General features: G+C 44.4%; 55 protein-coding genes and 1 tRNA gene (2 of these 56 running past the window's edge). 32 read left to right on the top strand and 24 right to left on the bottom strand.

The window, feature by feature from the left end:
- The 4 genes from IEV61_RS02785 to IEV61_RS20730 form a co-directional block, all read left to right on the top strand.
- Positions 1 to 183, top strand: the 3' end of a protein-coding gene (locus IEV61_RS02785) for a response regulator transcription factor (RefSeq protein WP_188413565.1). It extends 525 nt beyond the left edge of the window; 183 of the gene's 708 nt are visible here — the last part of the coding sequence; the start codon falls outside the window, past its left edge; its stop codon occupies positions 181 to 183.
- A gap of 3 nt (positions 184 to 186) precedes the next feature.
- Entirely contained in the window at positions 187 to 714 is a 528-nt protein-coding gene (locus IEV61_RS02780; RefSeq protein WP_188413563.1) for a tetratricopeptide repeat protein, read from the top strand.
- Positions 715 to 747: 33 nt separating this feature from the next.
- Positions 748 to 1,773 carry a uroporphyrinogen decarboxylase gene (hemE, locus tag IEV61_RS02775; RefSeq protein WP_188413561.1) on the top strand — a complete coding sequence of 342 codons (1,026 nt, stop codon included), beginning with the start codon at positions 748 to 750 and terminating at the stop codon, positions 1,771 to 1,773.
- A 107-nt stretch (positions 1,774 to 1,880) separates the two neighbouring features.
- Positions 1,881 to 2,738, top strand: a complete 858-nt coding sequence (locus IEV61_RS20730) for a CopD family protein (RefSeq protein WP_188413559.1) — start codon at positions 1,881 to 1,883, stop codon at positions 2,736 to 2,738.
- A 7-nt stretch (positions 2,739 to 2,745) separates the two neighbouring features.
- On the opposite strand, the gene IEV61_RS02765 is transcribed toward IEV61_RS20730, so the two are convergent.
- Positions 2,746 to 4,014, bottom strand: a complete 1,269-nt coding sequence (locus IEV61_RS02765) for a metal-dependent hydrolase family protein (protein WP_188413557.1) — start codon at positions 4,012 to 4,014, stop codon at positions 2,746 to 2,748.
- Positions 4,015 to 4,051: 37 nt separating this feature from the next.
- Between IEV61_RS02765 and IEV61_RS02760 the strand changes: the two genes are divergently transcribed.
- The 5 genes from IEV61_RS02760 to IEV61_RS02740 all read left to right on the top strand — a co-directional run bounded on the left by IEV61_RS02760 (position 4,052) and on the right by IEV61_RS02740 (position 7,950).
- Positions 4,052 to 4,462, top strand: coding sequence for a hypothetical protein (locus IEV61_RS02760; protein WP_188413555.1), 411 nt, complete (start codon positions 4,052 to 4,054; stop codon positions 4,460 to 4,462).
- A 167-nt stretch (positions 4,463 to 4,629) separates the two neighbouring features.
- Positions 4,630 to 5,202 carry an RNA polymerase sigma factor gene (locus IEV61_RS02755; protein ID WP_308472313.1) on the top strand — a complete coding sequence of 191 codons (573 nt, stop codon included), beginning with the start codon at positions 4,630 to 4,632 and terminating at the stop codon, positions 5,200 to 5,202.
- Positions 5,186 to 5,959 (top strand): hypothetical protein, encoded by a 774-nt coding sequence (locus IEV61_RS02750; RefSeq protein ID WP_188413553.1) that lies wholly within the window; start codon positions 5,186 to 5,188, stop codon positions 5,957 to 5,959. Before IEV61_RS02755 ends, IEV61_RS02750 begins: the two co-directional genes overlap by 17 nt.
- Before the next feature lie 28 nt (positions 5,960 to 5,987).
- The gene (locus IEV61_RS02745; RefSeq protein ID WP_188413551.1) at positions 5,988 to 6,857 is read left to right on the top strand and encodes an outer membrane beta-barrel protein; all 870 of its coding nucleotides are present in this window, start codon (positions 5,988 to 5,990) and stop codon (positions 6,855 to 6,857) included.
- Between the two features lie 91 nt (positions 6,858 to 6,948).
- The gene (locus IEV61_RS02740; protein WP_188413549.1) at positions 6,949 to 7,950 is read left to right on the top strand and encodes an ABC transporter ATP-binding protein; all 1,002 of its coding nucleotides are present in this window, start codon (positions 6,949 to 6,951) and stop codon (positions 7,948 to 7,950) included.
- Positions 7,951 to 8,006: 56 nt separating this feature from the next.
- Here the strand turns inward: IEV61_RS02740 and IEV61_RS02735 are convergent, their stop codons facing one another.
- The 14 genes from IEV61_RS02735 to atpD all read right to left on the bottom strand — a co-directional run bounded on the left by IEV61_RS02735 (position 8,007) and on the right by atpD (position 24,581).
- Complete coding sequence (locus IEV61_RS02735; protein WP_188413547.1) at positions 8,007 to 8,978, bottom strand: hypothetical protein; 972 nt, start codon at positions 8,976 to 8,978, stop codon at positions 8,007 to 8,009.
- A 91-nt stretch (positions 8,979 to 9,069) separates the two neighbouring features.
- Complete coding sequence (gene ilvA / locus IEV61_RS02730; RefSeq protein ID WP_188413545.1) at positions 9,070 to 10,320, bottom strand: threonine ammonia-lyase IlvA; 1,251 nt, start codon at positions 10,318 to 10,320, stop codon at positions 9,070 to 9,072.
- Between the two features lie 3 nt (positions 10,321 to 10,323).
- Positions 10,324 to 11,490, bottom strand: a complete 1,167-nt coding sequence (locus tag IEV61_RS02725; protein WP_188413542.1) for a 2-isopropylmalate synthase — start codon at positions 11,488 to 11,490, stop codon at positions 10,324 to 10,326.
- A gap of 108 nt (positions 11,491 to 11,598) precedes the next feature.
- Positions 11,599 to 12,354: a class I SAM-dependent methyltransferase gene (locus tag IEV61_RS02720; RefSeq protein WP_188413540.1), complete on the bottom strand. Its 756-nt coding sequence runs from the start codon at positions 12,352 to 12,354 to the stop codon at positions 11,599 to 11,601.
- A 174-nt stretch (positions 12,355 to 12,528) separates the two neighbouring features.
- Positions 12,529 to 13,605 carry a 3-isopropylmalate dehydrogenase gene (leuB, locus tag IEV61_RS02715; protein WP_188414418.1) on the bottom strand — a complete coding sequence of 359 codons (1,077 nt, stop codon included), beginning with the start codon at positions 13,603 to 13,605 and terminating at the stop codon, positions 12,529 to 12,531.
- Between the two features lie 123 nt (positions 13,606 to 13,728).
- On the bottom strand, positions 13,729 to 14,316 hold the full coding sequence (gene leuD, locus IEV61_RS02710) for a 3-isopropylmalate dehydratase small subunit (RefSeq protein ID WP_188413539.1): 588 nt from the start codon (positions 14,314 to 14,316) through the stop codon (positions 13,729 to 13,731).
- A 17-nt stretch (positions 14,317 to 14,333) separates the two neighbouring features.
- The gene (locus tag IEV61_RS02705; RefSeq protein ID WP_229747009.1) at positions 14,334 to 14,762 is read right to left on the bottom strand and encodes a GxxExxY protein; all 429 of its coding nucleotides are present in this window, start codon (positions 14,760 to 14,762) and stop codon (positions 14,334 to 14,336) included.
- Between the two features lie 30 nt (positions 14,763 to 14,792).
- Complete coding sequence (gene leuC / locus IEV61_RS02700) at positions 14,793 to 16,274, bottom strand: 3-isopropylmalate dehydratase large subunit (RefSeq protein WP_188413537.1); 1,482 nt, start codon at positions 16,272 to 16,274, stop codon at positions 14,793 to 14,795.
- 83 nt (positions 16,275 to 16,357) lie between these two features.
- Positions 16,358 to 17,416 carry a ketol-acid reductoisomerase gene (gene ilvC / locus IEV61_RS02695; protein ID WP_188413536.1) on the bottom strand — a complete coding sequence of 353 codons (1,059 nt, stop codon included), beginning with the start codon at positions 17,414 to 17,416 and terminating at the stop codon, positions 16,358 to 16,360.
- 104 nt (positions 17,417 to 17,520) lie between these two features.
- Complete coding sequence (ilvN, locus tag IEV61_RS02690; RefSeq protein WP_188413534.1) at positions 17,521 to 18,177, bottom strand: acetolactate synthase small subunit; 657 nt, start codon at positions 18,175 to 18,177, stop codon at positions 17,521 to 17,523.
- Positions 18,178 to 18,230: 53 nt separating this feature from the next.
- Entirely contained in the window at positions 18,231 to 19,970 is a 1,740-nt protein-coding gene (ilvB, locus tag IEV61_RS02685; RefSeq protein WP_188413532.1) for a biosynthetic-type acetolactate synthase large subunit, read from the bottom strand.
- A gap of 97 nt (positions 19,971 to 20,067) precedes the next feature.
- Complete coding sequence (gene ilvD / locus IEV61_RS02680; RefSeq protein ID WP_188413531.1) at positions 20,068 to 21,780, bottom strand: dihydroxy-acid dehydratase; 1,713 nt, start codon at positions 21,778 to 21,780, stop codon at positions 20,068 to 20,070.
- A gap of 944 nt (positions 21,781 to 22,724) precedes the next feature.
- On the bottom strand, positions 22,725 to 22,982 hold the full coding sequence (gene atpC, locus IEV61_RS02675) for an ATP synthase F1 subunit epsilon (protein WP_188413529.1): 258 nt from the start codon (positions 22,980 to 22,982) through the stop codon (positions 22,725 to 22,727).
- Positions 22,983 to 23,075: 93 nt separating this feature from the next.
- Positions 23,076 to 24,581, bottom strand: a complete 1,506-nt coding sequence (gene atpD, locus IEV61_RS02670; protein WP_188413527.1) for a F0F1 ATP synthase subunit beta — start codon at positions 24,579 to 24,581, stop codon at positions 23,076 to 23,078.
- 218 nt (positions 24,582 to 24,799) lie between these two features.
- Here atpD and IEV61_RS02665 point away from each other — a divergent pair, with 218 nt between their 5' ends.
- Both IEV61_RS02665 and IEV61_RS02660 read left to right on the top strand, forming a co-directional pair.
- Positions 24,800 to 26,023, top strand: coding sequence for an OmpP1/FadL family transporter (locus IEV61_RS02665; protein ID WP_188413525.1), 1,224 nt, complete (start codon positions 24,800 to 24,802; stop codon positions 26,021 to 26,023).
- Between the two features lie 59 nt (positions 26,024 to 26,082).
- The gene (locus IEV61_RS02660; protein WP_188413523.1) at positions 26,083 to 27,429 is read left to right on the top strand and encodes an SGNH/GDSL hydrolase family protein; all 1,347 of its coding nucleotides are present in this window, start codon (positions 26,083 to 26,085) and stop codon (positions 27,427 to 27,429) included.
- Positions 27,430 to 27,533: 104 nt separating this feature from the next.
- Here the strand turns inward: IEV61_RS02660 and IEV61_RS02655 are convergent, their stop codons facing one another.
- Complete coding sequence (locus tag IEV61_RS02655) at positions 27,534 to 28,514, bottom strand: NAD(P)H-quinone oxidoreductase (protein ID WP_188413521.1); 981 nt, start codon at positions 28,512 to 28,514, stop codon at positions 27,534 to 27,536.
- 135 nt (positions 28,515 to 28,649) lie between these two features.
- On the opposite strand from IEV61_RS02655, the gene IEV61_RS02650 reads away from it, so the two are divergent.
- The 4 genes from IEV61_RS02650 to obgE all read left to right on the top strand — a co-directional run bounded on the left by IEV61_RS02650 (position 28,650) and on the right by obgE (position 31,188).
- Positions 28,650 to 29,111: a redoxin domain-containing protein gene (locus IEV61_RS02650; RefSeq protein WP_188413519.1), complete on the top strand. Its 462-nt coding sequence runs from the start codon at positions 28,650 to 28,652 to the stop codon at positions 29,109 to 29,111.
- Positions 29,112 to 29,219: 108 nt separating this feature from the next.
- Positions 29,220 to 29,293: transfer RNA gene (locus IEV61_RS02645), tRNA-Arg, on the top strand.
- A 68-nt stretch (positions 29,294 to 29,361) separates the two neighbouring features.
- Positions 29,362 to 29,934: an adenylate kinase gene (locus tag IEV61_RS02640; protein WP_188413517.1), complete on the top strand. Its 573-nt coding sequence runs from the start codon at positions 29,362 to 29,364 to the stop codon at positions 29,932 to 29,934.
- A 255-nt stretch (positions 29,935 to 30,189) separates the two neighbouring features.
- A complete protein-coding gene (obgE, locus tag IEV61_RS02635) occupies positions 30,190 to 31,188 on the top strand; it encodes a GTPase ObgE (RefSeq protein WP_188413515.1) in 999 nt (332 codons plus the stop codon).
- Between the two features lie 353 nt (positions 31,189 to 31,541).
- On the opposite strand, the gene IEV61_RS02630 is transcribed toward obgE, so the two are convergent.
- A complete protein-coding gene (locus tag IEV61_RS02630) occupies positions 31,542 to 33,113 on the bottom strand; it encodes a hypothetical protein (RefSeq protein WP_188413513.1) in 1,572 nt (523 codons plus the stop codon).
- Between the two features lie 139 nt (positions 33,114 to 33,252).
- Between IEV61_RS02630 and gap the strand changes: the two genes are divergently transcribed.
- Both gap and IEV61_RS02620 read left to right on the top strand, forming a co-directional pair.
- Positions 33,253 to 34,272: a type I glyceraldehyde-3-phosphate dehydrogenase gene (gene gap / locus IEV61_RS02625; RefSeq protein ID WP_188413511.1), complete on the top strand. Its 1,020-nt coding sequence runs from the start codon at positions 33,253 to 33,255 to the stop codon at positions 34,270 to 34,272.
- 262 nt (positions 34,273 to 34,534) lie between these two features.
- Positions 34,535 to 34,969: a GNAT family N-acetyltransferase gene (locus IEV61_RS02620; RefSeq protein WP_188413509.1), complete on the top strand. Its 435-nt coding sequence runs from the start codon at positions 34,535 to 34,537 to the stop codon at positions 34,967 to 34,969.
- Between the two features lie 96 nt (positions 34,970 to 35,065).
- On the opposite strand, the gene IEV61_RS02615 is transcribed toward IEV61_RS02620, so the two are convergent.
- Positions 35,066 to 35,560, bottom strand: coding sequence for a glycine zipper domain-containing protein (locus tag IEV61_RS02615; RefSeq protein WP_229747008.1), 495 nt, complete (start codon positions 35,558 to 35,560; stop codon positions 35,066 to 35,068).
- A gap of 315 nt (positions 35,561 to 35,875) precedes the next feature.
- On the opposite strand from IEV61_RS02615, the gene IEV61_RS02610 reads away from it, so the two are divergent.
- The 4 genes from IEV61_RS02610 to IEV61_RS02595 all read left to right on the top strand — a co-directional run bounded on the left by IEV61_RS02610 (position 35,876) and on the right by IEV61_RS02595 (position 40,080).
- The gene (locus IEV61_RS02610) at positions 35,876 to 37,069 is read left to right on the top strand and encodes a phosphoglycerate kinase (protein ID WP_188413507.1); all 1,194 of its coding nucleotides are present in this window, start codon (positions 35,876 to 35,878) and stop codon (positions 37,067 to 37,069) included.
- Between the two features lie 72 nt (positions 37,070 to 37,141).
- Positions 37,142 to 37,684: a YcxB family protein gene (locus IEV61_RS02605; protein ID WP_188413505.1), complete on the top strand. Its 543-nt coding sequence runs from the start codon at positions 37,142 to 37,144 to the stop codon at positions 37,682 to 37,684.
- A 78-nt stretch (positions 37,685 to 37,762) separates the two neighbouring features.
- Positions 37,763 to 39,622 carry a CocE/NonD family hydrolase gene (locus tag IEV61_RS02600; protein ID WP_188413503.1) on the top strand — a complete coding sequence of 620 codons (1,860 nt, stop codon included), beginning with the start codon at positions 37,763 to 37,765 and terminating at the stop codon, positions 39,620 to 39,622.
- Complete coding sequence (locus tag IEV61_RS02595; protein ID WP_188413501.1) at positions 39,622 to 40,080, top strand: DUF2314 domain-containing protein; 459 nt, start codon at positions 39,622 to 39,624, stop codon at positions 40,078 to 40,080. Before IEV61_RS02600 ends, IEV61_RS02595 begins: the two co-directional genes overlap by 1 nt.
- Before the next feature lie 1,098 nt (positions 40,081 to 41,178).
- Here the strand turns inward: IEV61_RS02595 and IEV61_RS02590 are convergent.
- Positions 41,179 to 42,012 (bottom strand): formylglycine-generating enzyme family protein, encoded by an 834-nt coding sequence (locus IEV61_RS02590; RefSeq protein WP_188413499.1) that lies wholly within the window; start codon positions 42,010 to 42,012, stop codon positions 41,179 to 41,181.
- A gap of 162 nt (positions 42,013 to 42,174) precedes the next feature.
- Positions 42,175 to 42,933 carry a glycoside hydrolase family 11 protein gene (locus tag IEV61_RS02585; protein ID WP_229747007.1) on the bottom strand — a complete coding sequence of 253 codons (759 nt, stop codon included), beginning with the start codon at positions 42,931 to 42,933 and terminating at the stop codon, positions 42,175 to 42,177.
- A 316-nt stretch (positions 42,934 to 43,249) separates the two neighbouring features.
- Between IEV61_RS02585 and IEV61_RS02580 the strand changes: the two genes are divergently transcribed.
- Positions 43,250 to 44,134: a DMT family transporter gene (locus tag IEV61_RS02580; protein ID WP_188413497.1), complete on the top strand. Its 885-nt coding sequence runs from the start codon at positions 43,250 to 43,252 to the stop codon at positions 44,132 to 44,134.
- A gap of 325 nt (positions 44,135 to 44,459) precedes the next feature.
- Here IEV61_RS02580 and IEV61_RS02575 read toward each other — a convergent pair whose 3' ends face one another.
- The 4 genes from IEV61_RS02575 to purU all read right to left on the bottom strand — a co-directional run bounded on the left by IEV61_RS02575 (position 44,460) and on the right by purU (position 46,977).
- Positions 44,460 to 44,852 (bottom strand): hypothetical protein, encoded by a 393-nt coding sequence (locus IEV61_RS02575; protein ID WP_188413494.1) that lies wholly within the window; start codon positions 44,850 to 44,852, stop codon positions 44,460 to 44,462.
- 96 nt (positions 44,853 to 44,948) lie between these two features.
- Positions 44,949 to 45,608, bottom strand: coding sequence for a YceH family protein (locus IEV61_RS02570; protein WP_188413493.1), 660 nt, complete (start codon positions 45,606 to 45,608; stop codon positions 44,949 to 44,951).
- Between the two features lie 23 nt (positions 45,609 to 45,631).
- Positions 45,632 to 46,072: a lipocalin-like domain-containing protein gene (locus IEV61_RS02565; RefSeq protein ID WP_188413491.1), complete on the bottom strand. Its 441-nt coding sequence runs from the start codon at positions 46,070 to 46,072 to the stop codon at positions 45,632 to 45,634.
- Between the two features lie 80 nt (positions 46,073 to 46,152).
- On the bottom strand, positions 46,153 to 46,977 hold the full coding sequence (purU, locus tag IEV61_RS02560; RefSeq protein ID WP_188413489.1) for a formyltetrahydrofolate deformylase: 825 nt from the start codon (positions 46,975 to 46,977) through the stop codon (positions 46,153 to 46,155).
- A 538-nt stretch (positions 46,978 to 47,515) separates the two neighbouring features.
- Here purU and mraZ point away from each other — a divergent pair.
- The 10 genes from mraZ to murG all read left to right on the top strand — a co-directional run.
- Positions 47,516 to 47,980, top strand: a complete 465-nt coding sequence (mraZ, locus tag IEV61_RS02555) for a division/cell wall cluster transcriptional repressor MraZ (RefSeq protein WP_188413487.1) — start codon at positions 47,516 to 47,518, stop codon at positions 47,978 to 47,980.
- Positions 47,973 to 48,875: a 16S rRNA (cytosine(1402)-N(4))-methyltransferase RsmH gene (gene rsmH, locus IEV61_RS02550; protein ID WP_188413485.1), complete on the top strand. Its 903-nt coding sequence runs from the start codon at positions 47,973 to 47,975 to the stop codon at positions 48,873 to 48,875. Before mraZ ends, rsmH begins: the two co-directional genes overlap by 8 nt.
- Positions 48,872 to 49,276 (top strand): FtsL-like putative cell division protein, encoded by a 405-nt coding sequence (locus tag IEV61_RS02545; protein ID WP_188413484.1) that lies wholly within the window; start codon positions 48,872 to 48,874, stop codon positions 49,274 to 49,276. Before rsmH ends, IEV61_RS02545 begins: the two co-directional genes overlap by 4 nt.
- The gene (locus tag IEV61_RS02540) at positions 49,273 to 51,366 is read left to right on the top strand and encodes a PASTA domain-containing penicillin-binding protein (RefSeq protein WP_188413482.1); all 2,094 of its coding nucleotides are present in this window, start codon (positions 49,273 to 49,275) and stop codon (positions 51,364 to 51,366) included. Before IEV61_RS02545 ends, IEV61_RS02540 begins: the two co-directional genes overlap by 4 nt.
- On the top strand, positions 51,367 to 52,830 hold the full coding sequence (locus IEV61_RS02535) for a UDP-N-acetylmuramoyl-L-alanyl-D-glutamate--2,6-diaminopimelate ligase (protein ID WP_188413480.1): 1,464 nt from the start codon (positions 51,367 to 51,369) through the stop codon (positions 52,828 to 52,830).
- Positions 52,831 to 52,864: 34 nt separating this feature from the next.
- Entirely contained in the window at positions 52,865 to 53,209 is a 345-nt protein-coding gene (locus IEV61_RS02530) for a four helix bundle protein (protein WP_188413478.1), read from the top strand.
- A gap of 66 nt (positions 53,210 to 53,275) precedes the next feature.
- Positions 53,276 to 54,517 (top strand): phospho-N-acetylmuramoyl-pentapeptide-transferase, encoded by a 1,242-nt coding sequence (gene mraY, locus IEV61_RS02525; RefSeq protein WP_188413476.1) that lies wholly within the window; start codon positions 53,276 to 53,278, stop codon positions 54,515 to 54,517.
- A gap of 58 nt (positions 54,518 to 54,575) precedes the next feature.
- Positions 54,576 to 55,973 (top strand): UDP-N-acetylmuramoyl-L-alanine--D-glutamate ligase, encoded by a 1,398-nt coding sequence (murD, locus tag IEV61_RS02520; protein WP_188413474.1) that lies wholly within the window; start codon positions 54,576 to 54,578, stop codon positions 55,971 to 55,973.
- Between the two features lie 115 nt (positions 55,974 to 56,088).
- Positions 56,089 to 57,255: an FtsW/RodA/SpoVE family cell cycle protein gene (locus IEV61_RS02515; protein WP_188413472.1), complete on the top strand. Its 1,167-nt coding sequence runs from the start codon at positions 56,089 to 56,091 to the stop codon at positions 57,253 to 57,255.
- A gap of 57 nt (positions 57,256 to 57,312) precedes the next feature.
- Positions 57,313 to 57,671, top strand: the 5' portion of a protein-coding gene (gene murG / locus IEV61_RS02510; RefSeq protein ID WP_188413470.1) for an undecaprenyldiphospho-muramoylpentapeptide beta-N-acetylglucosaminyltransferase. 781 nt of this gene lie beyond the right edge of the window; 359 of the gene's 1,140 nt are visible here — the first part of the coding sequence; it begins with the start codon at positions 57,313 to 57,315; the stop codon falls past the right edge of the window.

Genomic DNA, 57,671 nt, shown 5'->3' with positions numbered 1-57,671 from the left:
GAGGCCGTATCGCGCGAGCAGATCTTGGAAACGGTATGGAATTATGATGTTTACCCATCAACCCGTACTATCGATAACTTTATTTTAACGTTCCGTAAGTATTTTGAACCCGATCCTAAAAACCCGGTTTATTTTCACTCTATCCGTGGGGTAGGTTACAAGTTTACCGATACGCAGCACTAATTAATGTTTACCAATACAGCCCGTTTACTGGTTGCAGTGGCCTTTACTTTGCTGGCAGGATTTTTTATTTACCAGCATACTTACGAACTGGCTGCCGTAGCATTGCTTTTTGTAGGCATGCTCATTTGGGGCTATTTTAAAGAGGGTACTATTATACTGGCGGCCAAGCAGTTTCACGTTAAGAATTACCAAAAGGCCGAAGAATTGCTGCTGCAAATTAAACGGCCCGAGTGGTTAAGTAATAAGCGCCGTGGTTTTTATGAGTTCATGATGGGTGGGGTTAGCTTGCACAAGCAAGATTATGCCGCTGCCGATGAACACTACGAACGCGCCACGCAATACCCGCTGCGCACCGTGAACGATTATGTGGCCGCTTTGGTGCATATCGTGAACATCAGCATAAGGCAGGGTAATTACGACAGGGCGCGCACTTATTTGAGTATGGCCGAAAGTAAAGGTGACCAGATAAACGCTAAAATGCGCGCCGTAATTACCAAACTGGAACAGGAATTAGAATCACACAAAAATTAACACAGGCCGGCTGCCGAAGCCGCCCTTATTTATATGGAAAACAACTTATTTTTAAACGCCGCATTTTCACAAAAAACAGAGCGTCCACCCGTATGGATGATGCGCCAGGCCGGCCGTTTTATGCCCCAGTACTGGGAGATCAAAAACAAGTACTCGTTTTTGGAAATGTGCAAAACGCCAGAGATCGCTGCCGATGTAACCATGTTACCGGTAGATCTGCTGGATATTGATGCGGCTATCCTGTTCTCAGATATTTTGGTTACCGGCGAAGCCATGGGCGGCGATTTAAGCTTTACCCAGGGCGTTGGCCCCAAGTTTGCCAACCCGGTACGCACACAAGCCGATATTGATAATTTAAATATTGATTGTTTAGACCGGTTACAATACGTAGCCGACGCTATAAAAGTAATACAGCAACGCCTGAACGGTAAAATACCGCTGATAGGTTTTGCAGGTGCGCCATTTACAGTAATGAGTTATTTGGTAGAGGGCGGTTCTTCACGCGATTTTAAGCTAACAAAGCTTATGCTGCACAACGAGCCAGAAATGGCTCACCAGTTATTGGCTAAAATTGCAAAAGTAACGGCTGCTTATCTTAACCTGCAAATTGAAGCCGGTGTTAACGCCGTGCAAATATTTGATAGCTGGGCACAGGCTTTGGCGTGGGATGATTACAAAGATTTCTCACATCGTTACATAGCCGAGATCATTAGCAACCTGAATCGTAAAGATATTCCGGTGATCTCTTTCTGTAAAGGCAGTTCGGTATTTGCACCGTTGATGGCTGAAGCCAAACCGGATGTAATTTCGATTGACTGGAATGTTGACCTGCTGGATATGAAACAACGTTTACCGCAAAACATAGCCGTTCAAGGTAACCTGGACCCGCATATTTTATATGCCGATAAACCGGTGATTAAAGAACGCATCCACCGTTTATTTGAACGTATGAAAGATACGCCTGGCTTCATCTTCAACCTGGGTCACGGCATTATGCCTGATATTCCTTTTGATAATGTGAAGTATGCGATAGAGGTGATTAAGGAGTATAGATATTAAGCCCCCCTACCCCCTGAAGGGGGAGTTAGTAATTGCAAGGCGTATAATGAAAGTATTATTAGTGAAATGTTTAATCAAAAAGTTCCCCCTTTAGGGGGTTAGGGGGTATGTACTTTTACATAAAAGCCATACATATCATTTTTGTAGTCAGCTGGATGGCAGGGCTTTTTTATGGCGTGCGTTTATTTATCTACCATACCGAAGCACAGGACAAACCCGATCCTGATAAGCGTATACTTACCGCCGAATACGAACGCATAGAGCGCCGCCTGTGGCAAATTATAGCCACGCCGGCCATGATATTGACGCTGATAGCGGGTATTACCATGGTTGTTCTTCAGCCTTACTTAATGCACGAGAACTGGCTGGTGGTCAAACTTTGTTTTGTAGTCGGCCTGGTGGCCTATCATTTAAAATGCCAGGGCATTATGGATGATATGCGAAAAGGTATTTTCAAATGGACTTCGTTTCAGCTCCGTTTATGGAATGAGGTAGCTACTATCTTTTTGTTTGCCATTGTTTTCCTGGCAGTGTTGAAGAGTGCGGTCGATTGGATATATGGCATGATCGGCTTAATTGCCTTTGCCATGATCATTATGTCGGCTGTAAAAATCTATAAGAATTACAGAGTTAAAGCTTCTCAAGGTGCTTTGAAAAAGACGATCTTAATAGTAAAGGATAAGATAGAACATGCAGTTAAACACTATACTGCGGAGGAGTTGTGGGTTAGCTGGTTTGGGGCTTATGATATAGATCCTAAACACCTATCCTATCACATCTGCGTTATGACTGATAAAACAAGGGATGAATTGCAAGCTGATTTAGCCTTGATGCAGAAATTAAGATCTATGCTTGATGAGTTACATTATCCGCCCGAAGTACTTAACAGTATTTTTATTGGTTTTGCATCACAGGAAACGGTCGACAGAGAATATAAAGGGAATTGGTATCACTATTTCAAATAGTAAACAGCTATTCTTTCACCACCACCCCGTCTTTCATCACCATCTTCACTGCTTTCACCGCTTTTATATCTTCCATGGGGTTTCCCTGCACCGCCACTAAATCGGCTAAATAACCATCTTTTACATTCCCTAAATTATTCAAGCCAAACACCTGTGCATTTACCGAGGTGGCTGATCTTAGCACGTCTAAGGGTTTCATGCCGTATTCTACCATCAGCAGCATTTCGCGGGCATTGTCGCCGTGGGTAAATACGCCTACATCGCCTCCCATGCAAATGGTAACGCCGGCTTTTAAGGCGTTGGTAAAACTTATATGCTTTTGCTTAATACGGTCTGGCTCCAAGTCAACGCCTTTTTTCCAGCCTTTGTACGTACTGGTGGCTTCGCCTGCGGCAAGGGTAGGGCACAGTGCTACGTTATGCTCTTTCATGAGTTTAAATATTTCGGGTGTGCCGCTGTCGCCATGCTCAATAGTGGTTACACCAGCCAGCGTGGCCCTGCGCATACCTTCGGCAGTGCTCGAATGTACGGCAACCGTGCGGCCGCTGCTCCCGGCTACTTTAACGGCCAGCTTCAATTCTTCTTCGGTAAAAGTGGGTGCGGCCTGGTCGTTAGCGCCCCAGCGGTAATCGGCATAAAGCTTAATTACATCGGCGCCATGACCTATTTGCGAGCGGATAGCACGTGTTAACCCGTCTACACCATCTGCTTCTTCGGCGCCTTGCGGTAAAACCATCTCAGCTACGGGGCTTTTGGGTCCGTAACTGCCGGTGGCTACAATGGCGCGGGTGGCGGTCATAATCCGCGGACCAACAATCACTCCCTTATTAATAGCAGCTTTCAAGCCTACATCGTCATAGCCTGCGCCCTCGGTGCCTAACTCGCGGGTGCTGGTAAAACCTGCCATCAAGGTTTCGCGGGCATGTATTACTGCGCGGGAGGTACGTTCGGCACGACTCTCGGTAAGTACCTGGTCATTCCAGGTGGTTTCATTATAGGGATGTAAAAACAGGTGTGAGTGACCTTCTATCATGCCGGGCATCAAGGTCATGCCTTTAAGGTCAATTGCTTTTGTGCCTGCAGGCACCTGTATTTCGCCGGCTGGTTTAGCGGCTTCAATATGATTGCCTTTCACCAGTACCCACCAGCCCGTGTGCATATCGTGGCCGTCAAAAACGCGGTCGGGTTTAAAAAGCGTATAAGTATCCGGCGTTTGTGCAAAAAGGCGTAAATGGGTCAACAATAACAGTACAAGAGCAGACAGCATTTTTTTCATAACGTATAAAGATAAAAAATACCCTTAACCGCGCTTTATGAATATCTTTAAAACATTATTGTTACAAATGGCCGAAAAGTTAGAATTACCCATCAATCCATCACAATTAGAAAGTTTAAAGTTAAGTACCATCAGTATTGACGACTTCATCAATGAAATTTTTAAGGATCAGCAGCATCATACTCAAATGTGTTTAGCACTCAGGGAGTATCACCGTAATGATGGTGGTTCGCCCGAAATAGATGCTTTTACTATTGTTAACGCTGTGTTCAACGCGAACGAGTCTACAGGACGCTTTCGCACCGTATTTAAAATAAGATACCATTACACCTGCTCGGATGTACGGAATGCGGCTAATGACACTATTGACTGGAATTTCAAGATAGAGAAGGACATAATGCTGCTCACCGGCGAAGAACCTTGGGTGCGCGAGGGGGATGAGTTTTAGCCCCTCCCAACCCTCCCCGGGGAGGGAGGAGCCCCCTCTAAATCTCCCCCGGGAGGGGAGACTTAAGATTTTTAAAGCCCTCCCTCCCGGGTAGGGTTTGGGAGGGGCTTAATTTTTTTTTCAAAACCCGTGCAACCATTCTGCCCAAAGCTTCATCTACCTATCAAATGATGTTTTTAAAGCATAAATATTCGACCGAAGACCTGATTGAAAAATGTAAAGCCGCCGACCGCAAGGCCTGCGAAATGCTTTACAAACAATTTGCTTCGAAAATGCTGGCCGTGTGCCTGCGTTATGCCACCGATAAAATGGAGGCGGAGGATATGCTGCAAAACGGATTTATAAGAGTTTTTAACAAGATAAGCGATTACCGGGGCGATGGAAGCTTTGAAGGATGGATGCGCCGCATTATGGTACATAGCTCCATTGAATATTACCGCAAACATCACAAAATGGTAAAGGTTGATATTGAGGAAAGCGGTTACGAGCAATCGGTTAATGCAGCGGCGTCATCAAGCCTGGAGGCTAAAGACCTACTGCGCATGATACAGGAGTTACCCGCAGGATACCGCATGGTGTTTAACCTGTATGCGGTAGAAGGCTACTCACACCGCGAAATAGCCGAGATGGCGGGCATTACCGAGGGTGCTTCAAAATCGCAGTTATCAAGGGCACGCACCATGTTAAAGCAGAGAATTGAAAGTTTGGACAAAAAAAAAAATTATGAATATGCAGGATAATGAATTTGACGATCTTTTCCGCTCAAAGTTGGGTGGTTTAGAGGTACAGCCTTCTGCGCACGTGTGGGATAATATAGCGGCCGGGTTAGGCACTCCGAAAAAGAAAAGCATATTGCCCATGTTGAGCATGGCAGCAACAACTTTGATATTATTAGCGGCTGGCACCTGGTTTTTGTTAGACAAGCCTGTTAAACAGGTGCAAAACCAAGTGGTACGTACAAAAACTACGGTGAGTAACAAACCGGTAGCAGAACCGGCAACAGCGCAGGTTGAAGGGCCTGAAATGGTAGAGGCCACTTCACAGCTTATTACAGCTGGCAAGTCAGCCACCAACCATATAGCAAAAGTTAAGGTACAGCCTGCAGTGGTGCATAAAGTTAGTGAACCCTTGAATGCTGCTCCAGTGGTAACCCCAACAAGCACCGATGTTCAACCCCAACAGGTTTTAGCTGCGGTTCCAGTTCAAGCCGTTGCTCACCCGGTTTTGCCCGAAATACAATTGGCAAGCAGTACGCTTAATAACGACATACCGGTTTTAAAATCGATAAATGCAACGGCGCCGGTTACCGTGACCGCCAGCCAAATAGAAAAGAAGAAGAAACACGGCATCCATTCCCTGGGCGACCTTATTAACGTAGTGGTATCTAAAGTAGATAAACGCGAGGATAAGCTGATAGAGTTTACCGAAAGCGACGACGATGAGTCGAACGTAACGGGTATAAACCTGGGCATTATCAAAATCAAGAAAGAAAAATAATCACTCAATCTAAAACATCATATATAACATGAAGCGCTTACTTATTACCGCCATACTATGCGCGGCAGGCACCGGTTTGTTTGCACAAACTACTACTACCACCGTTACCAAAACCACGGTTACAACCGATACTAAGGGAGATACCATACAAGTAAAGTCTGATACCATTAAATCGAAAAGAAAAGGATTTAGGTTTTCTTTCGGCAAAGGTGAAGACGCCAGTTCTGTATCGGTAAACCGCCACGATACTATTACCGAACACTCGAAAGCACCAGGCTTTTCATGGGGCTTAACTTTTTCGCGTTTTGATTTGGGGTTGGCCACTTTGGTTGATAACGGCAGCTTTAACCTATCGCCGCAAAATAACTTTTTGCGCTACCGTTCATGGAAGAGCAGCAACGTAGGGTTTGATATTATCCAGGCCGGTTACCGCTTCAACAGTGCCTTCCGCATCTACGTATCAGGCGGGTTTGATTGGACGCACATCCGCTTGCGCGAAAATATTACCATACAGCAAGACGGACCTGACGATGCCCTGCGCTATACCCAGGACGGTATCATTTACAGCAAAAACCGTTTTACTTCCAGCTATTTCCGCATTCCGTTAACATTTGACTGGAGAAGTCATGTAAACGATGAAGGCAAACGTTTCCACTTAGCCGGCGGACCAATGATAGGTATCTTATACAACGGCCGTGTTAAGCAAATAAGCGATGAGAACGGTAAAGAAAAATTTAATAACGATTATCACTTTACCAAAGTACGCTACGGCTTAACCGCCCGTGCAGGTTACGGTTCATTCGGTATCTACGCCAAATACTACTTTAACGATATGTTTGACACCGCACAGCAAGCAGGGCTGAAGAACTTCTCTTTCGGCTTCATGTTTGGATTTTAAACCCCTCCCAACCCTCCCCAAAGGGGAGGGCTTTTAAATATAATCCCCCTCTCCTTTGGAGAGGGCTGGGGAGAGGTGTATCTTTGCCTTAATGTCAGATTCTACTCCATTTCTCCAAGCTACAGCGCTCAATAAAGTATATCCCGGCAAACATCAGTCGGGTGTGCACAACATCAACTTAACCATACAGCAGGGTAAAATTACCGGCATTATTGGCGAAAGCGGAAGCGGAAAAAGTACTTTGCTGCGTTTGTTGTTCGGCTTATTATCGGCAGATAGTGGTGAGGTGAGGTTTGAGGGAGAGCGTGTATGGGGGCCGGTTGAAAAACTGATACCGGGCCATGATGCCATGAAGATGGTAACCCAGCACACCGACGACCTGAACCTCTTTGCCAAAGTTTGGGATAATATCTCGGTATTGCTGCCCAACACTGATTTAAAAACTAAGACAGAACGCCCTGAACAAGTACTGCGCCAGCTCAATATGTTCCACCTGGCCGATAAGCGCGTGGCCGATCTTAGCGGTGGCGAAAAACAGCGCGTAGCCATAGCCCGGTCACTGGTATCTCACCCAAAGGTTCTGTTATTAGATGAACCCTTTAACCAGGTAGATACCACCTTCAGAGACGGACTACAGCAAGACATCCGAAAGATTGTTAGAGAAACGGGTTTAACCGTGATCATTGTATCGCATGACCCGGCCGAAGTACTCTCCATGGCCGATGAACTGGTGGTAATTAAAGGCGGTGAAATTTTGGAAACAGGTACACCCAAACAACTTTATAATCAACCACAAAACCTTTATACGGCCCGTTTATTGAGCAACTGCAATGTGCTGATGCGCGAAGAAGCGAGAGCGCTAAGGGTTAAGGCGGTTAAAGAAGAAGTAGTCATTTATCCCGAATGGATAACGCCTGTAACCACCGGAAAAAATTTAGATTGGGCTGTTAAAGAGATCCTGTTCAAAGGCTCGCACGAAGATGTGCACCTGGAATATGGCCCCATCGAAATACATCTCACCAACCACGAACCGGGCTTGTTTGATAACTACAGTCATATTGGTATTGTAGTGACGAAGTATTTGGAATTTTAGTAGAGTCTGTTAATTGGAAAATTCCAAGATGTAGGTATGCAAAGAATTGACCTGCCTCAATAAAGACTCAAAACTGTGATTTTTTCATCGGCCATAATTGCAATCTGTTTTGTTTGATTATTGAATATTATTGCAGGGACTGAGGCTTTTATATTGATTATAGAAGAATTTTGTTTGCCGCTGTCAATTTCTTTATTTTCCGCTATCGTTTCACCTGTAATAATATTGACAATCTTAGGGAAACAAAACATGTCCCATGCTTGGCTGGAGTCAATAGCATATAAATTCGCGGTGCTGTCCTTGGTTCTTACAGGTTTTGATAATTCATTGGTTTTCAAATCCCATAAAGCAATGTGTTTAGGTGGTAAACATTCTATATTATCTTCATTAAAGATTTCATCAGATGAACCAATTACAACGGTTTCATCATCTATAAAACTTGCTGTACAAATTTCGACACCTACATTAGGGCAAAGTTGAGGATCGTCTAATAACTTGGGGTTATTAAGGCATTTTATTATGTCGAAAACTACGATTTCATCTAAAGGGTGCCATACCCAGCCTTTGCTCATTAAAAACGTACTATTAGGGCTAACTTCTAATCTGGAATAGAATCTGTCACTTAAATCTCTGCCATCAATATTTGTAATGATTTCGCCGGTTTCGACATTTTCAAAGTCAAGTTGATTATACGCAATTGGGCAATGAATAAGATAAGTTGTGTTTTCTAACGTTACAAATACAGCTGGAAACTCATATGCATTTGCACAATAGTATGAACGGTTAATCTCCTTTACAATATCTCCGTTTTTTAATAAAAGGCCTTTTGTTCCAAGCTTTTGATAAAAAAACACATAAACACCATCCCTTGAATTAATTGCGCTGTCAAAATCGTAAGGATAATGATAATCAAGATGCTTTTTCGTGCCATCTAACTCATATCTTATTCCGGAGGCCCAGTCTACTATACTATTACCTTGCCAGCAAATCGTTTTTACAAAATCTGCTGTAATTGACTGGGTTTTCATTTACCGTAGATAACTATGCAATTCACCAAAGCATTTAAAATTTAAACGAAAGTCTCACTACAATTCGAAAATAGGTAAATAATACTCTCTCTTACACCAGATATTCAAACAGTGTCTGATCCCTGTTGATCTCTATTACATCAAATTTATGCGCTTCCATGCGTTGCATAATGGCGGGATAGTCTTCGGCCGATTTTAATTCGATGCCTACCAAGGCAGGGCCGCGCTCACGTTCGGTTTTCTTGATGAACTCGAAACGGGTAATATCATCGTGCGGGCCTAATACATGGTTCACAAACAGCTTTAAAGCACCTGGGCGCTGCGGAAAACGAACGATGAAGTAATGTTTCAACCCTTCGTACAGCAAAGATTGCTCCTTGATCTCACCCATGCGGTCAATATCATTATTGCCCCCACTGATAATGCAAACCACCTTTTTGCCTTTAATTTCTTCCTTGCAGAAATCGAGCACAGCTACCGATAGGGCACCGGCAGGCTCCACCACAATAGCATCCTCGTTGTATAGCTTCAATATAGTGGTACACACCTTACCCTCGGCTACCGAAAGCATACTATCCAGCACCTCGCTGCAAAGCTGATAAGTGAACTGGCCCACACGTTTAACTGCGGCACCATCAACAAAGCGGTTAATTTGCGATAGCGTATAAGGCTGGCCGCGGCGTATGGCTTCGACCATAGACGATGCTCCTTCAGGCTCTACACCTATGAGTTTAATGCCGGGGTTAACTTGTTTGAAGTAGCTACCGGCACCGGCAGCCAAGCCACCACCACCTACGGGCATAATTACCACTTCGGTGTCGGGCAGGTCTTCCAACACTTCTATACCTACTGTGCCCTGGCCTTCAATAATGCGGTAATCATCAAATGGGGGGATGAAGGTTAGTTCGTGCGCTTCGGTGTAGGCTAATGCTTCGCGAAGGCAATCGTCAAAAGTATCGCCGGTCAAAATGATCTCGATGTTACCGTTGCCGTGCATTTCGGTTTGCTTAACCTTTTGCTTGGGAGTAATTTCGGGCATAAAAATAACGCCCTTAATACCCAGCCTACGGCATGAAAAAGCTACGCCCTGCGCATGGTTACCTGCACTGGCGCAAACCACACCACGCTGGCGCTGTTCTTCACTTAGCTGACTAATCATGTTATAAGCGCCGCGCAGTTTATAAGAACGTACCACCTGGAGGTCTTCGCGCTTAAGGTAAATCTCGCATTCGTACTTGTCAGACAGTCCCTGGTTAAATTCCAGCGGTGTGCGGCGCACCACGTTTTTTAAACGTTCCTGGGCCGATACAAAATCGAGCTGCCTTTGGGTTTCGGTATCCATTTGTTATTGTTTAACCAAACGATGCGCTACCAAAGTGAGCAGGTCGTTATCATCTAAATTCAATTTATTATCGGCTAATTTGAGGAAATTCTGGTAAGCTACAGCCAGTTCTTCTTTATTCAAATTGTGGCCCAGGCGATCTAAGTGAAATTTCAGCGCATGGCGACCGCTACGGGCAGTTAACACAATAGTGGCACTTGGAAAGCCCACATCCTCCGGGCGAATAATCTCATAGTTCTCCCGGTTTTTCAAGAAACCATCCTGGTGTATACCCGAACTGTGTGCAAAGGCATTACTGCCCACAATGGCTTTGTTAGGCTGTACCGGCATACGCATTTGGCTGCTAATCAAACGGCTTAACTCGTAAAAGCTTTGCGTATTGATGTTGGTGTGCAAGCCTAATACCTGGTGCGTTTTCAAGATCATGACCACTTCTTCGATAGACGTATTACCGGCACGTTCGCCAATGCCGTTAATGGTACCTTCTACCTGGCGGGCACCGTTTTGCAAACCCGCTATAGAGTTGGCCGTAGCCAAGCCCAAATCGTTATGGCAATGTACCGAAATGATGGCTTTATCAATGTTCTTAACGTTCTCTTTCAGGAAACGGATCTTACTGCCATATTGGTCGGGCAGGCAATAACCGTTAGTATCGGGTATATTCACCACCGTAGCACCCGCGGCAATTACAGCTTCCACCATTTTGGCTAGGTATTCAATATCGGCGCGGCCGGCATCTTCAGCATAAAACTCAATGTCTTCAACCGATTTTTTGGCGTATTTAACTGCGTCAACAGCACGCTCCAAAATTTCTTCGCGGGTACTGTTAAACTTGGTCTTAATGTGCATGTCTGACGAGCCTATACCCGTATGAATACGCGGATGCTTGGCATATTTTAGCGCTTCTACGGCGGCATCAATATCGCCTTTGTGGGCACGTGTAAGCGCACAAATAGTTGGGTTGTTAACTGCTTTGGCAATTTCTACTACGCTTTGAAAATCGCCGGGGCTCGAAGCCGGGAAACCAGCCTCAATAATGTCAACGCCCAGCGCTTCCAGCTCGCGCGCAATCTCTATCTTTTCAGGCGTGGTTAACTGGCAGCCCGGTACCTGCTCACCATCGCGCAGGGTGGTGTCAAATACGTAAACTCGGTTTGGATCGTGTAACATAGCTTTTTATTTTTAGTAGCAAGTATCAAGTAGTAGTATCAAGATGTACTTATCAAATACCAAAACAGCTGTCTTGATACTTGATACTAACTACTTGATACAAAAAAGCTACTCCTTTACCGCTGTAAATCTTAATCTTTTATAGTCTGCATACCATTGCCCGTTTTCGTTATAGTGGGGCTCCAGTAATGCGGTTATTTCTTCTATTAATGGGGTTTGTTTTTCTTCGGGGATGCCCATAAAATATTGCGAGCCAAACATTTTAATCCATTTGGCTACGCCTTGGTCGCCGTCTTGCAGAGGTGTTTTACGGTCGAAGTGGGCCGCAAAGGTTACCCGGAAACCACCGCGCTCCAGGCGGGTAGCATACTCGCCTACTGAGGGAAAGTACCATATTTGTGTTTCGGCTTGTTGCAGGTAGCCGTGCTTAACCAGCACTTGTTTTACGGTAGAACGGAGTTTGGCTACATTGCCTTTTCCACCCATTTCGGCTACAAAGCGGCCGCCGGGTTTCAAGGCTTCGTAAACCGATTTAATAACACCATCGGGGTTATGAATCCAGTGCAGTGCAGCGTTAGAGAACACGGCATCAAACGGGTATTCTCCTTTAAAATTGGCTGCATTGGCTACCTCGAATTTTATATCGGGGTACTTGAAGCGAGCTTGTGCTATCATTTCGGGCGAGTAGTCGTTGCCGGTAACCTCGGTGCCTAAATCCTTGATCTTTTTGGTCAGGTCTCCCGTTCCGCAACCTATATCTAAAATAGTTTCGCCCGGTTTTGCGTCCAGCAGTTCGAGCACACTGGTGCCAAACTGTGATACAAAACTATGCTTGTCATCGTATAAATCTGCGTTCCATTTCATAAGCCCCTCCTAAATCCTCCCCGGTAGGGAGGACTTTAATTAAAGTGTTTAGTGTTATAATGTAAATACGTCATTGCGAGCGACAGCGTGGCAATCTCCTGCATGCAGGTAACTAAGCGTTAAGAGATTGCCACGTCGCTATCGCTCCTCGCAATGACATAATATTTCTCAATGTTACGTCGCTAAAAACTGCAATACCATTTTGCCCATTGCTTCGGTACCTAATACCTTGTCAGCTTCGGTATGTGTATCGGCAATATCGCCGGTGCGGTAACCTGCTTTCAATACCTTGTCAATAGCGGTGGTGATGCTTTTGGCTTCCTCTTTCAGGCCGAAGCTAATCTCCAGCATTAGGGCGACCGATAGGATAGAAGCCAGCGGATTAGCTTTGTTTTGCCCGGCAATATCATGTGCCGAACCGTGGATAGGTTCAAAAAAGCCTGTACCATCACCAATAGAGGCTGAGGCCAGCATACCCATGGAGCCAGCAATTTGCGAGGCTTCATCAGTTAATATATCGCCAAATAAATTAGCAGTTAAAACCACATCAAACTTTTTAGGGTTCTTTACCAGCTGCATGGCCGCATTGTCTATAAACATATGCTCGGTTTCCACATCGGGGTATTGTTTGGCCAGTTCCTGTACTACCTCGCGCCATAGGCGTGATGATTCTAAAACGTTGGCCTTGTCTACCGAACATAAACGTTTACTACGTAAACGGGCGGCTTCAAAAGCTTTATGAGCAATGCGCTCTACCTCGTAACGGTGATAGATCATGAGGTCGGATGCCGTGTTGCGGTCTTCGCTGCGGTTTTTCTCGCCAAAATAAACGTCGCCGGTCAATTCGCGGAAAAACAGGATATCGGTACCTTGCAAAACGGCAGGCTTAAGGCTTGATGCATCCAGTAGTTCATCAAAAAGCATGATGGGGCGTAGATTTGCATATAAGCCCAATTCCTTGCGGATCTTTAACAATCCTTGCTCCGGACGAACCTTTGCCGATGGGTCGTCGTCGTATTTAATATGGCCTATAGCTCCGAATAAAATAGCATCGCTGGCTTTGGCTTTTTCCAATGTTTCGTCGGGCAGCGGACTGCCTGTAGCCTCGATGCCGGCATGACCCATCAAAGCTTCGTCATAAGTAAACTCATGACCATAGGCTTGAGCAATATGCTCTAAAACTGCCTTACCCCAGGTGGTAACCTCGGGACCAATGCCATCGCCGGGGATGACTAATATGTGTTTTTTAATACCCATTGCAATTTAAAAATATGTCATTGCGAGGAGCGATAGCGACGTGGCAATCTTCATGCGCTTGGTTACCGAATCGCAGGAGATTGCCACGCTATCGCTCGCAATGACATTTAATTTTATCTATTTATTTTCGAACTCTGTTATCAGCTCCTTCTTGCTTAAAATGTAATCAATGTCATCATAGCCATTGGTCATACAAGCTTTTTTGTATGGATTGATCTCAAAGCTTTCCTGGTCGTCGGTTTTGGCAATGCGGATATACTGATTTTCCAGATCGACCTCTACCTCGGCGTTAGCATCTTCAAAAACTACCTCGAATAATTTCTTTAAAAATTCATCGCTCACCTGGATGGGCAGTAGGCCATTGTTTAAAGCATTACCTTTAAAAATATCGGCAAAAAAGCTGCTTACTACTACATCAAAGCCATAATCGGCAATGGCCCAGGCCGCATGTTCGCGACTGCTGCCGCAACCGAAGTTTTTACCCGCTACCAGGATCTTACCCGAGTAGGTGGGGTGGTTGAGTACGAAATCCTGCTTTGGATTTCCCTCATTATCAAAACGCCAGTCGCGAAAAAGGTTATTGCCAAACCCATCACGTGTAGTAGCCTTTAGGAACCGCGCCGGAATGATCTGATCGGTATCTATATTTTCGATAGGTAGCGGAACTACCGAGGTTTGTAAGTGTTTAAATATTTTGGTTGCCATACGTCTGAACCGGAATTTTAGAAATTTATTGAATTGACAGAATTCTTTAAATTCGGGTTAATCTTTTTGTTAAATAATCTTTTAAATTGTAAGCTGTTGCTACCGAAGTTTATAAGCAAACCAGTTCTTACATGGTATGCTTCCAAGTAGTTGATTGCTTGCGCTAAGTGAATCTCTTCTAACTGAACAAGGGCTTTTAGCTCAACCATAATCTCTCCTTCAACAAAGAAATCTACTCGTCTTGTACCTATATGCTCCTCACGATACATGATTGGCATTGACTTTTCACGCTCAAATTTCAAATCGGCTAAGCCCATCTCAATTTCTAACGCGCGTTGATAAATTACTTCTTGAAAACCGTTACCTAATGTAGTATGAACACGCATAGCACAACCAATAATTGTACTCGTACAATCATTAAATTCCTGCCGTGTTTTGTTGTCCATACTTGTCATTTAGAAAATCAATTCTGTTAATTACACTAATTCTTGAAATTCCGGTTCAGACAGCAAAAACTCGCGTATATCGGTAATCTTACCCGTAACCGCCGCCGCCGCTGCCGTTAACGGACTGGCCAGGAATGTGCGTGAATTGGGTCCTTGTCTGCCTTCAAAGTTGCGGTTAGAGGTAGATACACAGTATTTACCTGCGGGGATCTTATCCTCGTTCATGCCTAAACAGGCACTGCAACCTGGTTCTCGCAAGGGGAAACCTGCGGCTTCAAATACTTTATCCAAGCCTTCTTCAATGGCTTGCAGCTGTACTTGCTTACTGCCGGGTACTACCCAAACAGTTACATTTTCGGCCTTTTGCTTGCCTTTGATGAAAGCTGCTACCTCACGCAGATCTTCAATGCGCGAATTGGTACAGCTACCAATGAATACATAATCAATAGGTTTGCCCAGCATCGATTCATCATCGTGCAGGCCCATATATTTTAAAGCATTGGCATACGAGCCTTGCTCTTTGGTTTCAAAACTTGAGGTTTCGGGCACGTGCTGCGTAATGCCAATGCCCATACCCGGGTTGGTACCGTAGGTGATCATCGGCTCAATATCGGCCGCATCAAAATACAGTTCGCTGTCAAATACGGCATCTTCATCAGAGTAAAGGGTTTGCCAGTAGGCTGCCGCTTTATCCCACTCTTCGCCTTTAGGGGCAAATTCGCGGCCGTTAACATAGTCAATGGTAGTTTGATCGGGTGCAATTAAACCACCGCGGGCGCCCATTTCAATGCTCATGTTACAGATTGTCATGCGGCCTTCCATACTCAGTGAACGGATGGCATCGCCAGCATACTCCACAAAATAACCGGTACCGCCGGCAGCCGATATCTTGGAAATGATATACAGGATAATATCTTTTGCGCCTACGCCTTTTTGAAGTTGTCCGTTTACTTCAATTTTCATGCGTTTAGGGCGTTGCTGCAACAGGCATTGGGTTGCCATTACCTGCTCTACCTGCGAGGTACCTATACCAAACGCAATAGCGCCAAAAGCACCATGGGTTGAGGTATGACTATCGCCGCAAACGTAAGTACAACCGGGACGGGTAATGCCCAGCTCGGGGCCAATTACATGTACAATGCCTTGGTAGGGGTGGCCTAAGCCGTAAAGTTCAATGCCAAACTCTGCACAGTTTTTGGTCAGCATATCTACCTGGTAACGCGAAAGCTCTTCCTTAATAGGCAAGTGCTGGTCCCAGGTAGGCACGTTATGATCTGCTGTGGCCACGGTTTGTTTCGGCCTGAAAACAGGTAAGCCACGGTCGCGTAAGCCATCAAAAGCCTGCGGACTTGTTACCTCGTGTATAAAATGTGTATCGATGTACAATACATCAGGGAAGCCCTCATTGCTGCTCACAATGTGTGCATCCCAAATCTTATCAAATAAAGTAGCCCCTCCCCGGCCCTCCCCGGGAGGGAGGGAGCTGCTGTTGAAATTCTTTTCAGTTGACATTTACTTCTCTCTTCTGTTAGTTTAATTACGCTAATATCGTAATTTAAAAGTCCTCCCCTTCCGGGGAGGATTTAGGAGGGGCCTTAGGCTTCTACTTCTTGGTTTTCAGGGCGCAGGCTGCGTACGGTTTTACCGGCTTGCCACATTTCGCTATCACGTAATTCGGCAAGTTCAATGTTCAGTTTTTCGCGGTAATCTGGCTGGCTGTTGCTATCTATAGAGCGTTGTGATTCTTTACCGGTGGCTACGCTTTCGTAGAGTTCTTCAAATACCGGTTTAGTAGCATCACGGAATTTCTTCCACCAGTCTAACGCGCCGCGTTGTGCGGTGGTAGAGCAATTGGCGTACATCCAGTCCATACCGTTTTCGGCAACCAGTGGCATTAGCGATTGGGTTAACTCTTCTACAGTTTCGTTGAAGGCCTCAGAAGGTAAATGGCCTCTGCTGCGTAACACATCATATTGTGCGGCAAAAATACCCTGGATACAACCCATCAGCGTGCCACGCTCGCCGGTTAAATCGCTGTATACTTCTTTTCTAAAGTCGGTTTCAAATAAATAACCGCTACCCACAGCAATACCCAGGGCAATTACGCGCTCAAAGGCTTTACCTGTAGCATCCTGGAAAATGGCGTAGCTTGAGTTTAAGCCACGGCCTTGCAAGAACATACGACGCAGTGACGTACCCGAACCTTTAGGGGCAACCAAAAACACATCTACATCGGCAGGAGGAATAATGCCGGTTTGCTCATTAAAGGTGATACCAAAACCATGAGAGAAATATAAGGCCTTGCCCGGGGTTAAGTGTTTTTTAACCGTTGGCCAAAGTTCAATCTGGGCAGCATCGCTTAATAAGTAGCAAATTACAGTTCCTTTTTCAAGAGCTTCTTCAATTTCAAACAAAGTTTCGCCGGGAACAAAACCATCGCTTACGGCTTTATCCCAGGTTTTAGAGTTTTTACGCTGACCAACAATTACATTAATGCCATTGTCTTTTTGGTTTAGCGCCTGGCCCGGACCTTGAACACCGTAGCCAATTACCGCTACTACTTCATCCTTTAATACATCCTGTGCTTTTGATAAAGGAAATTCATCGCGGGTTACTACGTTTTCTACGCTGCCGCCAAAATTTAATTGTGCCATTTCTTTATTTAAGTTATTGTGTTATGATTTCGTTATTAAGTTATTTTGTTATTAGGTTGTAAGTTAAAGGCAGTGACTAATAACTCAATAACCTAATAACTGCTTTACATGGTAAATACTTTCTGCCCCTGGTTCAGGTATTCGTTTTCGTTTACATCTTCACCGGGTTGATCCTGTTCAAATTCGCGCAGTTTGCGGTTAAAGCCATCGCTGTCTTTAATAATGGCAATGCGGGCACTGCGTACAAATTCAATGAGGCCAAAAGGCTGGAGTACGCTGATCAGGTTATCGGTTTCTTCACGGTGACCGGTGGTTTCGAACACGATATAATCCTTACGGATCACTACGGCACGGGCACCGTTCTCGCGCAATAAACGCTCAACCGAAGCTTTCTCGGCAATAACATCGGCCGGCACTTTATAGAGTGCCATTTCCTGCCAAATAATATCGGCGTTGGTATGGTAGTATACTTTTAAAACCTCTACCTGCTTTTCTATTTGGCGGCAAACCTTGCGTACCACTTCTTCGGTTTCGGTAATTACAATATTGAAGCGGTGAATGCTCTCAATTTCTGATGGAGAGGTGTTCAGGCTGTCGATATTAATTTTACGACGGGTGAAGATGATGGCAATGCGGTTTAATAAACCAATTTGGTTTTCGGTGTAAACAGTAATGTTAAATTCCTGTCGAGCCCCTCCTAAATCCTCCCCGGTAGGGAGGACTTTTGAATTTATATCGTTTTTATTTAATTCTGTACTCATGGTATATTGCTTTGCTTGTTAAGCCCTCCCTCCCGGGGAGGGTTTGGGAGGGGCTATTTTAATCTGATTTCGCTTACACTGCATCCCTGTGGTACCATCGGGAATACGTTGTTTTCCTTGGTTACAAATACTTCGAGTAAGAAAGAGCCTTTATGGTCTAACATTTCTTTTAGCGAAGATTGCAGTTCTTCGCGTTCTTTGATGCATTTACCGGCTATGCCGTATCCTTTAGCTACCTGTACAAAATCGGGGCTTTGAATATCTACAAATGAATACCGGCGCTCGTTAAACAACTCCTGCCATTGGCGCACCATGCCTAAGAAGCGGTTATTTAAGATGATGATCTTTACATCCACGCCGCTTTGCATAATGGTACCTAGTTCCTGCAAGGTCATCTGGAAGCCGCCATCACCAATAATGGCAACCACGGTACTTTCTTGCGCACCAAATTTAGCACCTATGGCAGCTGGAAGGGCAAAGCCCATGGTACCTAAACCACCGCTGGTTATATTGCTGCGGGTTTTATTGAACTTGGCATATCGGCAGCCCACCATTTGGTGCTGGCCAACATCGGTTACAATAATGGCATCGCCGTTGGTTAGGTTGTTCAGTTGGTCTACCACCTCACCCATGGTCATTTCGCCACTGGTAGGGTGCAGTTCTGCATCTATAACGGCTTCCACTTCCTGGCGGGTAAATTCATTAAATTTTGCCAGCCATTCGGTATGTTGTTTAGCTTCTACTAAATTGGTTAACAGGGGAAGGGTTTCTTTGCAATCGCCCCAAACAGGCACGTGTGTTTTAACATTCTTGTCTATTTCGGCTGGGTCAATATCCAGATGGATGACCTTGGCTTGTTTGGCATATTTATCTAAACGGCCGGTTACGCGGTCGTCAAAGCGCATACCAATGGCAATAAGCACATCGCATTCGTTGGTCAACACGTTAGGTCCGTAGTTGCCATGCATGCCTAACATACCTACGTTCAGGGGATGATCTGTTGGGATAGCACCTGCGCCCAAGATAGTCCATGCCGCCGGGATACCGCTTTTTTCAACAAAGGCTTTAAATTCTTGCTCGGCACTACCCAGCAATACGCCCTGTCCCCAAAGAATGAATGGCTTTTTGGCTTCGTTAATTACTTTTGCCGCCTGCTCAATAAATTGCGGGCGAACAATAGGTTTTGGACGATAGCTGCGGATATGGTTACAAGGAGTATAACCCTTGAAGTTGAACTTCTGGATTTGCGCGTTCTTGGTAATGTCAATTAACACAGGTCCTGGTCTGCCGGTACGAGCTATGTAAAATGCCTTGGCAATAGCCTCGGGGATTTCTTCGGCATCGGTTACCTGGTAGTTCCATTTGGTTACCGGGGTAGTGATGTTGATCACATCAGTTTCCTGAAAAGCATCGGTACCTAGCAAATGAGCAAATACCTGACCAGTGATACAAACCAACGGCGTGCTGTCAATTTGAGCATCGGCCAAGCCGGTTACTAAGTTAGTAGCACCCGGACCGCTGGTTGCAAAAACGACGCCGACCTTGCCTGATGAACGGGCATAGCCCTGTCCGGCGTGGATGCCTCCTTGCTCATGGCGCACCAGGATGTGGTTTAACTTCTCTTTGTAATCATACAAAGCATCATAAATAGGCATAATAGCGCCACCCGGGTAACCGAAAATGGTATCTACGCCTTCCACTAAAAGAGCTTCTAAAAGCGCTGCCGAACCCGAAAGTTCGATGCCTGCTTTTTCTTCAGGTGCGGTTAGTACGTCTTGCTGTGCAACTTCCATAGTATTCAAGTTATATGTTGTAAGTTGAATGTTGTGAGTATTTGTTATAATTCAGGTGTAATTACTTACAACCTTTAACTCACAACCTACAACTCAATTATTCCATTTCATCTGTAACGCAACCTTCGGCTGCTGTGCTTACCGTTTTGGCGTAGCGGTATAATAAGCCTTTGGTAACACGCAGCGCCGGCTGCTGCCAGGCTGCTTTACGGGCGGCCAGTTCTTCGGGGCTTATCATTAAGTTGATACTGTTTTTAGTGGCGTCAATTTCAATGCGATCTTCGTCTTTTACCAGGGCTATGGTGCCGCCACGATAGGATTCTGGAGTGATATGGCCTACCACAAAACCATGGGTGCCACCGCTAAAACGGCCATCGGTTATTAATGCTACCGAACTTCCTAAACCTGCGCCAAATATGGCCGATGTTGGTTTCAACATTTCCGGCATTCCTGGTGCGCCTACCGGACCCACATTACGGATCACTACTACATCGCCGGCTTTAACCCGGCCGGTTTGTATGCCATCTATTAAATCAAACTCCCCGTCAAAAACGCGGGCAGGGCCTTCAAATTTTTCACCCTCTTTACCGCTTATTTTGGCTACGCTACCACCTTCGGCTAAGTTTCCGTAAAGTATTTGCAGGTGGCCGGTAGCTTTTACAGGCGCTTCAAGGGGCCATATAATTTTTTGAGTGTCAAAGTCAAGTTCAGGAACATCAGCCAGGTTTTCGGCTACGGTTTTACCGGTAACTGTCATACAATCGCCATGTAACCAACCCTGGCTCAGGCAGTATTTCATTACTGCGGGTACGCCACCAACGTTATGCAGGTCAGTCATCATATACTTACCGCTTGGTTTCATATCGGCCAATACCGGAATACGGTCGCTAATGATCTGAAAATCATCTTGGGTAACTTTTATATCAACACTTTTTGCCATGGCTATCATGTGCAATACTGCGTTAGTACTGCCGCCTAACACCATAATGATCACCATAGCGTTCTCAAACGCTTTTCGGGTCATGATATCACTTGGCTTAATATCTTTTTCCAATAATATTTTTATGGCTTTACCGGCTGCCAGGCATTCAGCTTTCTTTTCATCGCTCAACGCCGGATTGCTTGATGAGTAAGGCAAACTCATGCCTAATGCCTCAATAGCGGCTGCCATGGTATTAGCAGTATATACACCCCCGCATGCGCCTGCACTTGGGCAAGCATTTTTAATAACGCCTATATAATCTTCCGGACTAATGGTGCCGGCAATTTTTTTACCCAATGCTTCAAATGCCGATACAATGTTCAGGTCTTCTCCCTTCCAGTGTCCCGGGTGAATAGTGCCACCATACACCATAATTGACGGGCGGTTTAAACGGCCCATAGCAATGATAGAACCCGGCATATTTTTATCGCAACCAGGCAGGGTGATAAGTCCATCGTAATACTGGGCAGCGGTAACTGCTTCAATCGAATCGGCAATTACATCACGGCTTATCAGCGAGTAACGCATACCGGGGGTTCCATTTCCCATGCCATCGCTTACGCCTATAGTATGAAAAATGAGGCCAACCAAATTTTCGGACCAAATACCTTCCTTTACCATTTTTGCTAAATCGTTCAGGTGCATATTGCAGGTATTGCCATCATAACCCATACTGGCAACACCTACCTGAGCTTTTTTCATGTCATCGTCAGTTAAACCAATGCCGTAAAGCATGGCTTGTGCCGCAGGCTGGGTAGGGTCTTGGGTAAAGGTTTTACTGTACCTGTTCAATTCTGTTGCTTCGGTAGTATCGTTAGTGAAACTCATTATATAAGTAGCGCTGTTATTAGTGTATGTAAATTCTACAGCTTTCGGGCTGCCCGAAAGCAGAACCTTTTGCCGTAAGAGTTTAGTTGTTATTAATTTATTAGGTTAGTAAATCAATATTTGTAAGGTAGAGAGAACCTCTAAATCTGGCAATAACAGAAAAATAAATTTTTAATAAGTTTTATATTCTGAATTATCTCAATAAGCAGAATATAATTCTTTTAAAATTAAAATTATTGAAATTATATTTGTAAGTGCTTATACCAAAGTTGAAATTGGTATTCGGTATATATGTTATGCATGCATAGTAATGAGGCGGTATTCGGCGTAAAATGGGTAGGGATGGTGTGAGAAGTTGTATAATAAAGCGCTTAGATTGTTTAATAATTACTGAATGTAACTCATTTCGAAAAGTGCTATTTTGCAAAGATGATGACGGGTTGTGTTTGCTGGTTACTGCGTTTTGAACTTCGTATTGTGCTGATGAACCTTCTTCGTCTCGCTCATTGCCGCGAGTGGCTACTACTTTTGTCTTAGCCACAAAAGTAGCAATAAGGCCAAGCCAGCGCAATCCCTGTCTTTGCACACAAGGCCAACTCCCGGCCGGGTGCGCTGGCGGGCCTACGCTTTTTTGACTGCTTTAAGGTTTGACACGTATTTGCCTTGACAGATATTATACTTTATCAATTCCCTCCCCGGGGAGGGTAGGGAGGGGTTTAATGAAGAGTTCGCCAACCATGTGTGTCAAAACCCTCCCTGCCATCACACCAACCAGCCGCACCCCCGCCCAAAGGAGGAAAATTTTCGATGTAGCTTTCAAATCCTTCCCCAAGGAAGGTGCTTACTTGTTCGAACGAGATTTCTTGCCATCGTTCGGAATGAGAAATCCCATAAAAAAAACGCCCGACTGAATCAGCCGGGCGTTTAAAATAAGATTGAGCAAATTAGCGTTGGGTAATACCCTCGGCTAAAACCATCACCTGGTTATTGTTAGCTTCTACCACACCACCTTTAATCAAGAAAACACTTTCCTTCGCATTTTTATCAATACCTCTAACAATGAGCTTGCCATCTTCAAGTGTAGAAATAATTGGGGCGTGGTTATTCAATATTTCAAATGATCCCAAAGTGCCTGGCAGGGTAACCGAGGTAACCTCGCCCTCAAACACTTTTTTATCGGGAGTAAGAATTTCTAAAGTCATATAACCCCTCTCTAATCTCCCCAAAGGGGAGAGGTTTTAATTTTAATTTATTATCTTCCTCAACTCCTCCCGTTTGGGGAGGTCGGGAGGGGTTTAGTTATTCGCTTCGGCTAACAGTTTCTTGCCTTTTTCGATAGCATCGTCGATGTTACCTACCAAGTTGAACGCAGCTTCAGGGTATTGATCCACTTCGCCGTCCATGATCATGTTAAAGCCTTTAATAGTATCTTTAATGTCAACCAATACACCTTTTAAACCGGTGAACTGCTCGGCCACGTGGAATGGCTGAGATAAGAAACGTTGCACACGACGGGCGCGTGATACGGTTAGCTTATCTTCTTCAGATAACTCATCCATACCTAAAATGGCGATGATATCTTGTAGTTCTTTATAACGTTGTAAAGTTTCTTTAACACGTTGTGCAGTATTGTAGTGCTCATCGCCCAAAACGTGAGCGCTCAGGATACGTGAAGTTGAATCCAGAGGGTCAACCGCAGGGTAAATACCTAACTCAGCAATTTTACGTGAAAGTACGGTAGTAGCATCTAAGTGGGCGAAGGTTGTAGCCGGCGCAGGGTCAGTTAAATCATCGGCAGGTACGTAAACCGCTTGTACCGATGTAATTGAACCACGTTTGGTTGAGGTAATACGCTCTTGCATCACACCCATTTCGGTAGCCAGTGTTGGCTGGTAACCTACTGCCGATGGCATACGGCCTAATAGTGCCGATACTTCAGAACCTGCTTGGGTGAAACGGAAAATGTTATCGATAAAGAAAAGGATATCGCGGCCTTTGCCATCAGCATCACCATCACGGAAATATTCGGCAATAGTTAAGCCCGATAAAGCTACACGTGCACGTGCACCCGGCGGCTCGTTCATTTGACCGAACACAAATGTTGCTTTAGAGTCTTTTAATTCTTCTTTATCTACTTTAGATAGGTCCCATCCGCCTTCTTCCATAGAATGCATGAAAGCATCACCATATTTAATAATGCCCGATTCCAGCATCTCGCGCAGTAAGTCATTACCTTCACGGGTACGCTCACCTACACCTGCAAACACCGATAAACCGGCATAAGCTTTCGCAATGTTGTTGATCAGTTCCTGAATTAATACGGTTTTGCCAACACCGGCACCACCAAATAAACCAATTTTACCACCTTTTGCATATGGCTCTAAAAGGTCAATTACCTTAATACCGGTAAACAGTACTTCAGTTTCGGTAGATAAATCTTCAAATCTTGGAGGGTTTGCGTGTATACCACGACCTTGAGTGGTATCTAAAGACGGTAAACCATCAATAGCTTCACCAACCACGTTAAATACGCGGCCTTTAATATCGTCGCCTATTGGCATACGGATAGGTGATTCCAGGTCAAGTACCGGCATGCCGCGTAATAAACCGTCGGTCGAGTCCATGGCAATTGCACGTACACGATCTTCGCCTAAGTGTTGCTGAACTTCTAAAACGATTTTTTGACCATTGCTTTTGGTGATCTGCAATGCATTATAAATTCGGGGAAGATGTGCATCGTCGCCAAAGTTTACGTCAACTACCGGACCAATAATTTGTGAGATTTTTCCAATGTTTGGCATATATACCTTACGTAATATTTAAAAAATTGATAATGAAACAAATCTGTACGAGGTACAAGACACTATTTCGGAGCGCAAAGTTAAGGTTTATAATGAATTTTTAATTACATATCTACAACAATTTTAAACTAAAAACGGTAATAACAGCACATTATTAATTTTTCTATCTTAGCAACCTTTTTTGCAAACTATCCGTTGTATTAAACCAATTTATAACTATGAGAAAAATTTTACTTTTAATGCTGGCATTCTTGCCGGCGGCTGTTTTTGCGCAGGGTTTCCAGGTTAATCTCGAAGGGCAAAAGCAAATAGGTATGGGCCATACAGGTACCGGTTTGCTTTTAGATGGCTCGTCGGTGTTTTTTAACCCAGGTGCGGTAGCCATGCTGCCCGAAAATTACATTCAGGGTGGTATCAGTCCGCTGTGGTTTAAATCGGGCTTTGTGCCAACCGGCTCTAACGTACAATACAATACGGCCAATAAGGTGGCAACACCATTTAATGCGTACGGCGTTTGGGGCCCAAAAGCTGCCCGCTGGAAAGTAGGTTTGGGGGTATATACGCCTTACGGTGGTTTAACCGACTGGGGAAATACCTGGGCTGGTAAGTACGTCTTAACATCGCTTGATTTAAAGACCATCTTTTTTCAACCAACATTCAGCTACAAAATATCAGATATGATTAGCATAGGTGCGGGCTTCGTGTACAATCACGGCAGCGTAAATCTTAAACGCGCCATACCGCTGGCCGATGCCAATAATCCATCTGGCGAAGCCGAACTAAAAGGCGGCGGCACAGGTTACGGTTACAATGCCGGTGTGTTTATTGATACCAAAAAGGGTTTAACCATTGGTGTTACTTACCGCTCTAAAGTAGATACCAAGCTAAATGATGGTGATGCTTTGTTTACTGTTCCGGGAAGCCTGAAAGGAAGTTTCCCAAGCCCTAACACTTTCAAGGCCCAGTTGCCGCTGGCGGCCACTACCTCTATTGGCTTTGGTTACACATCATCGGCCAAATGGTTGTTAGCTTTAGATGCCAATTATGTACAGTGGGATGTTTACAAAGAATTGGCTTTCGATTACGCCCAAAACACCGCTGCACTGCAAGACACCCGTTCGCCGCGTAACTACAAAAATGCCGTGAGCCTGCGTGCAGGTGCACAATATAAAGCCAGCAATGAGTTTACCCTGCGCGTGGGTGGTGGCTATGCCTCAACCCCGGTTAAAGACGGTTACGTAACCCCCGAAGTTCCTGATGCCAACCGCGGCTTTTACACCGCTGGTTTAACTTACAAAGCCAGCCGCCATTTCGATCTGGATGTTTCGTTCGAGTATGAGCACCTGGGCAGCCGTACGCAAAACAATATCGAGTCTAATCTATCGGGTACATTTAAAAGCAATGTGTATATACCGGGTGTAGCCTTGGTATATCACTGGTAAGCTCATCCTAAATCCTCCCCGGGAGGGAGGACTTTTATTATAACTAACTCAATTTTAAGATGAAATTAAATAATTACAAAAATATATTCCTGGTTGGTTTACTAACCTTAGCGGCCTGTAAGCCCAGCGTAGAAACTCCGGTGCTTACCAAAGGTTCAGCTGATTTTAGCCGTTTTATTTCGGTAGGTAACTCCTTAACTTCCGGCTTTGCGGATGGTGGCCTTTACCGCGAAGGACAGTTAAATTCGTTTCCTTCTATTGTAGCGCAGCAAATGCAGGCCGTAGGTGGTGGAAACTTTGCACAACCATTGTTTAGCGAAGATAAGGCAGATGGTTCAGGCTATATACGCTTAGATAAATTTAATGCGGATGGCACACCAGTAACTGTAAATCAATCTACTAATAACGCTGTTCGCGGTGTAATTGCTGTACCCATTAGCGCCACAGCTACTACCAACGTAACCGTTTACACTAAATACACCGGCGATATTAATAACTATGGTGTTCCGGGCATCAGATTATCGGATGCCACTAACCCTTTATATGGTAACTACAATGGATATTTTGAGCGCTTATTGCCAGGTATAACTCCGGCTAATACCTCAACCTCTTACCTCGACTTTGTTACTGCCAAGCCTTATACTTTTTTTTCTAACTGGTTAGGTAATAATGATGCTTTAGGTTATGCTACCTCGGGTGGTGCAGGCGATGTGCTTACACCGAAAGCAACTTTTACCGCTTTATACAATCAGGTAATTACAAAGCTAACGGCTGGCGGACAAAAAGGCGTTGTATCTACCATTCCTGATGTTACGGCCATCCCTTACTTTAGCACGGTAACTATTGGCGCTATTTTAGCCGGTGTACAAAAAGTAAATCCCGCAGCAACGGCATTATATGTAAGTGCACGTAACACGGCCGACGATGCAACAGGTATTAGTTACACTGCACGTGTTGCCACAGCTGCCGACTTGGTTACTTTAACGTTTCCAACCAGTAAAATTGGTACCCTGGTATCTACCGTTGCTGGTCCGCTGCCTTACGGCTTAACTCCGTTGACTCCTATCGAAAACCAATATATTTTAGATCCAAATGAAGTTGTCCTGGTTAGGGGATATGTTGATGCTTATAACACCACCATTAAAGCTGCAGCCGCATCAAAAGGGTTAGCGCTGGTTGATATGTATACCGTCTTGAACAACATTAAAAAAGGTGTTATTATTGATGGTGTGTCCCTGAACTCAAGTTTCATTAGCGGTGGCGTATTTTCGTTAGACGGCGTGCATTTAACGCCTCGTGGATATGCTATTGTTGCTAATGAGTTTATCAAAGCCATTAATGCTCAATATGGCTCTACCATTCCGCAAGCCGAAGTATCTGCTTACAGGGGTGTTAAAATACCGTAAGTAGAGTCAGTTAGTCCATAGAGACCGTTAGTCCGTTAGTTGGAAAGTAAAAGTTTTACTGCCAACTAACGGGCTTTTTGTTTTTCACTAACGAACTAACTGACTCAAAACTCCAGCACTATCTTCCCAATATGCTCACTGCTTTCCATGAGTTCGTGAGCTTGTGCTGCTGCTGAGGCCGCGAAAACCTGGTGAACAACAGGCTTGATCTGTCCATCGGCCAGCAAAGGCCAAATATGCTCTTTCAACTGCTTTGCTATAGCCGCCTTAAATTCCACATCGCGCGAGCGCAGCATAGAGCCGGTAATGTTTAAACGCTTACGCATTACTACCGAAAGGTCTACCTGTACATCTTTGCCGTTCATGCTGTTGATCATTACCAGCCTGCCTTCGTTGGCAAGCGCCTGCAAGTTTAGTGGTGTATAATCGCCGCCTATCATGTCCAGTATTACATCTACGCCTTTACCTTCGGTAACTTGGTGAATAGCTTCGGCAAAGTTTTGCTGCTTATAGTTAATGGCTTTGGCGGCGCCAAGTTGTTCGCAAAAGCGGCATTTGTCATCGCTTCCGGCGGTTACATAGACAGTGCTGCCTAAGGCTTTGGCCATTTGTATGGCTGTAACGCCAATGCCGCTGCTGCCGCCGTGTACCAGCAAACTTTCGCCGGGCTTTAAATGCCCACGGTCAAACACATTGCTCCATACGGTAAAAAATGTTTCGGGTATTGATGCCGCTTCGACCATCGTTAGGTTCTTTGGCACGCGCAGGCAGCTGCCCTCCGGGGCGGTGCAGTATTCGGCATAGCCACCGCCTATCACCAGCGCACAAACGCGGTCGCCGGGCTTCCATTGGGTTACATTATCGCCCACGGCTTCAATAGTGCCGGCTACTTCCAGTCCGGGTATATCTTGCGGTGCGCCTTTTGGAGGAGGATAATTGCCTTTACGCTGAAACACATCAGGCCGGTTGATGCCTGCTGCCGAAACTTTAATTAACACCTCATGCGATAGAGGAACCGGTTGCGGTCTATCTGTTAATTGCAAGACATCCGGTGCACCGGGCTTTGAGATCACCACTGCTTTCATGGGCTATATTTTATTTAATAAACTTTAGTGCGTTGGTTAAGTTTGGTTATAATAACATCATATTTAATAGCAAACCATTCGCTATACTTCAAATACCGTAGTTAAATCTTTAATTTGAAGAAAAAACAGATAGCTATGTCATTACAACCAGGCCAGCCCGCTCCACAGTTTACGCTGGTATCTTCCGAATTGAAAGAAACTTCATTAGCCGATTTTAAAGGACAAAAAGTGGTATTGCACTTTTTTCCTATGGCATTCACCGGCGTATGTACCACACAATTGTGTACCCTGCGCGATAATTTTGGCTTTTACGAAGGCATTAATGCCCAGGTATTCGGTATCTCTGTAGATTCGCCTTTTACCCTGGCCAAATTTAAAGAAGAGAACAATTACCAGTTTCCGTTACTATCCGATTTTAACAAAACTGTTTCTACGGCTTACGGTGCCTTGTACCAAGAATTTGTATTCGGAATGAAAGGTGTTTCTAAACGTGCAGCCTTTGTAATTGACGAAGAGCAGAACATTATTTATGCCGAAGTGCTGGAGTCGGCAGGGGATTTGCCTGATTTTGATGCAATTGCAGAAAAGTTAAAGTAAATTTTAAAAAATATTTGAGCGGAATGCAAAATTATGCTACTTTTGCATTCCGTTTCAGAGACGACATTATGACTACAAAACATAATACGTTTCTGAATACAAGGTTAAGCACTCGTAGCTCAATTGGATAGAGCATCTGACTACGGATCAGAAGGTTAGGGGTTCGACTCCCTTCGAGTGCACTCTTTATCCAAAAGCCTTTCCGTAATTATTTGCAGAAAGGCTTTTTAATTTAAAATCACAATAAAGGATGCTGAACTTAGTTTTGTTTGGTCCGCCCGGCGCAGGGAAGGGTACACAATCTCAAAAACTGATTGAAAAATACGGCTTAATCCATCTTTCAACCGGAGACATCTTACGCAACGAAATTTCGCAGGGAACCACTTTGGGTCTTGAGGCTAAAAAGCTGATGGATAAAGGTGTACTGGTACCCGATGAGGTAGTGATAGGCATGATCAGCAATAAGCTGGATGCTAATCCTGAAGCTAAAGGGTTTATTTTCGATGGTTTTCCGCGTACGGTAGCTCAGGCTGCAGCTTTAGATACTTTATTAGAAGGAAAAAGTACCAGCATTTCGGGCATGATTGCTTTAGTGGTTGATGATCAGGAACTGGAAAACCGCTTGCTGCTTCGTGGTAAAGATTCGGGCCGCCCCGATGATGCCAACCCGGAAATTATCCGTAAACGCATTAACGAGTATAATAACAAAACTACCCCGGTAGCCGAGTTTTACAAAGCGCAAGACAAATTTACCAGCATAAACGGTATAGGTTCTGTAGATGATATTTTTACCGAGCTTAGTTCGGTTGTTAATCAATATTAAAGGTTCGTTAAGAATCTGTTTTTTACATTTCGGATTTAAGCAAAACCTTAACAGGATTGTTTAAATCCGAAATTGTTGTTTTAGGCGGTTGCCTAATTCTATTAATAATAAAATGTCATCTCGAACGGTAGTGAGAGATCTTGTTTCAACAACTAAGTTTGCTATATACTGCATCGAACAGGATTTCTCGTTATCACTCGAAATGACAAGGTTTCGGAACAAATCCGAAATTGAACATTCGATATCCGAAATAAAATGAGCCAGGGATCAAACTTTGTCGATTACGTAAAAATAAACTGCCGCTCGGGCAAAGGTGGTGCGGGTTCTACCCATTTGCACCGCGATAAACACACCGCCAAGGGTGGCCCCGATGGTGGCGATGGTGGCCGTGGTGGGCATGTTATTGTAAAAGGTAATGCCCAGTTGTGGACCTTGCTGCACTTAAAATACCGTAAACATGTGATGGCAGGCGATGGCGACAGCGGCAGCAGCGGACTAAGCACCGGCAAAACTGGTCGCGATGAGATTTTGGAAGTACCTATGGGCACCATTGCCAAGGATGCGGAAACTGGCGAGGTATTGTTCGAAATTACCAAAGACGGCGAAACTAAGATCTTAACAGACGGCGGCCGCGGTGGCTTGGGCAATTGGCATTTCAAAACTCCCACCCAGCAAACCCCTCGTTATGCGCAACCCGGCGAACCCGGCAAAGAACAATGGAACGTACTGGAATTAAAATTACTGGCTGATGTAGGTTTGGTAGGCTTCCCCAATGCGGGCAAGTCCACGCTGCTTTCGGTAGTATCTGCCGCTAAACCCGAAATTGCCGATTACGCTTTTACCACACTGGTACCTAACCTGGGCATTGTAGCTTACCGAGGTAACAAGTCTTTTGTAATGGCCGATATTCCGGGTATCATCGAAGGTGCATCAAATGGTAAAGGCTTGGGTATCCGTTTCTTACGCCATATTGAGCGCAACTCGGTATTATTGTTCATGATTCCGGCGGATACAAACCGCAGCATTAAAGAAGAATACGCCATCCTACTCAACGAGCTGGAACAATATAATCCCGAGTTAATTCACAAACCCCGCGTACTGGCTATCACAAAAAGCGATTTGCTCGACGAGGAACTGCAAAAAGAAATGCAAGCCGAACTACCTGAAGGTATTCCTTCCGTTTTCATATCAGCCGTAGCCCAGCAAGGCTTAGATCCGTTAAAGGATTTGTTATGGAAAGAGATTAATCAATAAATGAAAAGAGGCATTTTAAGTGCCTCTTTTCATTTATTGATTTTGTCATTTCGAACGATACTGAGAAATCCTGTTCGAACAGTTTGTGCCGTTTTAATGAGTTTAGTGGATCTGAACTCGACGTAGTACTGTTGAACTTACTTCGTCTGCTCATTCGCCGCAGAGGCTGTTACTTTGTCATAGCCACAAAGTAACCAAAAGGCCTATCCAGCGTAATCCCTGCAAACACACAGGCCATACGCCCGGCCGGGTACGCTGGATGCCCCACGCTTCTCGTGAACGGTAGTGTTAGTTCCCTCCTTGGGGAGGGCAAGGGAGGGGTTTCACCGCAATAAAGTTAGAATAACGTCACATTACTCCGCCTTATAAACCACATACTCCTCCGTCATCTTCTGTACTGTAAACCCTTTATAACCCGGGAAACACTTCATTACAAATTTAGAGAGTCCATTTTTATTATAATCTATGGGGAGCACCAAATATAAGGGACCTGCATGTCCTTTATACAAATAATCTTCCAGGTCAATACCCACATCAGCACCAATAGGTTCAATGGTGATCATGCGGTTGTGTTGTATCTCTAAACCCAAATCGGCACTGGTAAAAGCAAAGATGGCATTGTGCTGCTGGCGGTCTTGTTGCATTACATAGTTCATGGTAGGCTGATCTATAAACTGCTGTGTTATGCCGGTGTGTCCGTGTATGCCTTCGGTCTTATTGTAATTGTATTCGCGATAAAGCCGGGCATAGCTGGTATAGGTTATAAACAGCCATACCAATGCAAAAGCAGTTTTAAAAACCATACGGGTTTGGCTAATGAGGTATAACGTGCCGGGAATTACAACCAAGCCAACAACGCGGAAATGCCGACCCTCATAAGATATGGCCAGTTGCCTGAAAAAGGCGTAGCTAAAAAATAATACAAATATGCTGTAAAATACGGCTACCACTATTTTGCATGGGCGGTAAGGTACATAGCGTAGTATGCAAATGATCAAGACAAGGCTTAAAGCAGCCATGGTGAGCAAAAGCACAACCGTCCAAAAATGGTTGAACATCTGTCCGTCGGGCGAGTACACCAAGCCATTGGTAAGATCATCTACCGAAAAACCCGACAGCAGGGGTGAGGCCAGCGGGAAGCTGAACGTTTCCCAAATTACCCGCCAGCTATGGTCGCTTGCCGATGCCGGGTTGCTGCCCTTGCTTAAAAAGAACAGGTAAATGCAGGCTACCGAAAGTACCGCAGGTATGCCAATGGCAAAGCCATTCTTTAGCCAAACGGCGTAATCTTTTCGCGGGGGCGAAATATTAATCCACAAGCAAAGCAAACCGGCCGCGTACACCAGTAACATGGTCGATTTAGTATAGAAGCCTATCCACCCTGCAATCAGCACAAATAGTACCATAGGGATGCTTGTCTTCTTAAAGTAAAAGCAGCCGTATAAGAACCAACCGGCATAGGCAAACATCAATACCTCACCACCATTGTAAAATATATACGGAATATAGTAAAACTGCTGGCAACTTATAAATAGTACGCTCGCCGCTGCCAGCACAGGTTTAAAGCCAATCTTTTTAAAGAAGGCAAAAAAGCCCAGCAGTCCAATCATCTCGCACAAAACAATGGTTATAACCGAAGCCTGACCAGTATTTATGCCGAATATCTGTTTGAAAACGTAGGGTGTTAAGTATTGCCCGGGCGACCACCAGGTCAAGAACAAAGAAGTGTTCTTGGCAATATTGGCCTGATCGGGGCTAACGAGTTGGTTAAAGCCGCCGCCCATTTCCATAGATCGCATCACCTGGAAACCCCAGCTTGGGTCGGGGTAAATGGCAGGCGGAGCCATGTAGCTGAATATGCCGATGATAAGCGTTGCCAGCAGCGGTATCCCTAAAATTAAATGTGCTAATTTATTGTTGTTCATAGCTTAGCATACAGATGTTGTGGCCGCTAAAATAACTAATATAAAGGGTATAGCCTACAATTATGACCGCGGCATGGAATTGGGGCGCACATACAACTCCTATATTTAATAACTTTGCTGTTGAATTAAGGTACTGATCATGAGGATTGCCATTAACGGATTTGGCCGCATAGGCCGCATATTTTTACGGAATATTTTAAACCGCCCCGGTATTGAGGTGGTAGCCATTAACGATATTACCAATACCCATACCCTGGCACATTTATTTAAGTACGATACCGTTCACCGCGGTTTTAAGGGCGAGGTTACGTTTGATGATAAGCACTTATTTATTAACAGTAAAAGTATTAGAGTGCTGGCAGAGCATATCCCCGTTAACCTGCCCTGGGCCGAGCTGGATATTGACCTGGTGATAGAATCGACAGGTAGGTTTGCTTCTTTAGATGGCGGGCAACAGCATTTGGCGGCCGGCGCAAAGCAGGTTTTACTTTCGGCCCCGGCGGGCGGCAAGGCCGTGCCTACCGTAGTTTTGGGTGTGAACGATGGCGAGGTCGATCTGCGTTCGCCCATATTGAGCAACGCCTCTTGCACTACTAATAACGTGGCTGCTATGGTGAAAGTGTTAGAAGATAACTGGGGCATTACCGAGGGTTACATAACCACCGTGCACTCTATGACCGGCGACCAAAACCTGCACGATGCACCCCACAAAGACCTGCGTAGGGCACGGGCAGCATCAGCCTCAATTATTCCAACCACTACAGGTGCTGCCAAGGCCATTACGAGTATATTTCCTCATTTAGAGAGCAAACTGGGTGGTGCCGGTATCAGGGTGCCTGTGCTAAATGGCTCTTTAACAGATTTTACCTGCCTGCTTAAAAAGCCAGCTACCGTCGAATCTATTAATGCGGCATTTAAACAAGCTGCCGAAGGGCCCCTAAAAGACATTTTGGAATACACCGAAGACCCCATTGTTTCTACCGATATATTAGATAACCCGCACAGCTGCATCTTTGATGCCCAGCTTACTTCCATAGTAGGCGACCTGGTGAAAGTAGTAGGCTGGTACGACAACGAAATGGGCTACAGCAGCCGTTTGGCGGACTTGGTGGAGAAGATAGCTGTGGAGAGATTACAGCATACAGAGTCAAGAGTTTAGAGTCTTGAATCAAGATAATCGATTTAGAAAAACATCAGCATTGCAGAGTAACGCACTGTTAAAAAGAAGCGTAGGCTCGCCAGCGCACCCGGCCGGGAGTTGGCCTTGTGCGTTAGCAGGGATTGTGCTGGCTTGGCCTTTTTGCTACTTTTGTGGCTAAGACAAAAGTAGTAGCCACTCGCGGCAATGAGCGAGACGAAGTGAGTTCAACCACACTAACCAAAGTTTAAAACGCACTAAAACTATACGGTCGAGTAATAACATGATAAAATTTATATCCCAAGACGATATCCTCCCTATCCGTAACGAAATCCTCAGAGAGGGTAAACTTACGCTCGATGAGTGCCGCTTTACCGGCGATGATAATCCGGATAGCTTTCACCTCGGTTATTTTGTAAACGAGCAACTGGTTTGCGTGGCTTCATTTCATCCGCAAAGCTACGCCGAGTTTACGGGTAGGGGGTACCAGTTACGCGGTATGGCTACGTTAAAAGAACACCAGGGCAAGGGCTTAGGTACCCAACTGATTAATTTTGCCGTTGTGTACCTGCGCGGACAAAAAGCCAACTATATATGGTGTAACGCCCGCCAGGTGGCCGTGAACTTTTATGGCAATGTAGGTTTCGAGGTGGTATCCAAGGAGTTTGATATCCCTGGCATTGGTCCGCATTATGCTATGTATTTGAAGATACAATAGGCGTTATTTCAAAAATGTAATATGCTCGTCCAAAACATAAATATATAAAAAAAGCAACCTCATTTGAGGTTGCTTTTTTTATATTCAAAATACTGATTATTGGTTATTCTGTTTTTTCTTTTCTACAATCTTACCAACACCAAAACCAGCGGCACCACCGGCAACACCACCAATCAGCGCACCTACACCTCTGTTTTTCTTGGTAACTAAAGCACCTGTTAATGCACCAGCACCGGCACCTATCAATGCACCGTTACGTGCAGCATGGCTTTTCTTTTTAGCCACCGGGTATGCAGTACTTCCGTAGCCCGATGCAGCAGAAGATGATCTTGAACCTGATGATGCGTAAGATGCTCTTGGGCGCGTTGCAGCATAAGTTGTTTTGGTACGGCTTTTTTCACGCTCGGCACCAACATTTTTTAAGCTGTCTTCATAACGTGCTTGTTTTGCGGCTTTAAAAGCAGCAAGGCCTGCAGTGTCTGCTTTTGCAACCACTGGAGTAGTATCTGTTGTTTTTACTGTAGACGGGTTAGGGTTGGAGTGACATGCTACCATACCTACTGATATTCCCGTGACTAATAATAAACGCATTGACTGTATCATAATAATTGTTTTTAAGTAGTGTGTTGAATGTATGACTCCTGAAAACTGCAAAAGTCAATTCTACATAAGCAATTTCGTTGCCAAAAATTCAAAACATGGAGTTAATGCCTTCTATTACAACTATGTGCCGCATTACTGCCACTCTTATTTATTTGATTTTTAGATGGAATAGGCGAGTGTTGTGTAACATCCGTTTACTTGCTTGAGGTATTACTTAGTGTATATCTCACACTTTTTTGATTTTACCTTATGCTATGTGAATTTAATTTCTGAATTTGGCAACTCATTTGACGTGCTTACTTCATGAAAACAATTGACCAATTAAACTTTGCCGGAAAAAAAGCCCTCATCAGGGTAGATTTTAACGTTCCGCTTGATAAAGATTACAACATAACTGACGACAACCGCATTACTGCAGCGCTGCCAACCTTGAAAAAGATATTGGCCGATGGTGGTTCGCTTATCCTGATGTCGCACCTGGGCAGGCCGAAAGATGGCCCGACCAACGAATTTTCCCTCAAACACATTATTCCGCATTTAAGCGAGCTCTTGGGTAAGGAAGTGCAGTTTGCCGATGATTGCATTGGTGAACAGGCTACCGAAAAAGCAGGAGCCTTGAAAGATGGCGACGTATTGCTGTTAGAAAATTTACGTTTTTATAAGCAAGAAGAGAAAGGTGATAAAGATTTTGCCGAAAAGCTATCCAAATTAGGCGATATATATGTGAACGATGCCTTTGGTACCGCACACCGTGCTCACGCTTCAACTGCGGTAATAGCGCAGTTCTTCCCACAAGCCAAATACTTTGGTTACTTAATGGCAGCTGAATTAGAAAATGCCGAAAAGGTATTGAACGGAGCTGCTAAACCTTTTACTGCTATTATGGGTGGTGCCAAGGTGAGTGATAAGCTATTGCTGATCGAAAGCATGTTATCAAAAGTAGATAACCTCATTATTGGTGGTGGTATGGCCTACACTTTTGCCAAGGCTCAGGGTGGCACCATTGGTAATTCATTGGTAGAAATGGATAAGTTGGAACTAGCATTAGAGCTGATTGAAAAGGCTAAGCAAAAAGGCGTAAACCTTTTATTGCCGCTCGATTCGGTTATTGCCGATGCTTTTGCTAACAATGCCAACACTGGTGTTGCCTTAAAAGGCGAAATTCAGGATGGTTGGATGGGACTGGATATTGGCCCTGAATCGGTTAAATTATTTAGCAAAGTGGTAGCCGAATCAAAAACTGTTTTATGGAACGGCCCGATGGGTGTTTTTGAAATGGAGACGTTTGAAAAAGGTACCAAAGCCGTAGCCGAAGCCGTAGTGGAAGCTACTAAAAATGGTGCGTTCACCTTAATTGGTGGTGGCGACTCTGCTGCTGCTGTAGCTAAATTTGGTTTCAGCGATGATGTAAGCTACGTATCAACCGGTGGTGGTGCTTTACTTGAATATATGGAAGGTAAAGAATTGCCGGGTGTGAAGGCGATAAACGAGTTATAAAATTTTATTTGATCGTAAAAGGCAAGCTTCGGCTTGCCTTTTTTGTTATACAAAAAATTCAAAGTATTAATCATGAAAGCGAGAGTAACGTTCACTGCTGAGGATCTGTTAAATAATTACTTATTCGTTGCTTCAAAATCTGATTTGGCTACACGCAGGAGGCTTAAGGTCAAGTTGCTGTTGGTAGCAGGTTGTTTAATTGGTGCCGCTGGTTCGTTCATTGCACATGATAGTTATACAATGTGGGGATTTATAATAGCCGGAATACTCTTTTTGTTATTTTACCAGTTTTTGCAAAAAGTCATTTACAAACAAAATTATAAGAAGCATGCCGAGGATAGATTTAAAGCGCTCAAAGATGTTGTATTTGATTACGATATTACTAATGAAAGTATATCAACCAAAAGCAGCATAGGCGATGTTGTGATCAAAACATCGCAAATAGAATCCATAACTGAAACCGGCAGTTATTTCTTTATTAAACTAAAATCTCAAGATACCATTACCCTGCCCAAACACGGCTTTGACTATAACTTATTGTCGGCGCAATTGAACAATATAGCCGCCGCCAATAGTATAGCAGTTACCGAAGAGCTTAACTGGCGATGGAAATAGCCAAATAAACGGATATTTACAAAGGCTGCTTATACTTTAAGCAGCCTTTTTTGTATGTTTAGCTACCCAAATCAATATATGAAAATACTGTCGTCCTTCCTCCTAGTTCTTTTCGCCCTGTCGGCTTTTGCGCAGCAAGGCGCACCCGATCCGGCTTTTGTGAAAAATAATTACACCAAGTATGAGTACCAAATACCCATGCGCGATGGTAAAAAGCTGTTCACGTCGGTTTACGTGCCTAAAGATCAATCTAAAAAATACCCTTTCATGATGGACCGCACCTGTTACAGCGTAGCGCCTTACGGTGCCGAAGCGTATAAGGGCAGCCTGGGTCCGTCGCCGCAGTTTATGCAGGATGGTTACATTTTTGTTTACCAGGATGTACGCGGCCGCTTTATGAGCGAGGGCATCTACGAGGAAATGACCCCCGAACTGGAAGTACACAAAACCAATAAAGATATAGACGAAGGCACCGATACGTACGACACTATTGACTGGCTGCTAAAAAACGTAGCCAATAATAATGGCAAGGTAGGGGTATGGGGTATTTCGTATCCTGGCTTTTATACCACTACTGCTTTGCTGAGTCGTCACCCAGCTTTGGTGGCTGCATCGCCTCAGGCGCCCATCGCCGATTTATGGCGCGATGACGGCTGGCACAACGGTGCGTTTTTCCTGGTGGCCAACTTTGGCTTTTACCCGGGCTTTACCAACCGCCAGGACGATAAACCTACCCAGCGCCGAGGTAAGGGATTCAATCCCGGTACGGAGGATGGTTACGATTTCTTCCTTAAAATGGGTTCGATGAAAAATACGAACGACAAGTATTATAAAGATACCATTCGCCTGTGGAACGAAATGATGGACCACCCCGATTATGACCAGCACTGGAAAGACCGCAACGTGTTAACCCACCTGCACGATATTAAAACCGCTACCCTGGTAACGGGGGGATGGTACGATGCCGAGGATTTATACGGTGCTATCAATACCTACAAAACACTGGCTGCCAAAAACCCAAACACCCCCGTATACTTTGCCATGGGCCCCTGGGTGCACGGCGGCTGGGCACGCGGCGCGGGCGATCATTTAGGCGATGTAGATTTTGGCGGCCCAACAGGACCATTCTACCGCGAAAAAATTGAGTTCGCCTTTTTCAGTCACTACTTAAAAGGTACACCGCTGGATATACCTAAAGTATCTACCTTTCAAACCGGCGCAAACCAATGGAAAACTTACAACGCCTGGCCACCAGCCCCGGCTAAAGAAAAGAACCTGTACTTTTTGCCTGGTGGTAAATTGTCGTTCACGGCACCTGCTGCGGGTAAAGACAGCTATACCGAGTTCGTATCAGACCCTAACAAGCCGGTACCTTACTACGCCAAAAAAACGATGGACATGGAGCGCGACTATATGACCGCCGACCAGCGCTTTGCCGCCAAAATGCCCGATGTGTTAAGTTACCAAACCGATGTGCTTACCGACGATGTTACCCTGGCCGGCAACATTTGGGCTAACCTTAAAGTAGCCACCACCGGTACCGATGCCGACTGGGTAGTAAAAGTAATAGACGTTTACCCTGATACCGCCGCGAACAATAAGTTCACCACTAAAGATGTGCAAATGGCCGGCTATCAGCAAATGGTACGCAGCGAAAGCATGCGCGGCAAGTACCGCACCGGCTTTGACAAACCTACCGCCTTTACCCCCGGCCAGGTGAGCCCCGTAAACTTCGAATTGCAGGATGTATTGCACACCTTTAAAAAGGGTCACCGCATGATGGTGCAAATTCAAAGCACCTGGTTCCCGCTAATTGATCGTAATACGCAGCAGTTTCAGGATATTATGAAAGCTAAGGACGGCGACTTTAAGAAAGCTACGCATAGGGTGTATACCTCAAAACTGCATTCAAGTTATTTAAAGGTGAGGGTAATGTAATGAGAACGAGAAACTGTATTTTATTGCTTGGTGCCTTGATAGTAGCGTTTCAGGCCTGTAAAAATGCTTCAAAAAAGGAAAGTGACTTTGCAATCGTGAACCTCGCAAAAGACGATAAAACGTTTTTAGCATTAAAAGACACTGCTCAAAAGTACATCCCTGAATTTGCCAATAGCTTAAAGCTTCACGGCAGCGATACTGCTAATTATACCTTTATTGCAAAATCAGACTTTGAAGAAAACGGTACGCATGAGCATATGTGGTCAAGGCTTTATACCATAGATAACGATGTATTGAAAGGCGAACTCATTGATTCGGCCTTCAATTTAAAGCGTATAAAATTGTACGATAAGGTCGAGATCAAATTGAAAGAGGTGGAAGACTGGATCATTTACGATAATGTTCACAAACAAAAACTTGGCGGATATTCTGAGAAATACCTGGAGGGTAAACAGTAAATTTTTAATTCTTCTATACGCTGCCCGTGTTTTTTAACTATGAACTACTATGCCTACAGACTTCTGTTTGCCTAACTTATAGGAGATAATTGCTTGAAATGGGAACCTTTAACATCTTACAGACAAAAATTAATTGCCCTGATTGTAATAGCACTTTTAAGGTGGAAATACAATTTAAGTATGGCGATACATGGCAATACATTTTTGAAATTGGAGATGAGCTGAGATGGGGTGGAAATGATATAGGAAATTCAACTATTAAGAACGTAATAGTTTATGGGATAACCAGTATGAATATTTGTCCAAATTGCAATGCCATCACTTATGATGAGTTCGACCTATTTATTGTTGACAATAAAATTCATTCAATTAGACCGATGAAGTCATTTCAAAATTACCTTACTGATTCGGACGGCAATTTCTATATTACCAAATAGATAACAACACACTTATTTATAGTTATTTACAACTTGCGAAGATAATGTAAGAGTTCTTGCTCTGCCTCGAATTAATGTAGCGTAACTCATGGTAAAATAATAGGAGAGTTTAACCTTCCTAAAGAACAAGTACAAGTTGCCCCCCATGTTCGCGAATGCCGGTAGCCAGTATTATCACTCGATTAGTAACTAAAAAGGTCACACGCCGCAGGTGTATACATGCACATGGATAAAGCGCAACTCAAACATGATACTTCGTCAATTCATGATCGCTCATAATTTGATAATGTGAAACGAGGCACTTGGCGCAAAAAAACCTTTTAACCGGGACAAAAAACAGCATCCAGCGTATTAACAACGGAGTTCGAAGCATATAATGGAAAGGCCTCTTGCATTTCTTGCAATGTAAAAATGGCTTGCTCATAATTAAATCGATTGCAAGTCTTTATACGCGGGATTTTTTTTTAAGTTTTAGTGAAATGATATTTAATTATAAAGTAATTGAAAATTTGTAATAAATTTGGTTCTGTGGTTTAATTGCTTCATGATTACCACCGCTCCCGCAAGGGTCTCCCTTGTGGTCTGCGACGAGATTCTTGCGGTTGCGAAGGGGGCCGTGCAACAATACAGCCATAGACGGCCTGCGAACTTAATTTGAAGCTTAAATCCCTTTGCAAACTCTAAGCCCTTGATCTGCTCCCTTGCCACTTGCTTCAAAACTGTGCCGGTTAGAACATTCGCAGCGGTTTTCACCCCCTATCCAGCCACCACCCCGCTGAGTGCGTTTTATACCTGCCGCAGTTTCATCATCCTGGTACCAATCCTCACACCATTCCCTCACATTTCCCGACATATCAAAAAGGCCTAATTCATTAGGCTTTTTGCTGCCAACTGCTTTGGTTTGACAACGATTTTTTTCCAATATCGACCAATTCCATGTTCCCGTTAAACTTTTATCTCCCGAGTTTTTCCAATACCATGCAACCTCTTCTATATTATTACTTCCGCTATATTTATAGCTTTTACTTTTTTGCCCTCCGCCAGCTGCGTATTCCCATTCAGCTTCAGTTGGCAGGCGGTAACCGTTAGCATCTGCGTTTACAGTTACCGTAAATTTTAAACTATCAAACTCACTTTTATTGATGGGGTCCTTCGTGTTTTTATTTAATGTGTAATAGGGTTTTAGGCCCTCTTTTATACTCCTTTTGTTGCAGTAATCCACGCAATCGTACCAATTCACCGTTTCTACTGGCAAGCTATCACCTTTAAATTTGGAGGGGTTATTTCCCATGATAGCTGTCCATTCCTTTTGAGTAACTTCATTTTTGCCAATTAAAAAATCGGGTAAGGAGCCTTTGCCATAAAGATTGGATTGTGTATTGGTATATGCTCCCCCCTGCACTCTCACAAAATTGGGATCTTCGGAGTGGTTTATTTGTTTGCAAGCAACCAAAAGAGTGATTGCCAATGATATTATTATCAAAAAAATCTTCATTATGCTTAAGCTAAAAGTTGATCTACAAAACGGCTTTTTATAGGTTATGCCCAACACCGATCTTTCGGTATAGTATAAGAAAGCCGCCGGTGTAAACACTCGACGGCTTTCATGTTTAACGAAAAAAATAAGTGAAATTAGCTTCGTCTTGGCGTGTTATTGCTACCAAACACTTGCGTTAACATATCCGCTGGTACCTGTACCGTAAGACTCTGTTAGCAGTATGGCCGAGGGAGAAATGTCACTTCCAATGGGTAATCCTGCACTTGCCCAGGCGTTCACATGGTTAGCAAAAGTAATGCTTCTGTTTTGCGCGGTTGGTGCCTGAGATGTGCGGGTGCTAAAAACCTGACGAAAAGTTTGCGTGCCATCAATGGAAGGAGCGTTGGTGCGGAGAGCCGTATATATATCATACGTACCACCATCGGTACTAACCGATCCGCGACGATCTGACGATGCAGGTCTTGAACCACCCCATTTTTCGTTCACATAGTACTCAATAAGCGGGCTTCTTGTCCAGCCGTAGTAAGCAAAAGATCCGCCGCCATTCATGCTAAAAGATCCGCAATTGTAATTTACAGTTCTGGTCTTAGAACCCGCGCTCCAGCCTTTACCACAAGTAAAGTTACCGTTAAAACCACTCCACGAAATGGAATAATTTCCGTTAGAACCATTGGTGTAAGTGCAAGTTCCGGTTGCCCCGTCACTTTTCCAAAGCGACCAAAAGTAGCCGTTGTTGGTGCCCGACTGGTAGGATTGTACCGCTTTAGCTGGGGCGCTTTCGTTAGGCACTTCCTCCGGCTTTGCCTCGGCTCCTTTTTTGCAGCTTGTTAACATTGATGAACCAGCCAGCACAATAATGGCAGCAGCTCCAAAGGCAACCTTCCGGGTTGCTTTCGCTAGTAATAGTTTTTTGTTCATATAGATTAATTTTTGGTTAACCTAAAGTAACAGGTTTAGTAGTTATAACGATGGTAGTTTATATCAAAATTGTTACTCAAATGTTCAGATTTGTACATTGATAATTAAGTGCTTATCTCACACCGTGCGAGTGCATGATGCTCAAACCAAGGGATAAAAATGTATCAAAATTTTAACTAAGAAAATATACTGCAAGTAACCTCCGTTATCCGTATTCCTCGTTTTTTATGCGCTGTCGCACAATTTGGCGTGTATATGTTCACCCCTTTAAAAATAAGGGAGGTATATAAATGTTTCATCCATTAACTTTGCTGCCATGTACAAAAACATCCTGCCCGGCTTGTTATTTGCAGTCTTATGGGCAACCGGGGCTATTGCGGCTAAATTTGGCATACGCTCGGCCGATGCGCTGATGCTGGCCAGTTTACGCTTCCTTATAACGGGGATTGTGTTTGCACCTTACTTCCTGCTTCATAAAAAGCACCGCTTTATACCTTATCGCAACGAGTGGAAATCTATTGTCATTTATGGAATGTTGAATACCACGTTAACGCTCGGGTCGTTCTTTGCGGCGCAAAAATATGCTTCGGCAGGAATCAGTATGTTATTTACGGCGGTAACGCCCTTGTTGATCGCTTTACTGTCGTCCATATTCCTCAAGCGTAAGTTAAGCCGTTTTGAAATTGTGGGGATGCTGGTGGCATTTTCGGGCTTATTGCTGGCCGCACTATCCGCTTTACCTACGGCAACCATCACCGTTACCGGCATTATCTTACTTGCTGTTTACATGACGGCCTACGCCTTAAGCAGCATGTACATATCGGTAACCAGGGTTTCCTTACATAACATGGTTTTCAATGTATGGCAGGTTTTCATCGGCGGATTGATCCTGTTGCCTTTTTGCTGGTTATTTAAGGCCAGTCATGTCAGGCACTTCGATGTTAACCTTCTCTTATCGCTGACCTGGCTTATCATTATGCTATCATTTGTGGCTAATTTGCTTTGGTTGTATCTGATTAAAAAAGATGCGGTGTCAGCAGCGTCATGGTTGTACCTGGTGCCGGTGCTGGGGTACCTGTATGGGTACTGGCTGCTTGGCGAAGCGGTTACTTTATACGCTGTGTTAGGTGGTATAATGGTAATTGTTGGCCTGGTTATTTCTAAGCGTAAAACGCAGGATGTTTTAGAGCCCGATATGTAATTAGATATAGTACTTCATCGATTCTTTTTTAGTCATGATGTGGTAACGCGAGGTTACACAATTAGCGCAAAAAAAGCTTTGAACAGGGATGAAGAATAGCAGTGTGCGAAATATAAAGGGTTTGGGTAAGCGGTAGTGGAAAGGCTTATGGCACTTAGTACAGTATAGTAGCGGCTTATTCATATCTCTCGATTCTCAACATCATATTCTAAGATAAGTTTGATTTGAGCCGACTCGATATCCTAAAAAGAGTGTTTTAAGTAGTGATCGTATTAATGAAACATCAATTCACTAACTGTGCAAATAATGCATGGTATCAAACTTGTTATTTTCTAACATAGGTTGAACCGCCGCCATCGTAAGCATTACTGTTAATTTCAAGTGTAGTATTCTTTATGCTGATAACGTTCCAGTTCGACTGGTTGTCAAATTTTAAAGCATTATCGTTTTTGCCCGAATATATGCTTAAAACCTGCCCTAAGGAATATTTACCGTTGGCTGTGGTATTACCGTTAACTGTTTTAAGATAAGTTTCATCAGCATTAAAAGTGATGATGGTTACTTCATTAGCGGCGGGATAATACGTTTTGCCATCAAAGCCACCTCCGTAAGATGTAAGCTGCCACCTGCCCACAATATTATCACTATTGGGGTTACTATTCTCTTTTTTGCAGCTTACAGCAAGTAGTGCAATAATTATGAAGCAATATTTTATCATGGTCGTATCCGGCTTAAATGGTATGTTACCCATACGGAAAGTATTAGTAGAACGATACAGTTAATAAGGGTAAATTTAGCTAATACCCAAAAAGCTTTACCCCATCAATTCCTTCATCAACTTATCAAACTCTGTACGCATGGCAGCCAGTTCTTCTTCGAGTTTAGCTACCCGTGTTTCAAGCTCAGCTACAGATGAGTTAGCGGTCGTAGTGCTTTCAGGTTCATCATTTTCGGGTATGTCCAGGCTTTCGCCTAAGAGGTGCATGTAGCGCGCTTCCTTTTGCCCGCTGCGGCGGGGGAGTTGAGTAAGGTAGGACACATCCCCGCTGCTTAACTGCTCCAACACTTCCTGCACATCGTCAAGCGATTCAAATTCGTATAACCGGCCCGAGTTGGTGTTTATTTCGCCGGGTGTTTGCGGTCCGCGAAGCAGTAAGAGGCAAATTACGGCTACCTGGGCGGGCACTACCGGGAATACGATAGCAAAATTGTGCTTGTATTTGATAGCCCGGCTGCTGCCACCGGTGGCGGTAGAAATAAGTCCGCGTTTTTTCAAAGAGTCAAGCGTACGCATCACCGTATCGTCGTCATACTGCACCACCGGCCTGCGGGCCGATTTTTGGTTGCAGGCGGCCGTTAATCCATTCAGTGTCATGGGGTAGTAGTCGGGCGTGGTTCGGCTTTTTTCCATGAGTGAGCCTAACACGCGTATTTCTTCGGGGTTAAGCTTGGGGAGGTTTTGCGGTTGATCCATAATCTTAATATTTCAGACTCATCTTACTTCATTCGTATAAAACGCATACCGCAGGCTTCGCGGCAAGGCGGGTTAAGCAGCAAGGTGGTTGCAGTTACCTGATATCTGTGTGTAATTAACGAAGTATTGCCGGTGATAGAAAATTCGACATGATTGCTGTCAACGAGTTTGTAGGCCGTAGTATTATAAAATGCATTGCCGCTTACCTTGCCATCTTTACTAAACTCTACATACTGAACGCTGTCTTTAGAAACAGGCGTCCAGGTAGCCTTGCCATCGCCAATATCGGCCAGGGTTTCGGTCATTTGCCATTTGCCAACAAGTGTAGGTTTACCGGTTTGCGTTTTCTGGCTGTTGCAGGCTGTAAATAAGGCACTAATTATAAATAGTAATAAAAGAAGCCCCACCCAACCCTCCCCGTGAGGGAGGGTTTTTGAAATTGATGTTTTTTTAATTTTTTTCATATTAAATGTTTCTTGTCTGCTATAAATTGGAATGTTTTATATGTAGCCCTCCCTCCCGAGGAGGGTTGGGAGGGACTTCTTTAGTCAAATACTACCGTCTTTTTCTTATAAACAAATACCCTGTCTTCAAATACCAGTTGCAAGGCTTTGGCCAGCACGGCCGTTTCAATTTCGCGCCCGGCCTTTACCATATCGGCTGCGGTATAGGTATGGTTCACCGGGATGGTTTGCTGGGCAATAATGGGCCCTTCATCCAAATCGTTGGTTACAAAGTGGGCAGTGGCGCCAATAAGCTTAACGCCGCGGTCGTAAGCCTGCCGGTACGGACTGGCGCCTACAAAGGCAGGTAAAAAGGAATGATGTATATTAATGAGGCGTTTTTCAAAACGAGCCACAAACGCAGGGGATAGTATCCGCATAAATTTAGCCAGTACTATATAGTCGGGTGTATAGTTCTCTATGGCTTGTGCAATAGCATCCTCAAATTGTTCCTTAGGCTGCTCGTGCGTAATGTGGTGAAATGGGATATCGAATCTGCGGCAAACATCGGCCAGCGTATCATGATTGCCAATTACACATTGCACGGTGGCGCCCAGGGTTTTAAAGTAGTTGCGTACCAGTATATCTGCCAGGCAGTGGTATTCTTTAGTGACCAGCACCACTATCTTTTTTTCGGGCACCGGGTTTATGGTAATTATAGCGTCATCGGGCAGTAGTTGTTTGAGTTCAAACTCCAGTTGTTGTTTATTAATGGTTTGCTCTACATCAAGGCGAACAAAGAAGCGGTTGTTGGCTTTGTCCACAAACTCATCCATCGATATAATGTTGAGTTTGGCGTGCGTTAATTCGCCCGATATAGCAGCCACCAAACCCACCCGGTCGCGGCACTGAATAATTACGATCATAAGGCACGAAAGATAGGAAAATATTGTGCCTTGCCCATAAATAGATTTAGCAAACCGGGCTTTGCTCTTTAATAATGGCCACCCTTGAGTTATCGGCAAAATATGCCTGGACTACTGTTCTTCACTAAGCATAAACAGCAATATAACAATGGCTTAACACTCTAAATTATGCCCGTCATGCATCTCAACGTAGTGGCAAATTCTTTAAAAAGTTAATATTCTTAATTACTTACTTATAAAAATACCCGGTTCAGGGAAATAAAATTAATTAAGGAACGGCTAATTAATGCTTGGCTAAACACTGGCTTATCTCGTCATTCGGTTCAAAATCAGGCTGTTATTTTAGTTTTAAGAAAATTTATATCTCTAAATTAATTTAAAGTAAAATATTCACTATCAGGTATTTACATAATTGTTTTGCGTGGGTGGGAGTAAAGTTATGCACGGTGGGTGTTAATAACTTTTTAGTGGGGAAAAGTGGAGGAAAGTGGAAATTGTGTACTACTTTTACATTAGAAATATTAGAAGAGTTGTCGGCATGTCCCACTTTTTAGGAGAATTTGATTGTAAACTGGATGCTAAAGGGCGGATGATGATCCCTACAGGCCTCAAGAAGCAGCTTCCCGAAGCTGAGCGTGAGGGGCTTGTGATCAATCGTGGCTTTGAAAAGCATTTAGTGATCTATACCCGGAAAGAGTGGGATAAAATAGTAGACGACCTGAGTAAGCTAAACCAGTACGAAAAGCGTACCCGCGAGTTTATCCGCTACTTTACCCGCGGCGCCAGTGAGTTAACGCTCGATGCCAGTAACCGGGTGTTGTTGCCAAAGGCGCTGATGGAGTATGCCGGTATAAACACCGAGGTGGTATTGAGCTGTCAGTTTAATAAGATAGAAGTTTGGGACCAGGCTGCTTATGATGCGCAGATGGATAGTGCTCCCGAAAATTTTGCTAACCTGGCCGAAGAGGTAATGGGTGGTTTAGGAAGGGGAGGTAATGAGTAATTACCATAATCCGGTTATGCTGCAGGAATGTATTGAGGCGCTTGATATAAAGCCCGATGGTACTTATGTAGATGTGACTTTTGGCGGTGGCGGCCACTCGCGCGAAATTATGAAGCACCTGGGCAAAGGCGGGCGATTAATTGCTTTTGATCAGGATGCTGATGCGCAGCGTAATGCTATTGAGGATGATCGTTTTGTGTTTGTTGACCAAAATTTTCGTTACCTCAAAAATTTTTGCCGTTTACATGGTGCCATTCCGGTAGATGGTATCCTGGCAGATTTGGGCGTATCGTCGCACCAGTTTGATGAAGCCGACAGGGGGTTCTCTATCAGGTTTGATGCTGAGCTGGATATGCGCATGAATCAGGCATCAGAGTTAACCGCCAAGCAGGTAGTTAATACATATGCCGAGGCCGATCTGCATCGCATTTTTGGCATTTACGGCGAAATACAAAATGCCAAATCGCTGGCCCGTACCATTGCCACGGCAAGACTAAACGGTCCGCTGAGTACGATAGCTGATTTAAAAAATGCCATTGCCGGTTTAATACCGCGTGGTAAAGAAAATAAATACCTGGCGCAAGTGTTCCAGGCGCTGCGAATAGAGGTAAACCAGGAACTGGAGGCATTGAAAGAGTTTTTAACTCAATGTGCTGAGGTGCTGGGTACCGAAGGCCGGTTGGTGGTAATGTCGTACCACTCGTTAGAAGACCGCCTGGTAAAGAATTTCATTGCTAAAGGAAAATTTAGCGGCGAGGTGGAAAAAGATTTTTACGGTAACGATCAAAAACCGCTGACGGCTGTTAGCCGCGGCGCAATTACCGCTACCGAAGATGAACTATTAGAGAACAACAGGGCACGTAGTGCTAAACTAAGAATAGCTGTAAAAAGATGAGCAACCGTTTACGTACAGAAATTCAGGAAGAAGAAGCTGAAAAGGAAATTTTGGTGAAAGAGATTCCGGTGCCCGAAAACCCGGAAAACTTTTTAACCAATTTGCTGAGTAAGGGTGTGATCTCTACAGATGCAGTTACCCGTGCTTTGCCCTTTGTATTTTATCTGGCTTTATTAGGCATGGTTTACATTGCTAACCGTCATGTTGCCGAGAATAACCTGCGCAATATAGATAAGGTAAGTAAAGAGGTTAAAGAGTTGAGTTGGGATTTTAAAACTACCAAGGCCGATATGGCCTACAAAAGCACGCAAACCGAAGTGGCTAAACGTGTAGATACCTTGGGAATAACAGCGCCGATAGAGCCGCCCCAAAAGTTAACAGATGCGGAGGTAGTCAAATGAACATCAGGACCAACATATTATTAAGGGTATACCTTGCTTTTGGCCTCATTGTAATGCTGGCCTTTGCTGTTTTTTTCAAGCTTTGCCATTTACAGTTCGCTCAAGGCAAAAAGTGGAAAGCTATGGCCGATAGCCTGAGCACCCGCTACGTAAATATTGATGCCGCCCGCGGTAATATTTTTGCCGTTGATGGCAGTTTGCTGGCTACCTCGGTGCCTGAATATGAGCTCCACATGGATATGCTGGCCGGTGGTATTGCCGATGATAAGGTGTTTTACAGCAAAGTAGATTCATTGGCTATGAAAATGTCAGCATTTTTTGCCGACAGGCCGGCCGGCGAGTACTCGCGCATACTGCGAGATGCCCGTAAAGATAGTCTGCGTTACCAATTGATTCGTCGCAGAGTGTCTTACCAAGACTTAAAGAAGATCCGCAAATTTCCGATATTCAATTTGGGTCGTTATAAAGGCGGGCTAATTATCGTTCAGCAAAACAAGCGCATTTTGCCATTCCGTACGCTGGCTGCCCGTACTATTGGTTATAATAACGCCAACGTTAAAAATCCGGTTGGATTAGAGGGTGCTTACGCCGAATATATTAAAGGCGAAAGCGGCAAACGTTTAATGCAACGTATTGCAGGCGGCGTTTGGATGCCCGTAAACCAGGAAGAAGAAATTGCGCCTAAAGAGGGTGCCGATATCATATCTACCATTGATGTTAACTTTCAGGATGTAGTGCAAAACGCTTTGCAAAAGCAGTTGATCATCAGCAATGCCGATCATGGCGCAGCCATTTTGATGGAAGTATCTACGGGCGAGATTCGTGCGGTAGCTAATTACAGTAAAGTTGCACCCGGTGAGTATCAGGAAAAATTCAACTATGCTATAGCTGGTAACCAGGATCCGGGTTCTACCTTTAAAATCGCATCATATTTAGCTCTGTTAGAAGATAAATATGTGGACACGAATACCATGGTAGCTACCGGTACTTATCCTATTCCGGGGCATACTATTACAGATTCACACGGCAGTATTGGAGTGGTAACCGTTAAAAAGGCGTTTGAAGAGTCATCAAACGCCGCGGTTGCCTACTTAGTAAATAAAAATTATAAGAACAATCCATCCAAGTTTACCGATCATTTGTATGACTGGCACTTGAACGAAAAACTGCAATTGCAGATTCCGGGCGAGGCGCAACCGGTGGTAAAAAACCCTAAAAACACCAGCTGGAACAAAAATATGACCTTGCCGCAAATGGCTTATGGGTATGAAATGCAGTTAACGCCGTTGAAAATGCTGTCGTTCTATAACGCTATCGCTAATAATGGCAAATACGTAGCGCCAATTTTCGTTCGCGAGATCAGGCGTTTAGGTAACCCGGTAGAGCAGTTTAAAGCCCGTGTAGTTAACGAGAAAATATGCTCAGACGTTAGCCTGAAAAAAATGCAGGAAATGATGGAAGGTGTAATTACCGAAGGTACCGGTAAAAATATCATCTATAATCCATTGTACCGTATTGCAGGTAAATCTGGCACGGCCCAGGTAGCTGATGCCAATAAGGGTTACAAAGCCAGAAGACAATACCAGGCGTCGTTTGCAGGTTATTTCCCGGCAGATAAGCCTAAATATTCATTGATCGTGGTTATTAACGACCCTAAAAACGGTTACTACGGCGCCGCAGTTGCAGGTCCGGTTTTCAGGGAAATTGCCGATAAGGTATATTCCAGCGACCTGGAAATGCAGCAAAACGTGCCAACTCACTACGTAGGTAACACACAATTGCCCAAGGTAAAAACCGGGAATATGAAGGCCGTGCAACAGGTATACAGCAAATTGGGGGTAAAGCCTTTATACGCTTCTAACACACCGCGCGCAGTTGATACCAGCAATGGCATTCCTTCGCAGGAAATTAAATACAAACGTGGTACTGTGCCATCAGTAACGGGTATGGGCCTTAGCGATGCATTGTATGTGTTAGGCAATGCAGGTTACAAAACAACCGTACGCGGCAGCGGGTTAGTGGCGCGCCAGTCGGTAACGGGTGGCAGCATGATCCCTAAAGGTTCACGCATAACATTAGAACTGGAATAAATGAGATACTTAAGCGACTTACTCGAAGGCTTGGCCTTTACAGAGCTTCAGGGCAGTGCCGATGTGGATATCACCAGCGTGGTGTTCGACTCACGCAAGGTAGTGCCGGGGTCGCTTTTTGTGGCAGTACGCGGTACCGTGGTAGACGGGCATGACTATATGGAGCAAGCCGCCAAAGATGGTGCAGTAGCCGTTATTTGTGAAGACCTGCCCGGCCATACCGTTGGTGAAACAGATTTCATCATGGTGCAAAACTCGGCCGCCGCTTTGGGTATCATCGCTACTAATTTTTACGATAATCCGTCGCAAAAATTGAAGCTGGTAGGCGTAACCGGTACCAACGGTAAAACCACGACAGCTACATTATTATATCAGTTATACCGCGACCTGGGTTACAAATGCGGGTTACTTTCAACGGTAGAAAATCAGATCAATGGTAAGATTGTGCCTTCTACTCATACCACCCCCGATCCGGTTGCCTTGAATGAGTTATTGAACGAGATGGTAGTGCAAGGCTGCGATTATTGCTTTATGGAAGTTAGCTCGCACGCGGTGTCACAACATCGTATTGACGGCTTAACGTTTGCCGGTGGCATATTTTCCAATTTAACACACGACCATTTAGACTACCATAAAACTTTTGATGCGTACCTGAAAGCCAAAAAAGGCTTTTTCGATATGCTGCCTAAAGGTGCCTTTGCACTAACCAATGCCGACGATAAGAACGGCAACGTAATGCTGCAAAATACCAAAGCCACCAAAAAAGCGTACGGCCTTAAAAATATGGCCGATTTTAAGGTGAAGATCTTGGAAAACCAATTTGGCGGCTTGCTGCTGAATGTAGATGGCGACGAGGTGTGGTTTAAAATGGTAGGCAGTTTTAATGCTTACAATTTATTAGCTGTATATGCGGCTGCCGTATTATTAGGCCAGGAAAAACAAGCCGTGTTAACCAGCCTAAGTAAGTTAAGCGGTGCTGAAGGCCGTTTCGATTACACTATTGCCCCTAACAAGGTAATTGGTATTGTTGATTACGCCCACACGCCCGATGCTGTTCAAAATGTGCTGAGCACGGTGAAAGACATCCGCAAGGGAACCGAAAAAGTGATCACCGTAATTGGCTGTGGGGGTGACCGCGACAAAACCAAACGCCCGGTAATGGCCAAAACGGCCTGCGACTGGAGTGATAAAGTGATCCTGACCTCAGATAACCCACGTTCGGAAGACCCGACGCAAATTATCCGTGATATGGAAGCTGGTGTCGACCCGTCAAACCAACGCAAAACCATCAGCATAACAGATCGCCGTGAAGCTATCAAAACGGCAGTGCATTTGGCTCAGCCGGGAGATATCATTGTGTTAGCCGGTAAAGGCCATGAAAAGTATCAGGATATAAATGGTGTGAAAAATCACTTTGATGATAAAGAAGAATTACTGAACGCGTTTGCGAATGTGCAGATGTGAGGATGTGCAGATGTGTAAATGATGAAGACTTAAAATGAATGAGAAGCCAAATTTGATCGTTGATCTGACATTTAATTTCTCGTTAAAGATTATACAATTCACAGAATTGCTTGAAGCAAAGAGGAAGTATAATATGGCGAATCAGCTTTTTAGAAGCGGCACTTCAATTGGTGCTAATGTTAGAGAGGCACAAGGGGCAGAAAGCAAAGGCGATTTTATACATAAATGTAAAGTAGCATATAAGGAAGCAGAAGAAACTAATTACTGGCTGCTACTATGTAAAAACGCAGAAAGTTATCCATTTGAGGAACATCTGCTAACAGATGCGCAAAGCATCATTAAAATATTAGGACGAATAATAACAACATCGAAAAATTAAAATATAAACCGCAAGTAAGCTCATCTGCACATTCGCACATCAGCATATCTGCACATTTAAAAAAGCATGCTCTACTACCTATTTAGCTATCTGGATCGCAACTATAATATCCCCGGCGCGGGGGTGTTCCAGTATTTGACGTTCCGCATGGCTATGGCGGTAATCGTATCGTTGCTGGTTACTACCGTTTGGGGTCGCAGGTTAATTGATTATTTGCGCTTTAAGCAGGTAGGCGAAACCGTACGTAACCTGGGGTTAGAAGGACAAATGCAAAAAGCAGGTACGCCTACCATGGGTGGTTTAATTATCCTGTTGGGTATCCTGGTGCCAACCTTGTTGTTTGCGCGTTTGGATAATATATACATTATACTAATGCTGGTGACCACGGTTTGGTTGGGTGCTATTGGCTTTTTAGATGATTATATTAAAGTATTTAAAAAGAACAAAGAGGGCTTGGCCGGCAAGTTCAAAATTACAGGTCAGGTAAGTTTAGCCATTATTGTGGGCTGGACCATGTACTTCCATACCGACATAAAAATGCGTCAGGAGGTAAAGCTGCCGGTTAAATACGATGCCCCGGTAAGCTATCATTTAAAAAATGGTACGCCGGTATATACACAAGATGTTAAGTCAACAAAAACCACCGTGCCTTTTTATAAGAACAATGAGTTTGATTACGGCAAGGTATTAAAGTTTTTAGGAGGTAATTACGAGCGCTTTGCGCTAATGGTGTTCATGTTCTTTGTGATCATGATCATCACTTTCATTTCCAACGGTGCCAACATTACAGATGGTATTGATGGATTAGCAACGGGTACCTCCGCCATCATTGGGGTAACGTTGGCAGTGTTGGCCTATGTGTCGGGTAATATTGTGATTGCAGATTACCTGAACATCATGTACATCCCCAACTCGGGCGAACTGGTAATTTTTGCCGGTGCCTTTGTAGGGGCCTGTGTTGGTTTTCTATGGTACAACTCGTTCCCGGCCCAGGTATTTATGGGCGATACGGGTAGTTTGGCCATAGGCGGTATTATTGCCGTTTTCGCCATATTGATTCGTAAAGAACTGTTGTTGCCCTTATTGTGCGGCATCTTTGTGTTCGAGAACGCATCGGTAATTATTCAGGTAGGCTGGTTTAAGTTTACCAAGCAACGCTTTGGCGAAGGCCGCCGCGTGTTCCTGATGGCACCGCTGCATCACCACTACCAAAAGAAAGGTTTCCACGAAGCCAAGATCGTAACCCGGTTCTGGATCATTGGAATATTACTGGCGATTATTACGGTGATAACGTTAAAATTAAGATAATACCCCTCCCGGCCTCCCCGAAGGGGAGGAGATAAGAGAATATATAGAGACTAAAAAAATGAACGAAACTAATAACATATCATCCACTTCTGCTCCCTCTCCTTTGGAGAGGGCCGGGGAGAGGTTAGTGGTACTTGGCGCCGGCGAAAGCGGCGTGGGTGCGGCTTACCTGGCCCAGCAGCAGGGGTATGAAGTGTTTGTTTCGGATTTTGGCGCCATTGCCGATAAGTATAAGGCTCAACTGCAAGGCTGGAATATCCGCTTTGAAGAAAAGCAGCATACCGAAAGCGAGATATTGAATGCTACGGAAGTGGTAAAAAGTCCGGGCATTCCTGAAAAAGCGCCTATAGTGAAAGTTTTACGCGCAAAAGGCATCCCCGTTATCTCGGAGATCGAATTTGCCGGGCGTTATACTGATGCCAAAATTATTGCTATTACAGGGTCTAACGGTAAAACTACCACTACGGGTTTAACTTATCATATCCTTAAAAATGCAGGGTTAAATGTGGGCCTGGCCGGTAACATAGGCAATAGCTTTGCTTACCAGGTGGCTACCGAAAAGTTTGAGTACTATGTCCTGGAGCTAAGCAGCTTCATGCTCGATGATATGTATGAGTTCCGTGCGCATATTGCCGTATTGCTCAACATTACGCCCGATCATTTGGACCGGTACGATTACAAACTGGAGAATTATGCCGACAGCAAGTTCCGCATTGTGCAAAATCAAACGGCCGAAGATTATTTTATTTACTGTGCCGATGATGCCGAAACCCTGAAAGGGGTGGGCAAACGCACTATTGCAGCACAATTGCTGCCTTTTAGTATACAAAAAGCATTACTGTTGGGAGCATATCTCAACGGCGAAGAACTAACCATAAATACACCAAATAACAATCATTTTATAATGACTATCACCAAACTGGCTTTACAGGGTAAACACAACATCTACAATTCAATGGCCTCTGGAATTGTGTCGAAAGTACTGGAATTGAGAAACGAGTCTATCCGCGACAGCATGGGCGACTTTAAAAACGTTGCACACCGCCTGGAGCACGTAGCCGATATTTCGGGTATCCGCTTTATCAATGATTCTAAGGCCACCAACGTAAACTCTACCTGGTATGCGCTTGAAGGTATGCCTGATGGTAAGGTGGTTTTGATTTTAGGTGGTGTTGATAAAGGTAACGACTACAACGAATTAGCCGGCCTGGTGCAAAAGAAGGTGAAAGCCATTGTTTGCATGGGTACCGATAACAGCCGCATTCACGCTGCCTTTGACGGCGAGGTAGCTAAAATTGTAGATACTGCTTCGGCGTTTGATGCCGTTAACGCAGCTTATAAACTGGCCACCAAAGGCGATACCGTATTGCTATCACCGGCTTGCGCCAGTTTCGACCTGTTCAAGAACTACGAAGAACGCGGCGAGCAGTTTAAGAAAGCGGTAATGGAACTGTAATGTAGATGTGCAGATGAGTGGATATGCAGATGTGCAAATGAGAAGTGTAGCAGGAATAGTATCTGAAATGTGATTTTCTCAACGGAATCACCTAATCAAAAAAATCAACGGTACGATGTACAGACTTTTAGATAAAACCAAGGGCGACAGGTGGATATGGCTCATTGTGATATTACTGTCGGTAATATCGTTATTAGCAGTATACAGCGCTACCGGAACATTAGCTTATAAGCGCGGTGTTGCCAACGAATCTATTTTGTTGAAACACTTCTTCATGATGGTTGGTGGTGGAGTTTTGATGTACGTTTCGCATAAGCTGGATTATCGTTATTACGCAGGTATATCAAAACTATTAATGGTAGTAACCATTCCCTTGCTGTTATACACTTTGCTTTTTGGTAATCACGTAAACGGTGCAAGTCGTTGGGTTGCGCTCCCGGGCGGACTTACGTTTCAAACATCCGATTTGGCTAAACTCGCTTTAATTACCTACCTGGCACGCACGCTTTCGCGCAAGCAAGAACATATAAAAGATGTAAAGCAGTCGTTCATTCCTATCATGGGTTCGGTGTGTGTGGTGTTTATTTTAATTGCGCTGGCTAACTTATCAACGGCATTAATGCTTTTTGGTGTAAGTATTTTGCTGTTAATTATTGGCCGTATAAGCGTTAAGCAAATTGCCGTGGTGTGTTTGGCAGGTGCGGTGTTACTTACTGGTGTAGTGCTTTTAGGCCCGCGTCGTAAAACTTATATTTCCCGTATCAATACATATATGCACCCCGAAAAGGTGGATAATGATAAATCATTTCAGTCAGACCATTCAAAAATTGCCATTGCTACCGGTGGTATTTTTGGTAAAGGCCCCGGCAACAGTACAGAGCGTAACTTTTTGCCTCACCCATATTCTGATTTTGTGTATGCCACTATTATAGAAGAGTATGGCTTATTTGGTGGTGTGTTCATCATGTTTATGTACCTTTTCTTGCTGTACCGGTGTATAAAAATTGTAACCAAAGCACCCAAAGCGTTTGGGGCTTTACTGGCAGCAGGGTTAAGCTTTAGCTTAACCATACAGGCTTTTGCCAATATGGCCGTAGCAGTAGGTTTGGGCCCGGTAACGGGTGTGCCAATGCCCTTGGTGAGTATGGGTGGTACGTCTATCCTGTTTACCAGTGTAGCTTTTGGTATCATCCTGTCGGTAAGCCGCCATATTGATGAGAATGAGGTAGCCAATGTGGCCAAGAAGAAAATAGTGGTGGGCGAAATATTGGAAGTAGCTTAATAAGAGTACAGAGTCAAGAGTACAGAAGGAATAGTAGACAAGATATAGATTAATTAAATGCCAAACCAACAAGGAAATACAACGCAGGCTGCTCCGCGCATCATCATTAGTGGTGGTGGTACGGGCGGGCATATTTTCCCGGCGGTGGCTATTGCCAATGCTTTGAAAAAGCTGAATCCGGCTACGGAGATCCTGTTTGTAGGTGCTAATGGCCGTATGGAAATGGAAAAGGTTCCGGCGGCAGGTTATAAAATCATAGGGTTAGATATTCAGGGCATCCAGCGTAAATCGCTTTGGAAAAACCTGTTATTTCCCATTAAACTGCTGGCCAGTTTAAACCAGGCAGGCAGGGTAATTAAGAATTTTAAACCCGATGCCGCAGTGGGTGTAGGTGGCTATGCCTCGGGTCCGTTATT

Source organism: Mucilaginibacter galii, from assembly GCF_014635825.1.
Taxonomy (GTDB): Bacteria; Bacteroidota; Bacteroidia; order Sphingobacteriales; family Sphingobacteriaceae; genus Mucilaginibacter; species Mucilaginibacter galii.
This window is presented reverse-complemented; position numbering and strand designations above follow the sequence as displayed.

Bases quoted from the DNA above. Each gene is read 5' to 3' on its own strand.
- IEV61_RS02780 (WP_188413563.1), top strand. From the start codon at position 187: ATGTTTACCAATACAGCCCGTTTACTGGTTGCAGTGGCCTTTACTTTG.
- hemE (WP_188413561.1), top strand. From the start codon at position 748: ATGGAAAACAACTTATTTTTAAACGCCGCATTTTCACAAAAAACAGAG.
- IEV61_RS20730 (WP_188413559.1), top strand. From the start codon at position 1,881: ATGTACTTTTACATAAAAGCCATACATATCATTTTTGTAGTCAGCTGG.
- IEV61_RS02765 (WP_188413557.1), bottom strand. From the start codon at position 4,014: ATGAAAAAAATGCTGTCTGCTCTTGTACTGTTATTGTTGACCCATTTA.
- IEV61_RS02760 (WP_188413555.1), top strand. From the start codon at position 4,052: ATGAATATCTTTAAAACATTATTGTTACAAATGGCCGAAAAGTTAGAA.
- IEV61_RS02755 (WP_308472313.1), top strand. From the start codon at position 4,630: ATGATGTTTTTAAAGCATAAATATTCGACCGAAGACCTGATTGAAAAA.
- IEV61_RS02750 (WP_188413553.1), top strand. From the start codon at position 5,186: ATGAATATGCAGGATAATGAATTTGACGATCTTTTCCGCTCAAAGTTG.
- IEV61_RS02745 (WP_188413551.1), top strand. From the start codon at position 5,988: ATGAAGCGCTTACTTATTACCGCCATACTATGCGCGGCAGGCACCGGT.
- IEV61_RS02740 (WP_188413549.1), top strand. From the start codon at position 6,949: ATGTCAGATTCTACTCCATTTCTCCAAGCTACAGCGCTCAATAAAGTA.
- IEV61_RS02735 (WP_188413547.1), bottom strand. From the start codon at position 8,978: ATGAAAACCCAGTCAATTACAGCAGATTTTGTAAAAACGATTTGCTGG.
- ilvA (WP_188413545.1), bottom strand. From the start codon at position 10,320: ATGGATACCGAAACCCAAAGGCAGCTCGATTTTGTATCGGCCCAGGAA.
- IEV61_RS02725 (WP_188413542.1), bottom strand. From the start codon at position 11,490: ATGTTACACGATCCAAACCGAGTTTACGTATTTGACACCACCCTGCGC.
- IEV61_RS02720 (WP_188413540.1), bottom strand. From the start codon at position 12,354: ATGAAATGGAACGCAGATTTATACGATGACAAGCATAGTTTTGTATCA.
- leuD (WP_188413539.1), bottom strand. From the start codon at position 14,316: ATGGCAACCAAAATATTTAAACACTTACAAACCTCGGTAGTTCCGCTA.
- IEV61_RS02705 (WP_229747009.1), bottom strand. From the start codon at position 14,762: ATGGACAACAAAACACGGCAGGAATTTAATGATTGTACGAGTACAATT.
- leuC (WP_188413537.1), bottom strand. From the start codon at position 16,274: ATGTCAACTGAAAAGAATTTCAACAGCAGCTCCCTCCCTCCCGGGGAG.
- ilvC (WP_188413536.1), bottom strand. From the start codon at position 17,416: ATGGCACAATTAAATTTTGGCGGCAGCGTAGAAAACGTAGTAACCCGC.
- ilvN (WP_188413534.1), bottom strand. From the start codon at position 18,177: ATGAGTACAGAATTAAATAAAAACGATATAAATTCAAAAGTCCTCCCT.
- ilvB (WP_188413532.1), bottom strand. From the start codon at position 19,970: ATGGAAGTTGCACAGCAAGACGTACTAACCGCACCTGAAGAAAAAGCA.
- ilvD (WP_188413531.1), bottom strand. From the start codon at position 21,780: ATGAGTTTCACTAACGATACTACCGAAGCAACAGAATTGAACAGGTAC.
- atpC (WP_188413529.1), bottom strand. From the start codon at position 22,982: ATGACTTTAGAAATTCTTACTCCCGATAAAAAAGTGTTTGAGGGCGAG.
- atpD (WP_188413527.1), bottom strand. From the start codon at position 24,581: ATGCCAAACATTGGAAAAATCTCACAAATTATTGGTCCGGTAGTTGAC.
- IEV61_RS02665 (WP_188413525.1), top strand. From the start codon at position 24,800: ATGAGAAAAATTTTACTTTTAATGCTGGCATTCTTGCCGGCGGCTGTT.
- IEV61_RS02660 (WP_188413523.1), top strand. From the start codon at position 26,083: ATGAAATTAAATAATTACAAAAATATATTCCTGGTTGGTTTACTAACC.
- IEV61_RS02655 (WP_188413521.1), bottom strand. From the start codon at position 28,514: ATGAAAGCAGTGGTGATCTCAAAGCCCGGTGCACCGGATGTCTTGCAA.
- IEV61_RS02650 (WP_188413519.1), top strand. From the start codon at position 28,650: ATGTCATTACAACCAGGCCAGCCCGCTCCACAGTTTACGCTGGTATCT.
- IEV61_RS02640 (WP_188413517.1), top strand. From the start codon at position 29,362: ATGCTGAACTTAGTTTTGTTTGGTCCGCCCGGCGCAGGGAAGGGTACA.
- obgE (WP_188413515.1), top strand. From the start codon at position 30,190: ATGAGCCAGGGATCAAACTTTGTCGATTACGTAAAAATAAACTGCCGC.
- IEV61_RS02630 (WP_188413513.1), bottom strand. From the start codon at position 33,113: ATGAACAACAATAAATTAGCACATTTAATTTTAGGGATACCGCTGCTG.
- gap (WP_188413511.1), top strand. From the start codon at position 33,253: ATGAGGATTGCCATTAACGGATTTGGCCGCATAGGCCGCATATTTTTA.
- IEV61_RS02620 (WP_188413509.1), top strand. From the start codon at position 34,535: ATGATAAAATTTATATCCCAAGACGATATCCTCCCTATCCGTAACGAA.
- IEV61_RS02615 (WP_229747008.1), bottom strand. From the start codon at position 35,560: ATGCGTTTATTATTAGTCACGGGAATATCAGTAGGTATGGTAGCATGT.
- IEV61_RS02610 (WP_188413507.1), top strand. From the start codon at position 35,876: ATGAAAACAATTGACCAATTAAACTTTGCCGGAAAAAAAGCCCTCATC.
- IEV61_RS02605 (WP_188413505.1), top strand. From the start codon at position 37,142: ATGAAAGCGAGAGTAACGTTCACTGCTGAGGATCTGTTAAATAATTAC.
- IEV61_RS02600 (WP_188413503.1), top strand. From the start codon at position 37,763: ATGAAAATACTGTCGTCCTTCCTCCTAGTTCTTTTCGCCCTGTCGGCT.
- IEV61_RS02595 (WP_188413501.1), top strand. From the start codon at position 39,622: ATGAGAACGAGAAACTGTATTTTATTGCTTGGTGCCTTGATAGTAGCG.
- IEV61_RS02590 (WP_188413499.1), bottom strand. From the start codon at position 42,012: ATGAAGATTTTTTTGATAATAATATCATTGGCAATCACTCTTTTGGTT.
- IEV61_RS02585 (WP_229747007.1), bottom strand. From the start codon at position 42,933: ATGAACAAAAAACTATTACTAGCGAAAGCAACCCGGAAGGTTGCCTTT.
- IEV61_RS02580 (WP_188413497.1), top strand. From the start codon at position 43,250: ATGTACAAAAACATCCTGCCCGGCTTGTTATTTGCAGTCTTATGGGCA.
- IEV61_RS02575 (WP_188413494.1), bottom strand. From the start codon at position 44,852: ATGATAAAATATTGCTTCATAATTATTGCACTACTTGCTGTAAGCTGC.
- IEV61_RS02570 (WP_188413493.1), bottom strand. From the start codon at position 45,608: ATGGATCAACCGCAAAACCTCCCCAAGCTTAACCCCGAAGAAATACGC.
- IEV61_RS02565 (WP_188413491.1), bottom strand. From the start codon at position 46,072: ATGAAAAAAATTAAAAAAACATCAATTTCAAAAACCCTCCCTCACGGG.
- purU (WP_188413489.1), bottom strand. From the start codon at position 46,977: ATGATCGTAATTATTCAGTGCCGCGACCGGGTGGGTTTGGTGGCTGCT.
- mraZ (WP_188413487.1), top strand. From the start codon at position 47,516: ATGTCCCACTTTTTAGGAGAATTTGATTGTAAACTGGATGCTAAAGGG.
- rsmH (WP_188413485.1), top strand. From the start codon at position 47,973: ATGAGTAATTACCATAATCCGGTTATGCTGCAGGAATGTATTGAGGCG.
- IEV61_RS02545 (WP_188413484.1), top strand. From the start codon at position 48,872: ATGAGCAACCGTTTACGTACAGAAATTCAGGAAGAAGAAGCTGAAAAG.
- IEV61_RS02540 (WP_188413482.1), top strand. From the start codon at position 49,273: ATGAACATCAGGACCAACATATTATTAAGGGTATACCTTGCTTTTGGC.
- IEV61_RS02535 (WP_188413480.1), top strand. From the start codon at position 51,367: ATGAGATACTTAAGCGACTTACTCGAAGGCTTGGCCTTTACAGAGCTT.
- IEV61_RS02530 (WP_188413478.1), top strand. From the start codon at position 52,865: ATGAATGAGAAGCCAAATTTGATCGTTGATCTGACATTTAATTTCTCG.
- mraY (WP_188413476.1), top strand. From the start codon at position 53,276: ATGCTCTACTACCTATTTAGCTATCTGGATCGCAACTATAATATCCCC.
- murD (WP_188413474.1), top strand. From the start codon at position 54,576: ATGAACGAAACTAATAACATATCATCCACTTCTGCTCCCTCTCCTTTG.
- IEV61_RS02515 (WP_188413472.1), top strand. From the start codon at position 56,089: ATGTACAGACTTTTAGATAAAACCAAGGGCGACAGGTGGATATGGCTC.